The 56,020-nt window shown below is 68.5% G+C and carries 54 protein-coding genes, 1 pseudogene and 1 riboswitch (1 of these 56 cut by a window edge); of the genes and pseudogenes, 29 read left to right on the top strand and 26 right to left on the bottom strand.

Annotated elements, in window-relative coordinates; translation table 11 throughout:
* Positions 1 to 449: the 5' portion of a GNAT family N-acetyltransferase gene (locus ACN675_RS09695; RefSeq protein ID WP_420750655.1), read on the bottom strand. It extends 40 nt beyond the left edge of the window; only the first 449 of its 489 coding nucleotides appear in the window; the start codon lies at positions 447 to 449; its stop codon lies beyond the left edge, outside the window.
* Between the two features lie 133 nt (positions 450 to 582).
* Here ACN675_RS09695 and ACN675_RS09690 point away from each other — a divergent pair, with 133 nt between their 5' ends.
* Positions 583 to 1,368: a thioesterase family protein gene (locus tag ACN675_RS09690; protein ID WP_420750654.1), complete on the top strand. Its 786-nt coding sequence runs from the start codon at positions 583 to 585 to the stop codon at positions 1,366 to 1,368.
* A 29-nt stretch (positions 1,369 to 1,397) separates the two neighbouring features.
* On the opposite strand, the gene ACN675_RS09685 is transcribed toward ACN675_RS09690, so the two are convergent.
* From ACN675_RS09685 to ACN675_RS09670, 4 genes are read right to left on the bottom strand one after another with little or no spacing between them, the layout of a single operon-like run.
* Positions 1,398 to 1,811, bottom strand: coding sequence for a DUF302 domain-containing protein (locus tag ACN675_RS09685; protein ID WP_420750653.1), 414 nt, complete (start codon positions 1,809 to 1,811; stop codon positions 1,398 to 1,400).
* 58 nt (positions 1,812 to 1,869) lie between these two features.
* Positions 1,870 to 2,139 (bottom strand): metal-sensitive transcriptional regulator, encoded by a 270-nt coding sequence (locus ACN675_RS09680; protein ID WP_420750652.1) that lies wholly within the window; start codon positions 2,137 to 2,139, stop codon positions 1,870 to 1,872.
* 58 nt (positions 2,140 to 2,197) lie between these two features.
* Positions 2,198 to 2,971: a sulfite exporter TauE/SafE family protein gene (locus ACN675_RS09675; RefSeq protein WP_420750651.1), complete on the bottom strand. Its 774-nt coding sequence runs from the start codon at positions 2,969 to 2,971 to the stop codon at positions 2,198 to 2,200.
* Position 2,972: 1 nt separating this feature from the next.
* The gene (locus ACN675_RS09670) at positions 2,973 to 3,569 is read right to left on the bottom strand and encodes a rhodanese-like domain-containing protein (RefSeq protein ID WP_420750659.1); all 597 of its coding nucleotides are present in this window, start codon (positions 3,567 to 3,569) and stop codon (positions 2,973 to 2,975) included.
* A 134-nt stretch (positions 3,570 to 3,703) separates the two neighbouring features.
* Here ACN675_RS09670 and ACN675_RS09665 point away from each other — a divergent pair, with 134 nt between their 5' ends.
* From ACN675_RS09665 to ACN675_RS09645, 5 genes are all read left to right on the top strand, one after another.
* A complete protein-coding gene (locus ACN675_RS09665; RefSeq protein ID WP_420750650.1) occupies positions 3,704 to 5,083 on the top strand; it encodes an MBL fold metallo-hydrolase in 1,380 nt (459 codons plus the stop codon).
* 256 nt (positions 5,084 to 5,339) lie between these two features.
* Positions 5,340 to 6,767 carry a proline--tRNA ligase gene (gene proS, locus ACN675_RS09660; protein WP_420750649.1) on the top strand — a complete coding sequence of 476 codons (1,428 nt, stop codon included), beginning with the start codon at positions 5,340 to 5,342 and terminating at the stop codon, positions 6,765 to 6,767.
* 73 nt (positions 6,768 to 6,840) lie between these two features.
* Positions 6,841 to 10,086, top strand: coding sequence for an error-prone DNA polymerase (locus ACN675_RS09655; protein ID WP_420750648.1), 3,246 nt, complete (start codon positions 6,841 to 6,843; stop codon positions 10,084 to 10,086).
* A gap of 10 nt (positions 10,087 to 10,096) precedes the next feature.
* Positions 10,097 to 10,981 (top strand): DUF4349 domain-containing protein, encoded by an 885-nt coding sequence (locus ACN675_RS09650; protein WP_420750647.1) that lies wholly within the window; start codon positions 10,097 to 10,099, stop codon positions 10,979 to 10,981.
* A gap of 4 nt (positions 10,982 to 10,985) precedes the next feature.
* Complete coding sequence (locus ACN675_RS09645; RefSeq protein ID WP_420750646.1) at positions 10,986 to 11,813, top strand: RsiV family protein; 828 nt, start codon at positions 10,986 to 10,988, stop codon at positions 11,811 to 11,813.
* A 69-nt stretch (positions 11,814 to 11,882) separates the two neighbouring features.
* Here ACN675_RS09645 and ACN675_RS09640 read toward each other — a convergent pair whose 3' ends face one another.
* Together ACN675_RS09640 and ACN675_RS09635 are read right to left on the bottom strand one after the other, a co-directional pair.
* On the bottom strand, positions 11,883 to 12,347 hold the full coding sequence (locus ACN675_RS09640; RefSeq protein WP_420750645.1) for a tRNA (cytidine(34)-2'-O)-methyltransferase: 465 nt from the start codon (positions 12,345 to 12,347) through the stop codon (positions 11,883 to 11,885).
* A 72-nt stretch (positions 12,348 to 12,419) separates the two neighbouring features.
* Positions 12,420 to 13,061 carry a pyridoxamine 5'-phosphate oxidase family protein gene (locus ACN675_RS09635; RefSeq protein ID WP_420750644.1) on the bottom strand — a complete coding sequence of 214 codons (642 nt, stop codon included), beginning with the start codon at positions 13,059 to 13,061 and terminating at the stop codon, positions 12,420 to 12,422.
* Positions 13,062 to 13,110: 49 nt separating this feature from the next.
* Here ACN675_RS09635 and ACN675_RS09630 point away from each other — a divergent pair, with 49 nt between their 5' ends.
* From ACN675_RS09630 to ACN675_RS09615, 4 genes are read left to right on the top strand one after another with little or no spacing between them, the layout of a single operon-like run.
* Positions 13,111 to 14,298 carry a winged helix DNA-binding domain-containing protein gene (locus ACN675_RS09630; RefSeq protein WP_420750643.1) on the top strand — a complete coding sequence of 396 codons (1,188 nt, stop codon included), beginning with the start codon at positions 13,111 to 13,113 and terminating at the stop codon, positions 14,296 to 14,298.
* 58 nt (positions 14,299 to 14,356) lie between these two features.
* Complete coding sequence (locus ACN675_RS09625; protein ID WP_420750642.1) at positions 14,357 to 14,935, top strand: pentapeptide repeat-containing protein; 579 nt, start codon at positions 14,357 to 14,359, stop codon at positions 14,933 to 14,935.
* A gap of 34 nt (positions 14,936 to 14,969) precedes the next feature.
* Entirely contained in the window at positions 14,970 to 15,824 is an 855-nt protein-coding gene (locus ACN675_RS09620; protein WP_420750641.1) for a bifunctional methylenetetrahydrofolate dehydrogenase/methenyltetrahydrofolate cyclohydrolase, read from the top strand.
* 20 nt (positions 15,825 to 15,844) lie between these two features.
* Positions 15,845 to 16,129, top strand: coding sequence for a DUF3017 domain-containing protein (locus ACN675_RS09615; RefSeq protein WP_197255271.1), 285 nt, complete (start codon positions 15,845 to 15,847; stop codon positions 16,127 to 16,129).
* Here the strand turns inward: ACN675_RS09615 and metX are convergent.
* Entirely contained in the window at positions 16,126 to 17,256 is a 1,131-nt protein-coding gene (gene metX / locus ACN675_RS09610) for a homoserine O-acetyltransferase MetX (protein ID WP_420750640.1), read from the bottom strand. The two genes, ACN675_RS09615 and metX, sit on opposite strands and share 4 nt — an antisense overlap.
* A gap of 133 nt (positions 17,257 to 17,389) precedes the next feature.
* Positions 17,390 to 17,507, bottom strand: a riboswitch (SAM riboswitch).
* Positions 17,508 to 17,767: 260 nt separating this feature from the next.
* On the opposite strand from metX, the gene ACN675_RS09605 reads away from it, so the two are divergent.
* Positions 17,768 to 18,985 carry an NADP-dependent isocitrate dehydrogenase gene (locus ACN675_RS09605; protein WP_197255275.1) on the top strand — a complete coding sequence of 406 codons (1,218 nt, stop codon included), beginning with the start codon at positions 17,768 to 17,770 and terminating at the stop codon, positions 18,983 to 18,985.
* Between the two features lie 98 nt (positions 18,986 to 19,083).
* Here the strand turns inward: ACN675_RS09605 and ACN675_RS09600 are convergent, their stop codons facing one another.
* Genes ACN675_RS09600 through ACN675_RS09585 form a run of 4 tightly spaced genes read right to left on the bottom strand, consistent with a single transcriptional unit; the run spans position 19,084 to position 24,564 of the window.
* On the bottom strand, positions 19,084 to 21,681 hold the full coding sequence (locus tag ACN675_RS09600) for an aconitate hydratase (RefSeq protein ID WP_420750639.1): 2,598 nt from the start codon (positions 21,679 to 21,681) through the stop codon (positions 19,084 to 19,086).
* Complete coding sequence (locus ACN675_RS09595; protein ID WP_420750638.1) at positions 21,678 to 22,592, bottom strand: citryl-CoA lyase; 915 nt, start codon at positions 22,590 to 22,592, stop codon at positions 21,678 to 21,680. The genes ACN675_RS09600 and ACN675_RS09595 overlap by 4 nt, the downstream gene beginning before the upstream one ends.
* Entirely contained in the window at positions 22,589 to 23,794 is a 1,206-nt protein-coding gene (locus tag ACN675_RS09590) for a CaiB/BaiF CoA transferase family protein (protein ID WP_420750637.1), read from the bottom strand. Before ACN675_RS09590 ends, ACN675_RS09595 begins: the two co-directional genes overlap by 4 nt.
* Complete coding sequence (locus tag ACN675_RS09585) at positions 23,791 to 24,564, bottom strand: IclR family transcriptional regulator (RefSeq protein WP_420750636.1); 774 nt, start codon at positions 24,562 to 24,564, stop codon at positions 23,791 to 23,793. Before ACN675_RS09585 ends, ACN675_RS09590 begins: the two co-directional genes overlap by 4 nt.
* 158 nt (positions 24,565 to 24,722) lie before the next feature.
* Here ACN675_RS09585 and ACN675_RS09580 point away from each other — a divergent pair, with 158 nt between their 5' ends.
* Positions 24,723 to 26,087: an MFS transporter gene (locus tag ACN675_RS09580; RefSeq protein WP_420750635.1), complete on the top strand. Its 1,365-nt coding sequence runs from the start codon at positions 24,723 to 24,725 to the stop codon at positions 26,085 to 26,087.
* Between the two features lie 8 nt (positions 26,088 to 26,095).
* Positions 26,096 to 27,523 carry an MmgE/PrpD family protein gene (locus ACN675_RS09575; protein ID WP_420750634.1) on the top strand — a complete coding sequence of 476 codons (1,428 nt, stop codon included), beginning with the start codon at positions 26,096 to 26,098 and terminating at the stop codon, positions 27,521 to 27,523.
* A 211-nt stretch (positions 27,524 to 27,734) separates the two neighbouring features.
* On the opposite strand, the gene ACN675_RS09570 is transcribed toward ACN675_RS09575, so the two are convergent.
* Genes ACN675_RS09570 through ACN675_RS09535 form a run of 8 tightly spaced genes read right to left on the bottom strand, consistent with a single transcriptional unit; the run spans position 27,735 to position 34,254 of the window.
* The gene (locus tag ACN675_RS09570; protein ID WP_420750633.1) at positions 27,735 to 28,892 is read right to left on the bottom strand and encodes a flavin reductase family protein; all 1,158 of its coding nucleotides are present in this window, start codon (positions 28,890 to 28,892) and stop codon (positions 27,735 to 27,737) included.
* A complete protein-coding gene (locus ACN675_RS09565) occupies positions 28,889 to 29,335 on the bottom strand; it encodes an acyl-CoA thioesterase (protein WP_420750632.1) in 447 nt (148 codons plus the stop codon). The genes ACN675_RS09570 and ACN675_RS09565 overlap by 4 nt, the downstream gene beginning before the upstream one ends.
* 7 nt (positions 29,336 to 29,342) lie before the next feature.
* Positions 29,343 to 30,116, bottom strand: coding sequence for an enoyl-CoA hydratase/isomerase family protein (locus ACN675_RS09560; RefSeq protein ID WP_420750631.1), 774 nt, complete (start codon positions 30,114 to 30,116; stop codon positions 29,343 to 29,345).
* A 15-nt stretch (positions 30,117 to 30,131) separates the two neighbouring features.
* Positions 30,132 to 30,632: a hypothetical protein gene (locus ACN675_RS09555; RefSeq protein WP_420750630.1), complete on the bottom strand. Its 501-nt coding sequence runs from the start codon at positions 30,630 to 30,632 to the stop codon at positions 30,132 to 30,134.
* Between the two features lie 11 nt (positions 30,633 to 30,643).
* Positions 30,644 to 31,429 carry a protocatechuate 3,4-dioxygenase subunit beta gene (locus tag ACN675_RS09550; RefSeq protein ID WP_420750629.1) on the bottom strand — a complete coding sequence of 262 codons (786 nt, stop codon included), beginning with the start codon at positions 31,427 to 31,429 and terminating at the stop codon, positions 30,644 to 30,646.
* Complete coding sequence (locus ACN675_RS09545) at positions 31,426 to 32,667, bottom strand: NAD(P)/FAD-dependent oxidoreductase (RefSeq protein WP_420750628.1); 1,242 nt, start codon at positions 32,665 to 32,667, stop codon at positions 31,426 to 31,428. Before ACN675_RS09545 ends, ACN675_RS09550 begins: the two co-directional genes overlap by 4 nt.
* Positions 32,664 to 32,975 (bottom strand): 2Fe-2S iron-sulfur cluster-binding protein, encoded by a 312-nt coding sequence (locus ACN675_RS09540; protein WP_420750627.1) that lies wholly within the window; start codon positions 32,973 to 32,975, stop codon positions 32,664 to 32,666. Before ACN675_RS09540 ends, ACN675_RS09545 begins: the two co-directional genes overlap by 4 nt.
* A complete protein-coding gene (locus ACN675_RS09535) occupies positions 32,968 to 34,254 on the bottom strand; it encodes a cytochrome P450 (protein WP_420750626.1) in 1,287 nt (428 codons plus the stop codon). Before ACN675_RS09535 ends, ACN675_RS09540 begins: the two co-directional genes overlap by 8 nt.
* Before the next feature lie 320 nt (positions 34,255 to 34,574).
* Between ACN675_RS09535 and ACN675_RS09530 the strand changes: the two genes are divergently transcribed.
* The 5 genes from ACN675_RS09530 (at position 34,575) to ACN675_RS09510 (ending at position 41,078) form a co-directional block, all read left to right on the top strand.
* A complete protein-coding gene (locus ACN675_RS09530; RefSeq protein WP_420750625.1) occupies positions 34,575 to 35,918 on the top strand; it encodes an MFS transporter in 1,344 nt (447 codons plus the stop codon).
* Between the two features lie 251 nt (positions 35,919 to 36,169).
* Positions 36,170 to 37,357 carry a CaiB/BaiF CoA transferase family protein gene (locus ACN675_RS09525; protein WP_420750624.1) on the top strand — a complete coding sequence of 396 codons (1,188 nt, stop codon included), beginning with the start codon at positions 36,170 to 36,172 and terminating at the stop codon, positions 37,355 to 37,357.
* Positions 37,354 to 38,127 (top strand): citryl-CoA lyase, encoded by a 774-nt coding sequence (locus tag ACN675_RS09520; RefSeq protein WP_420750623.1) that lies wholly within the window; start codon positions 37,354 to 37,356, stop codon positions 38,125 to 38,127. The genes ACN675_RS09525 and ACN675_RS09520 overlap by 4 nt, the downstream gene beginning before the upstream one ends.
* Entirely contained in the window at positions 38,124 to 39,716 is a 1,593-nt protein-coding gene (locus tag ACN675_RS09515) for a class I adenylate-forming enzyme family protein (RefSeq protein ID WP_420750622.1), read from the top strand. Before ACN675_RS09520 ends, ACN675_RS09515 begins: the two co-directional genes overlap by 4 nt.
* A gap of 84 nt (positions 39,717 to 39,800) precedes the next feature.
* On the top strand, positions 39,801 to 41,078 hold the full coding sequence (locus tag ACN675_RS09510) for an acyl-CoA dehydrogenase family protein (RefSeq protein WP_420750621.1): 1,278 nt from the start codon (positions 39,801 to 39,803) through the stop codon (positions 41,076 to 41,078).
* Positions 41,079 to 41,167: 89 nt separating this feature from the next.
* Here ACN675_RS09510 and ACN675_RS09505 read toward each other — a convergent pair whose 3' ends face one another.
* Positions 41,168 to 41,824, bottom strand: coding sequence for a MarR family winged helix-turn-helix transcriptional regulator (locus ACN675_RS09505; RefSeq protein WP_420750620.1), 657 nt, complete (start codon positions 41,822 to 41,824; stop codon positions 41,168 to 41,170).
* Between the two features lie 48 nt (positions 41,825 to 41,872).
* Between ACN675_RS09505 and ACN675_RS09500 the strand changes: the two genes are divergently transcribed.
* From ACN675_RS09500 to yhjD, 7 genes and pseudogenes are all read left to right on the top strand, one after another.
* A complete protein-coding gene (locus ACN675_RS09500) occupies positions 41,873 to 43,102 on the top strand; it encodes an MFS transporter (protein ID WP_420750619.1) in 1,230 nt (409 codons plus the stop codon).
* Positions 43,103 to 43,107: 5 nt separating this feature from the next.
* Complete coding sequence (locus tag ACN675_RS09495) at positions 43,108 to 43,911, top strand: exodeoxyribonuclease III (protein WP_420750618.1); 804 nt, start codon at positions 43,108 to 43,110, stop codon at positions 43,909 to 43,911.
* Positions 43,908 to 44,300 carry a ribonuclease gene (locus ACN675_RS09490; protein WP_420750617.1) on the top strand — a complete coding sequence of 131 codons (393 nt, stop codon included), beginning with the start codon at positions 43,908 to 43,910 and terminating at the stop codon, positions 44,298 to 44,300. The genes ACN675_RS09495 and ACN675_RS09490 overlap by 4 nt, the downstream gene beginning before the upstream one ends.
* Positions 44,301 to 44,324: 24 nt before the next feature.
* Positions 44,325 to 44,417 (top strand): annotated as a pseudogene (locus ACN675_RS09485) (ribonuclease domain-containing protein); the annotation flags it as partial.
* On the top strand, positions 44,417 to 44,839 hold the full coding sequence (locus tag ACN675_RS09480) for a barstar family protein (protein ID WP_420750616.1): 423 nt from the start codon (positions 44,417 to 44,419) through the stop codon (positions 44,837 to 44,839). The pseudogene ACN675_RS09485 and the gene ACN675_RS09480, both read left to right, overlap by 1 nt.
* Positions 44,840 to 44,852: 13 nt before the next feature.
* Entirely contained in the window at positions 44,853 to 45,893 is a 1,041-nt protein-coding gene (gene trpS, locus ACN675_RS09475) for a tryptophan--tRNA ligase (protein WP_420750615.1), read from the top strand.
* A gap of 14 nt (positions 45,894 to 45,907) precedes the next feature.
* Positions 45,908 to 46,942, top strand: a complete 1,035-nt coding sequence (gene yhjD, locus ACN675_RS09470; protein WP_420750614.1) for an inner membrane protein YhjD — start codon at positions 45,908 to 45,910, stop codon at positions 46,940 to 46,942.
* A 13-nt stretch (positions 46,943 to 46,955) separates the two neighbouring features.
* On the opposite strand, the gene ACN675_RS09465 is transcribed toward yhjD, so the two are convergent.
* Positions 46,956 to 48,158, bottom strand: coding sequence for a hypothetical protein (locus ACN675_RS09465; RefSeq protein WP_420750658.1), 1,203 nt, complete (start codon positions 48,156 to 48,158; stop codon positions 46,956 to 46,958).
* Between the two features lie 205 nt (positions 48,159 to 48,363).
* Here ACN675_RS09465 and ACN675_RS09460 point away from each other — a divergent pair, with 205 nt between their 5' ends.
* Positions 48,364 to 49,404, top strand: a complete 1,041-nt coding sequence (locus ACN675_RS09460; RefSeq protein WP_420750613.1) for an NAD(P)-dependent alcohol dehydrogenase — start codon at positions 48,364 to 48,366, stop codon at positions 49,402 to 49,404.
* A gap of 122 nt (positions 49,405 to 49,526) precedes the next feature.
* Here the strand turns inward: ACN675_RS09460 and ACN675_RS09455 are convergent, their stop codons facing one another.
* From ACN675_RS09455 to sdhC, 4 genes are read right to left on the bottom strand one after another with little or no spacing between them, the layout of a single operon-like run.
* Positions 49,527 to 50,303: a succinate dehydrogenase iron-sulfur subunit gene (locus tag ACN675_RS09455; protein WP_197254990.1), complete on the bottom strand. Its 777-nt coding sequence runs from the start codon at positions 50,301 to 50,303 to the stop codon at positions 49,527 to 49,529.
* Complete coding sequence (sdhA, locus tag ACN675_RS09450) at positions 50,303 to 52,054, bottom strand: succinate dehydrogenase flavoprotein subunit (RefSeq protein WP_420750612.1); 1,752 nt, start codon at positions 52,052 to 52,054, stop codon at positions 50,303 to 50,305. The genes ACN675_RS09455 and sdhA overlap by 1 nt, the downstream gene beginning before the upstream one ends.
* A 15-nt stretch (positions 52,055 to 52,069) precedes the next feature.
* On the bottom strand, positions 52,070 to 52,510 hold the full coding sequence (locus ACN675_RS09445) for a succinate dehydrogenase hydrophobic membrane anchor subunit (RefSeq protein ID WP_248673205.1): 441 nt from the start codon (positions 52,508 to 52,510) through the stop codon (positions 52,070 to 52,072).
* A gap of 1 nt (position 52,511) precedes the next feature.
* Complete coding sequence (gene sdhC, locus ACN675_RS09440; RefSeq protein WP_420750611.1) at positions 52,512 to 52,919, bottom strand: succinate dehydrogenase, cytochrome b556 subunit; 408 nt, start codon at positions 52,917 to 52,919, stop codon at positions 52,512 to 52,514.
* Positions 52,920 to 53,172: 253 nt separating this feature from the next.
* On the opposite strand from sdhC, the gene ACN675_RS09435 reads away from it, so the two are divergent.
* From ACN675_RS09435 to ACN675_RS09425, 3 genes are read left to right on the top strand one after another with little or no spacing between them, the layout of a single operon-like run.
* On the top strand, positions 53,173 to 53,592 hold the full coding sequence (locus ACN675_RS09435; RefSeq protein WP_420750610.1) for a cytidine deaminase: 420 nt from the start codon (positions 53,173 to 53,175) through the stop codon (positions 53,590 to 53,592).
* Positions 53,585 to 54,889 carry a thymidine phosphorylase gene (locus ACN675_RS09430; RefSeq protein WP_420750609.1) on the top strand — a complete coding sequence of 435 codons (1,305 nt, stop codon included), beginning with the start codon at positions 53,585 to 53,587 and terminating at the stop codon, positions 54,887 to 54,889. The genes ACN675_RS09435 and ACN675_RS09430 overlap by 8 nt, the downstream gene beginning before the upstream one ends.
* 17 nt (positions 54,890 to 54,906) lie before the next feature.
* Complete coding sequence (locus ACN675_RS09425; RefSeq protein ID WP_420750608.1) at positions 54,907 to 55,992, top strand: adenosine deaminase; 1,086 nt, start codon at positions 54,907 to 54,909, stop codon at positions 55,990 to 55,992.
* The last annotated feature ends 28 nt before the right edge of the window (positions 55,993 to 56,020 follow it).

Raw genomic sequence — 56,020 nt, 5'->3', positions numbered from 1 at the left:
CGTCGGATGTGCCCGTCACCGCCGAATCCGGCGTGCACGTAGAACCGTTGCGCGCGGATGTTCGTCTCCAGCACCCACAGATGGGCGGGCTGCTCTCCCAGTGCCGCGTCGAGAAGCCGCCGGCCGTAGCCGAGTCCCCAGTGGGAACCTCGTACGTAGAGCGCATACAACTGCAGGGGAGTCGGCGCGTCGGGTTCGTCGGGTGGGCCGCTCGTGACGAAGCCCGCCAGGCTTCCGTCCGGCAGTTCGACGACGAGAGCGTTCGGGGTCCGGGTCCGCCAGGTTTCGATGCGCCGGGCGCGTTCGTCGGGATCACGGAGACCGACCAGGATCGCGGCGTCGATCAGTCCCGTGTAGGCGTCGTCCCAGCAATCGGCCTGCAGGTCTGCGAGAGCCTCTGCTTCGGCCGGGACCGCGCGGCGGATCACCCCGTCCGCAGCTCCGGGCATTGCGGCCACCTCGATTCCGTGCGTGCGATCCCAGCGCTGTGCGTTCCTGCCGCGCCGCGGTACTCCCGAATGCTAGGAGTAGAGAAACGTCCGGGGAAGGTCTCCGGTGGGAACGGGTGGGGGGTGAACCGGGGTGGACGGCTTCTACGAACGCCGCGACGAATCGAGCTTCGAGAGCACGCCGGCGACGGCGGGACCGTGGGGTCCGCAGACCCAGCACGCCGGTCCGCCCTCGGCGCTGCTGACGGGGGAGATCGAGCGGCACCACGTCGGTGACGGTCAGCGGCTCGGACGCGTGTCGGTGGACATTCTCGCGCCGATCCCGGTTGCGCCCATCACCGTGACCACCTCGGTGGTCCGGCCGGGCAAACGCACCGCCCTGATCGAGGCGACCGGTGTGGTGGGCGACCGGCCGGTGTTGTCCGTCCGGGCGTGGCGGCTCGCCCGCATCGACGACGACTACCCGGCCGTCGACCCCGCGCCGACGGTGCTGGACTCCGACCCGGATCGTGCGCAGGACGGAGGTGTCATTCCCGGGGCCAGCATGGACGGGTATCTCGCTGCGACGCAGTTCCGTTTCACCACAGGAAGTTTCGCCGAGTTCGGTCCTGCCGCGGCCTGGGGACGCTCCCTGTGCGCTCTCGTGGCCGGAGAAGAGCCGAGCCCCTGGCAGCGGGTGCTGATCCTGGTCGACTCGTCGAGTGGCATGAGCCTCGCGGCGAATCCGGGGCAGTTTCCTGCGATCAATGCGGATCTGCATGTCGTCCTGCACCGTGATCCGGTCGGTGACTGGATCGGCATCGATGCGGTCACCCACAGCATGCCCGGGCACGGCGCGGCGGCGTACGCGCGTCTGAGCGATACGACCGGGTTGATCGGTACGTGCGCCCAGACGCTGTATGCGAGCACCGTGCGGTGACCGCCGCCGGCTCCTGATCCGGGCAGGAGTCAGTTCGTCGCGTCCGCAGCCAGAGAGTCGATGGCTGCTTGCAGAGCGACCGTGGCGTCGTCGGCGACCTCACCGAGTCCCGGCTGGTCGGCGACCTGGACCATCAGCCGGGGATTCATCGCGTCGATCAGCACCGTGTCCGGGTCGGCGGGATCGGCGCGTACCACGACGTTGCAGGGCAACAACAGCCCGATCTGCCGGTCGACGTTCACCGCGCGATGCGCCAGTGGTGGGTTGCAGGCACCGAGGATCAGGTAATCCTCCATGTCCTCGCCGAGTTTCGCCTTCAGTGTGGCCTTCATGTCGATCTCGGTGAGAATGCCGAAACCCTGATCGGCCAGTGCTTTCCGGGTTCGCTCGACCGCGTCGGCGAACGAGGTGCGCAGAGTCGTCGACAATGCCAGTGCCGTCATCTGTCTGCCTTTCACTCGGTGTGCTCAGGCCAGTGCAGTGCTCGAGCGAGAGCGATGCTCAGGCCAGGGCGAGGAAGAGCTTTTCGAGCTCGGCCTCGGTCATCGGTTCCTTGCCTTCCCGATCCGTGCCGGTCAGGCATTCCCGCAGGCCGGTCGCGACGATCTTGAATCCGGCGCGGTCCAGTGCCCGGGAAACGGCGGCGAGCTGGGTGACGACGTCCTTGCAGTCGCGACCCTGCTCGATCATCGAGATCACTCCCGCGAGCTGGCCTTGCGCGCGGCGGAGCCTGTTGAGTACGAGAGCGATGCTGTCTTCGTCGCCGACCATGGAAGTGTCCTTTCCTGGAACTGATGTCAGTGTACCCCCGGGGGTATCGATGTTCGGATCAGCGTAACGCGACGACGTCGAGCAGTACATATGCCGCCACGGCGAAGATCAGATAGGCGAACCAGTGTCGCAGCCGGTCGGTGTCCAGCCGTGTTCCCGCCCGCCCGGCGATCAGCGACCCGGCGATCGCGGTACCCGCGAACGCGGCCGTGATCGCCCAGTCGATGCTCGTGCCGCTCAGGTGTGAGACCAGCCCGGCTGCGGAATTGGCGACGATGATCACCAGCGAGGTGCCCACCGCCACGGGCATTTCGACACCGAGCATGAGCACGAGGGCGGGAATGATGAGGAAACCGCCTCCGACGCCGAACAATCCGGTGAGAAAACCCACCGCGATGCCCGCCGGGATCGAGCGCGAAGCGCACCTGCGCCAGTTGATCCCGGATCCCTGGATGGAGCACGCGGTTCCGGTGTTGCCGTTGTCGGCGAGCATGCGCGCCCCCGCGACGACCATCACCAGCGCGAACCCGATCAGCAGCGCCGGCTCGGGCAGCAGTCGCCCGACGGCGCTGCCGGCGAAGGTGGCCGGGATGCCGGTGGCCGCGAAGATGGCGGCAAGGCGCCATTGCACCTGGCGGGCACGCATTTTCGGCAGGGCACCCATTGCAGACGCGGAGCCGACGACGATCAGCGAAATGGGGATCGCCTGCTCGATCCCCATTCCGAGGCCGAAGACCAGTGCGGGGACCGCGAGGATCGATCCGCCACCGCCGAGCAGCCCCAGCAGCACGCCGATCGCGGTACCGAATCCGAGCGCGAGCACCCACGTCATCTCATGCCTCCCGGTCGCCCGTGTCCGTCGATTCGGTCAAGCGAGCGACGATCGTCCGGGCGTCACAGGATGCGCTGCGGTTGTACGGCAGTTTCGACAACGCGGCGCCCATCGCGCAGGTGTTCGTCACTGCGGCGAAGGCGAGCCCACCGCCGATGCCGGCGGCGAGCCATTTGAGCTTGGGAACGGCGACGCTGGCCAGAACGGAGCTCAGCACGAGGGAACCGGCGACGAGCCGGACCTGCCGTTCGAGGTCCCAGCGCTGGACGCCGCGCTGCACGGGCAGGCCGGCGGCTTCCCATCCGAGCAGGCCGCCGTCGAGGATGTGGACGTTGCACAGTCCTGCGACGCGCAGGGTCTCCTCGGCCTGGGTGGCGCGCTGCCCGGAGCGGCACACCAGCACGATGTCCTCGTCGAAGTGGGCGAGAAACTCGTCGCGGTGTTCCCGCAGCAGATCGAGGGGGACGTTGTAGGCGCCGGGAATGTGCACGGTCTCGAATTCGCTCGGTGTCCGGACGTCGACGATGCGCACGTTCTTGCCGGAGTCGGTCAGCTCGCGCAGGGCGATCGGATCGACGGTGGCGGGGAAGTCGGTCATGCCGGCCTTTCGTGGGGTGAGGTGGGGGATACCCCCGGGGGTACTTGACATACCCTAGGGGGTATATGCCAGGCTGTCCACATCGACCCGGTGATCTCCCCGGGAACCCGCAGGCACCAGCCACGGAGGAGTCCATGATTCTCGAGCAGTACTACATCGAGTGCCTCTCGCACGCGTCGTACCTGATCGGCGACGAGAGCACCGGCCGGGCGGTCGTGGTGGATCCGCGCCGCGACATCGCCGAATACCTCGACGACGCAACAAAATACGGATTGACCATCGAAGGGGTCGTCAACACGCACTTCCACGCCGACTTCGTGTCCGGGCATCTCGAACTGGTCGAGGCCACCGGCGCATGGATCGGTTTCGGGGAAGCCGCCGAGACCGACTACCCGATCCGCCGCCTGCGCGACGGTGAGCGGCTGTCCCTCGGAGAGGTCGAACTCGAGATCCTGTCCACGCCGGGACACACCTGGGAATCGATCTCGGTGCTGGCGCGGGAGCATCCCGGCGCCACCCCGACCGCGGTGCTCACCGGTGATTCGCTGTTCATCGGCGACGTCGGCCGCCCGGACCTGGTCAACCTCGGCGACGGCTCCACCACCGATCTGGCCCGGGCCATGTACCGCACCGTGCACGAGAAGCTGCTGACCCTTCCCGACGAGGTCACGGTCATGCCCGCCCACGGCGCCGGCTCGTCGTGCGGCAAGAACCTGTCGACGGAACTGACCTCCACCATCGGTGAACAGCGGGCCACGAACCCGTCGGTGCAACCGATGAGCGAGGACGACTTCGTCGCACTCGTCACCGACGGCCAACCGGCCGCCCCGTCGTACTTCGCGGTCGACGCCGCGATGAACAAGCGGGTCCACCCGCTCCTCGCGCAGGACCGCACCATCCCCGAACTGACGCCCACGCAGGTGAAGGCCGAACTCGCCGCCGGCACCCGCGTGCTCGATGCGCGCAGCGTCGACGACTTCGCCGCAGGGCACCTGCGTGGTTCGGTCAATGTCGGATTCGACGGTCGCTTCGCCGAAACCGGCGGCATGGTCGCCGATGTCGGCGAGAAGATCGTGCTGATCACCTATCCCGGCGAGGAGCAGGATGCCGCCATGCGCCTGGCCCGGATCGGATCGGACGGTGCGGCCGGCTATCTCGGTGTCGACCGCGACGGTGTGTTCCCCGCGGAACTGGCCGAGCTGGTCCGGCCTGCTCCGCGTGTCACCGTCGAGGAACTCGATCGGTTGCTCGCCACCGATGCGGTGACACTGCTCGACATCCGCAACCCCGGTGAGCGCGCAGGCGGAACCATCCCGGGCGCACTCCCGATCCCGTTGGCGCAGTTGCGAACCCGGATGGATCAGGTGCCCGCCGGTAAGCCGATCGTGGTCCACTGTGCGGGTGGATGGCGCTCGAGCGTGGCGGCCTCGCTGCTGCGGGCCGAGGGTCTCGACGACGTCTCGGACCTGCTCGGCGGCTACAACGCTTGGGCCGAATCCCACGTCGCCGCCTGATCACCGGGAGCGGCAGCCGCTCTCGATTCCACGAACTCTCGATCCCAGGAGGATGTCATGTGTTACCCCGTCACCTGTCCCCGCTGCGGCAAGACCGGCTGGGGAGGCTGTGGACAGCACGTCGACGCAGTCATGCGCTCCGTGCCCGCCGCCGATCGCTGCACGTGCGATCGGGACGCCGCACCGGCTCGGGACCGGCGCTCGGGCCTGCGTTCACTGTTCCGCCGCTGACCCCACGGGTCGGTAGTATCACTGGATGGCCGGATCCTCGCGGAAGCCCGGAGTACTGACCTCGCAGGCGGAGGACTTCCCCCGCTGGTACCAGGACGTTCTGAACAAGGCGGAGCTGGCCGACAACGGCCCGGTTCGCGGAACGATGGTGATCCGGCCGTACGCGTATGCGCTGTGGGAACACATGCAGGCGGCGGTGGATGCGCGGATCAAGGCGGCCGGTGTCGAAAATGTCTACCTGCCCTTGCTCATTCCGCAGTCCTACCTCGAGCGGGAAGCCGAACACGTCGAGGGATTCAGCCCGGAGTTGGCGGTGGTCACTCACGCCGGCGGCAGGGATCTCACCGAACCCGCCGTTGTGCGCCCGACGAGCGAGACGGTGTTCGGTGAGCTGATGGCCAAATGGGTGCAGTCGCATCGTGATCTGCCGATGCGGCTGAATCAGTGGGCCAACGTGGTGCGTTGGGAGATGCGCCCGCGAATCTTCCTGCGTACGACGGAGTTCCTGTGGCAGGAGGGGCACACCGCCCACGCCACCGAAGAGGAGGCAGGTGCGTTCGCTCGCCGTATCCACCTCGACGTCTATCGGGACTTCCTCCGGAACATGCTCGCGATCCCGGTCCTGGTCGGGGTGAAGACGGACCGGGAGAGGTTCGCCGGCGCGGTGACCACCATGACGTGCGAAGCGATGATGGGCGACGGCAAGGCGCTGCAGATGGCCACCAGCCACGAGCTCGGCCGGAACTTCGCGAGCGCGTTCGGTATCACCTATACCGACACCTCCGGCAAGTCCCGAACCTGCTGGACCACCTCGTGGGGATCGAGCACGCGGATGATCGGCGGTCTGATCATGACGCACGGCGACGACCAGGGGCTTCGTCTCCCGCCGCGGATCGCTCCGGTGCAGGCCGTGGTGATCGCCGTGAAGGACGACGATCCCACCGTGAGCGCGGCATCGACGCTCGCCGATTCCCTGGTCTCCGCGGGTGTGCGGGCACGGCTGGATGCTCGCACCGACCAGGGATTCGGGCGCCGGGCGACCGAATGGGAACTCAAGGGCGTGCCGCTGCGGATCGAGATCGGTCCCCGGGACCTCGAGCGCGGCGAGTACACCCTGGTCAGACGAGACACGAAGCAGAAGCTCACCGTCGCCGTGGACTCCGCGGTCGCGGCGGTCCGGGAACTTCTCGACGCGGTCCACACCGAGATGTTCACCGCGGCGCGTGACCGGCTCGATCAGCACACGGCCGATGCCGCCACCGTGGCCGAGGCGCTCGAGGCGAGCGCCACCGGTTTCGCGCGGATTCCCTGGAACGCCCTCGGCGAGCACGGCGAACGCGAACTCAACGCGCAGGCCGTGACCGTCCGATGCCTTCAGGCAGCCGACGGCACCATCCCGGATGCCGGGACCCCGGCCGAGGAGCTGACGGCGATCGTCGGCCGCAGCTACTGACCGCGCCCCGCATCGGCAGGTAACATCGAACACATGTTCGATACTGTGGGATGGTCGCGTGGGGTGCGGTCGCGTGGGGTGGAGTAACGGCCCGCCCACGTGGGCAGAGCTGGAACGGGTCCTGTCCGGTCGCCCCCGCCGCGAGCCGGAGTTCCCCGGCGACGGCAGCGACAGCCCGGCCTGGTCGCGTACCCGTCCGGAATACGACGCCCGGGTACGCCGGCCCGACGGCCCGGTCGTGCCCTATGCCGAACTGCATGCGCATTCGGCGTTCAGTTTCCTCGACGGCGCCTCCACGCCCGAGGAGCTCGTCGAGGAGGCCGTGCGGCTCGGCCTCGAGGCGCTGGCGCTCACCGACCACGACGGGCTGTACGGCGTCGTCCGGTTCGCGGAGGCCGCTCGGGAACTGAAGATGCCCACAGTGTTCGGCGCCGAACTCGGATTGGACGACGCGCACCTGCTCGTCCTCGCCCGCGGCCAGGAAGGCTACCGGCGGTTGTCCCGGCAGATCGCCGCCGCGCACCTCGCCGGCGGCACCAAGGGCGCCCCGCGGTACGACCTCGACGCACTCTCCGACGCGGCCGGTGGTCACTGGCAGATCCTCACCGGCTGTCGCCGGGGCCACGTCCGACAGGCTCTGGAGACCGGAGGCCCTGACGCGGCCACGGGCGCCCTGCGCGAGCTGATCGACCGGTTCGGCGCCGACCGCGTCACCGTCGAACTGACCCGGCGCGGATTGCCCGACGACGACGAACGCAATGCGACCCTGGCTGCGCTCGCCGACGAGCACGGACTGACCTGCATCGCGAGCACCGCGGCGCACTTCGCGGACCCGTCCCGCAGACGTCTCGCCATGGCGATGGCCGCCATCCACGATCGGCAGAGCCTCGACGACGCCGCGGGCAGACTCGCCCCCACCGGCGGTGGTCATCTGCGTTCCGGCGCCGAGATGGCGCACCTGTTTGCCGCCCACCCCCACGCGGTGCACCACGCCGCGGAACTCGGCCGCGAATGCGCATTCGATCTGCGGCTCATCGCACCGAATCTGCCGCCGTTCGACGTACCCGCCGGCCACACCGAACTCACCTGGCTTCGCAAGCTCACCTTCGACGGTGCGCACCGCCGCTACGGGCCACCGGAACGCAATCCGGCCGCCTACCGGCAGCTCGAACACGAACTCGACGTCATCGGCCGGCTCGACTTCCCCGGCTACTTCCTCGTCGTGCACGACATCGTCACCTTCTGCAAGAACAACGACATCCTGTGCCAGGGAAGAGGTTCGGCGGCCAACTCCGCCGTCTGCTACGCCATCGGTATCACGAACGTCGACCCGGTGTGCAACGAACTGCTCTTCGAACGGTTCCTGTCCCCGGAACGCGACGGCCCTCCGGACATCGACATCGACATCGAATCCGACCGCCGCGAGGAAGCCATCCAGCACGTCTACACCAAGTACGGGCGCGAGTACGCCGCGCAGGTCGCCAACGTCATCACCTACCGCGGCAAGTCCGCCGTCCGCGACATGGCCCGCGCGCTCGGCCACTCGCAGGGCCAGCAGGACGCGTGGAGCCGTCAGGTGAGCCGCTGGCACGGCGTCACCACCGAGACCGACACCGACATCCCGCGCCCGGTGCTCGAACTCGCCGCGCAGATCGAGGGACTGCCGCGGCACCTGGGCATCCACTCCGGCGGCATGGTCATCTGCGACCGGCCCATCGCCGACGTGTGCCCCGTCGAATGGGCGCGGATGCCCGGGCGCAGCGTGCTGCAGTGGGACAAGGACGACTGCGCCGCAGCCGGGCTCGTCAAGTTCGACCTCCTCGGTCTCGGCATGCTCTCCGCGCTGCACTACATGATCGACCTGGTCGCCGAGAACGAAGGCGTCACCGTCGATCTCGCACAACTCGACCTCACCGAACGCGGCGTCTACGAAATGCTCTGCCGCGCAGACTCCGTGGGGGTCTTCCAGGTGGAGTCGCGTGCCCAGATGGCGACACTGCCCCGGCTGAAGCCACGCAACTTCTACGACCTGGTGGTCGAGGTCGCGCTGATCCGTCCCGGTCCGATCCAGGGCGGATCCGTGCACCCCTACATCCGGCGCCGCAACGGACTCGAACCCGTCACCTACGACCATCCGTGTCTGGAGAAGTCGCTGAAACGGACCCTCGGTGTGCCGTTGTTCCAGGAACAGTTGATGCAGATGGCCGTCGACGCAGCCGGTTTCACCGCCGCCGAGGCCGACCAGTTGCGCCGCGCGATGGGCGCGAAACGCTCGACGGAGAAGATGGAACGGCTGCGCGGCAGGCTCTACGACGGCATGCGCGAGCGACACGGCATCACCGGCGCCGTGGCCGACCGCATCTACGAGAAGCTGTATGCGTTTGCGAATTTCGGTTTTCCGGAAAGCCATTCGCAGAGTTTCGCGTCGCTCGTGTTCTACTCCGCCTGGTTCAAGCTGCATCACCCGGCGGCGTTCTGCGCGGGCCTGCTGCGCGCCCAGCCGATGGGGTTCTACTCACCGCAGTCCCTCGTCGCCGATGCCCGCCGGCACGGCGTGGTCGTGCACGGCCCGGACATCAACGCGAGCCTCGCCCACGCCACCACCGAGAACCGGGGCCGGGAGGTGCGGCTCGGTCTCGGCGCGGTCCGGCACATCGGCGACGCGCTGGCCGCACGCATCGTCGCCGAACGCGACGAGCGCGGGCCGTACACGTCGTTCCCGGACCTGACGACCCGGGTGGAACTGACCACCGCACAGGCCGAATCGCTCGCCACAGGGGGAGCGCTCACCTGTTTCGGCATCACCCGCCGCGAAGCGCTGTGGGCGGCGGGAGCAGCGGCCGGGCAACGCCCGGACCGGCTCCCCGGCATCGGGGCGTCCACGCAGGCACCGGCCCTGCCCGGCATGAGCGACGTCGAACTCGCCGCGGCGGACGTGTGGGCGACGGGTGTGTCGCCGGACAGCTATCCGACGCAGTTCCTGCGCCCCCGACTCGACGCGCTCGGCGTCGTGCCCGCCGGACGGTTGCTGCAGATCCCGGACGGGCAACGGGTACTGGTCGGGGGTGCCGTTACCCACCGGCAGCGACCCGCGACCGCCGCGGGCGTGACCTTCCTCAATCTCGAGGACGAGACCGGCATGGTGAACGTGGTCTGCTCGGTGGGGCTGTGGGCGAAATACCGCACGCTCGCGCACACGGCCCCGGCGCTGCTGGTGCGCGGGCGGGTGCAGAACGCGGAGGGCGCGGTCACCGTGGTCGCGGACCGGCTGCAGCGGATGGATCTGCGAACGGCGGGGAAGTCCCGCGACTTTCGTTAGGATCGCCGCCATGAACCGGCTGCTGGTGGTCCTGCTCACTGCGATAGCCCTGCTCGCCACCGGCTGCGGCGGAACCGGCTCCGATTCCGGGAGCGCCCCGTCCGTTTCGATGCCGCCGTCGCCGTCCCTGGCCGACGGCACCCGCGAATCCGCCCCCGCCGACACGCAGGCGACCGAACGCAAGGAAATCGTCACCGGACACCTGATGATCACCGCCGACGATCCGATCGCGGCCGGGCGGCAGGTGGTGACGATCGTCGAGGACTCGGGCGGTCGCGTCGACTCCGTCACCGAACAGCCCGGGATCAGCAGCGTGCTCACGGTGCGGGTTCCGGCGGACCGGCTCGAAGGCACCATCGACGAACTCCGCGGTCTCGGTGAGGTGACCAGCCTGACCACCACGCGCGCCGACGTCACCCTGCAGTACACGGACCTCGAGGCGCGGATCTCCGCTCTGCAGGCGTCGGTGGACCGGCTGCGGGGGTTGATGGAGTCCGCGGCGAACACCGCCGATCTCATCGAGGCGGAGAACGCGCTGGCGGATCGTCAGGCGGAGTTGGACAGTCTCACCGCGCAGCAGCGGTACCTGTCGGATCAGATCGACCTGTCCACCCTGACTGTCGACATCAGCGCCGAACCGCGCCGTCCCGACGACCGCGACAGCTTCTGGGACGGAGTGGTCGCGGGCTGGGACAGCCTGCGGTCCGCGATCGGTGATTCGATCGTCGCGCTCGGGGTGGCGCTGCCGTGGATCGTGTTCTTCCTCCTGGGCGCCGGCATCGTCTATCTGATCGTCCGGCTGCTCGCCCGCATCGGCCGCCGCCGGCCCGGAACCCCCGGAACTCCGGCGGAAACCCCCGACGAGAACCCCAAGGTGGAGGCGGACGATGAATAGGCGGATGAACGGTCGATGGACCCGAATGCTCGCTGCCGGTGCCTGCACGACCGTTGCCGTGCTGCTGGCGGCGTGTGGTGGAGAAACGGAATCCGGCACGCCCGTGCCCGAATCGGCCACTGCACCAACGCAGATCGATGCCGCCGAAACGGACGCCCCCGGCTCGAAGCAGACGCATTCGCAGCCGTCTGCCGGTGCCTCCGAGAAGCCCGAGGTGTCCGCACCCTATCGGGCCGAGGAGATCCTGGTGTCGGGCTCGACCGACACGGTCGACTACGACGTGGTGATCCCGCAGATCAGCGGCGGGGATCCGGCCGTCGTCACCGAGTTCAACGAGTCGATGCGGGCAGCGCTCGAGGACTGGATCCAACGCTCCGACGACATGAGCTACACGCTCTCGACGCAGGAACACGAGGTCACCCGGATCGGGGAACACGTCGTCGCGGGGTTGCTCGTCGTCTCCTACAACGCGAATCCGCCGGGCGCGCACCCGACGCCGCTGGTCGCCACCGTCGTGGTGAACACCGACACCGCCGCCCCGATCACGCTGCAGGACCTGTTCCCGGACCTGCAGGCCGGGCTGAACCGGCTGTCCGAGCAGGCGGCTCTGCTGTTGCCCGGCACCGCGGCAGGTCCGGAGTACTTCGCCGACGGCATCGCCCCCGAGACGGCGAACTTCGCGAACTGGCTGCCGACCCCCGCGGGCATGGAGATCCACTTCGACGACTACCAGGTCGGGCCGCACGCGGTCGGGCTCGTCACGATCACCGTGCCGTGGGAGGACTTGGCCGACGTCATGGATCCCTACATGGCGACCGTCGTCGCGAGCTGAGCAGCCGCAAATCCAGCGGATATCCGCACGCTGCCGGTCGCGCGCGTTTGTCCCGCGAGCGGGCGAACGTCAGACGGCCCCGGCGAATCCGTGCTGCCGCCACGCCTCGTAGGTGACGACGGCAGCGGCGTTCGACAGGTTCAGCGACCGGCGGCCGGGCAGCATCGGGATACGGACCTGCGCGGTGATGTGCGGGTCGGCGAGGACCTCGTCGGACAGACCCGTCGGTTCCGGCCCGAACAACAGGACGTCTCCCGGGCGGTATTCGATCGACGCGTACGACACCTCGCCGTGCGCGGTGAACGCGTACACCCGCTCCGGCTGCAGCGCGGCCCAGGCCTCCTGCAGACCGGCGTGCACCGTCACCGACGCCAGGTCGTGGTAGTCCAGTCCCGCACGCCGCAGTTTCGGTTCCGACAGGTCGAATCCGAGCGGTTCCACCAGGTGCAGTTCGCAGCCGGTTCCCGCGACCATGCGGATCGCGTTGCCGGTGTTGGGGGGTATGCGGGGTTCGTGGAACATCACTCGGAACACCCGACCACCTTGCCAGAACCGGGGCGGGCCACCGACGGTGGGCCGGTCGGCGCGGGTCTCACACGGCGTGCGTCACTGCGGCTGCTGCGGGCGGTACAGCTGCTGCTCGTAGGACGGGCCGTAGTACCGCTCGAGTTCCTCGAGCGTCTCGGGTGCATCGGGGACGGTCGCCTTCGCCAGCGCCGCGACCGACGGCAGGACGGTGGGATTCCACGTGTCCGGATCCCACAGCTTCGACCGCATGAATGCCTTGGCGCAGTGGTGGAAGACCTCCTCGATCTCGACGACCAGGCACAGGATCGGGCGATGGTCGGCGACGCGGAGGTCGTCGAAGAACGGCGCGTCCGTCACCAGCCGGGCGCGGCCATTTATCCGGAGCGTGTCCCCGCGGCCGGGGACGAAGAAGTTCAAGCCCACGAACGGATTCCGGAGAATGTTGCGGTAGCCGTCCATGCGCTTGTTCCCGGGCCGTTCGGCCAGCGCGACGGTGGTGTCGTCGAGAACGTGCACGAGCCGGCCGGGTGGATCGCCCTTGGGGGAGACGTCGCAGCGGCCCGTCTCGTCGGACGTGCCCACCAGGCAGAACGGCGACGCCGCGAGCCACTCGATGTCGAGAGGGTGTAGCCGTGCCCGAACCTTGTTCGCCGCCCGGAACGTCGGGGTGCCGAACAACGCGGTCAATTCGTCGGGATCGCGGATCTCGGTCCAGGTCACCGCTCGACGCTACCAACGGGTGTCGGTGGCCGCACCTACAGTTGCCGGCATGACGGTGCGGACGGTCGGGGTGGACGAGCGCAGGGCACGACTGGCACGCAGGCACCGCTTGTCTCCGGGGCATCGCGCCGCGGACGCGGTGGACGCGGCGACGAGCATGGTGTGTCTGCACGGGACCGACGCACCGACCGTGTATCTCTCGGTGTGGGCACGCGTCGCCGATTTCACCGTCGCCGACCTCGACGACGTGCTCTACACCGACCGTTCGCTGGTCAAGCACCTGTCCATGCGGCGGACCATCTTCGTCTTCCCCCGGCACGTGCTGCCGTTCGCGCAGGCCGGCGCGAGCAATCGGGTGGCACTGGCGGAACGGCGGAGGCTGATCAAGGATGCCGAGGCGTCGGGTTTGCACCGGGACGGCGAACGCTGGCTCGACGAGGTCGGCGGCCGGGTGCTCGACGCGCTGGCGGACGGTCGGGAAGCGACGTCCACCGAACTGCGGGCCGAGATACCGCTGCTCGAGGGCTCGATGGAGTACGGCGTCGGAAAGTCCTGGGGCGGAAAGACTTCGCTCGCGCCGCGGGTTCTCACGGTGCTGTCGGCATCGGGAAAGGTGGTGCGGGCGTCGAACAACGGCTCGTGGCGGGTGTCGCGGCCCAACTGGGCGACCACGGAGTCGTGGCTGGGCTCCGGGATCGAGTCGTGCGACGAGGCGTACGGGTTGCGCACACTCGTCGAAATGTGGTTGCGCGCATTCGGTCCCGGAACGGAAACCGACATCAAGTGGTGGCTCGGTTCGACCCTGAAAGCCGTGCGCGCGGCACTCGCCGAACTGAACGCGGTGGAGGTCGATCTCGACGGTCGCACCGGATATCTGCTCCCCGGCGACCTCGAGGCGGCGCCGCCCGTCGAGCCGTGGGGTGCGCTGCTGCCGGCACTGGATCCCACCACGATGGGGTGGTTCGAACGAGACTGGTACCTCGGGCCGTACCGGCAGCAGCTGTTCGACACCGCAGGCAACGCGGGCCCTACCGCGTGGTGGGACGGCCGGATCGTCGGCACCTGGTGGCAGAACGACTCCGGGGCGGTGTGTCTGCATCTGCTCGAGGACATCGGATCGGAGGGGAGAGCCGTACTCGAGCAGGAGGCCGCCCGGCTCGACGAGTGGGTGGGCGGCGAACGCGTGACCGTGAAGTTTCCCAGCCCGTTGGCGCGTGAACTGGCCGGTCGCGGCTGAGCCGCAGGTCCCGTAGTCGGCGCCTTGCCAGAATCGGTAGGGCGTGGACGATGAAGGTATGGGCAGCGACAACACCGAGGTCCTGTGGAGAGGAGCGCGCGTCACGGGACGAAGCTTCCGGGACGCGGATCTGCGCGGCTCGATCATCGAGGACGCGTTCTTCATCGACTGCGACTTCACCGATGCCGACCTGAAGGGAAGCAGCCACCTGCGCAGCACCTACCGATCGTGCACGTTCACCCGGACCGATCTGTCGGACAGCGTCTTCCGGCGCTGTTCGCTGGTGGGATCGGTGTTCAAGCAATGCCCGATGCGCCATCTCGTCCTCGACGACGTCGACTTCACCCGCGCGAGTCTGCGCGGCGCCGACCTGCGTGGCCTGGACCTGAGCACCTGCATCTTCCGCGACGCCGACCTGACCCGCGCCGACATGCGGTACGCGGTGCTGCGGACGGTGGATCTGCTGGGCGCGCGGCCGGTGGGGGTCCGGCTGGACGGCGCGGACCTGCGCGGCGCCCACATCGGTCCCGCCTTGTGGCGCAGCGCGGAACTCGACCACACCCGGATCGAGCAGTCGCAGGCGATCGGCTACGCCCGCGCTCACGGCCTCGACATCGACGAGCCCGACCGCCGTTGAAGTACCGGGACACGGACCTGCGACAATGGCAGTCGTGACTGCGACGATCCTGGACGGCAAGGCAACCCGCGACGAGATTTTCGAGGACCTGAAGGCCCGAGTGGCCGCGCTGAAGGCGAAGGGCATCACGCCCGGCCTCGGCACCGTCCTCGTCGGTGACGATCCCGGATCGGCTGCGTACGTGCGCGGTAAGCACAACGACTGCGCGAAGGTCGGCATCACCTCGATCCGCAAGGATCTGCCCGCCGACATCACCCAGGAGCAGCTCAACGCCGCGATCGACGAGCTCAACGCCGATCCCGCGTGCACCGGCTACATCGTGCAGCTTCCCCTCCCCAAGCATCTCGACGAGAACGCCGCGCTCGAACGCATCGACCCGGACAAGGACGCCGACGGCCTGCACCCGGTGAACCTCGGCCGGCTCGTGCTCGGCAAGGAGGCTCCGCTGCCCTGCACCCCGCGCGGCATCGTGCACCTGCTGCGCCGTTACGAGGTTCCGATCGCCGGCGCCCATGTGGTCGTCGTCGGCCGTGGCGTCACCGTCGGCCGTCCCATCGGCCTGCTGCTCACCCGTCGCAGTGAGAACGCGACCGTGACGCTCTGCCACACCGGGACCAAGGATCTGAAGGCCGAGGTCGAGCGCGCCGACATCGTCGTCGCGGCGGCCGGTGTGCCCGGTCTGATCACCGCGGACATGGTCAAGCCGGGTGCGGCGGTGCTCGACGTGGGTGTCTCCCGCACCGCGGACGGTCTGCGCGGAGACGTCGCCGACGAGGTGCGCGAGGTCGCCGGGTTCATTTCGCCGAATCCCGGTGGTGTCGGCCCGCTGACCCGTGCCTTCCTGCTCACGAACGTGGTGGAGCGGGCCGAGCAGCTCGCCGGCCTCTGATCCGGAACAAGGCGACTCGGATGGACCGTTGGATGCGGTTCGCCCGCCGGAACCTGCCGTTGGTGGCGGTGACCGTGGTCATCGCCGCCGCGGTGGTGCTGGTGCTCGCGGACCGGTGGCGGCGCGGCGCGTTCGTGTTCGGTGGCGCTGTGATCCTCGCGGGTGTGCTGCGGTGGGCGCTGGCGCCCGAGCAGGTCGGGGTGCTGGCCGTGCGCGGCAAACGATTCGATGTCGCGGCGATGCTCCTGGTGGGAGGGGCGATCGTGGCGCTTGCCGTCTCGATCGACCCTCTCGGAACCGGTTAGCCGCGTTCGACCAGGTCCATCAGTTCGACCAGGAGCTTGGCAACGGCGTCGGCCTCGGTGAGGAATCCGTCGTGCCCGTCCCGCGATTCGAGGACCCGCAGACCGTCGCAGTTGGGCAGCCCGTCGGCGATCTCCTGCTGCAGCCGCAGCGGGTACAGCCGATCGGAGCTGACGCCCGCGACGATCGTCGGAACCGGGGAACCGGCGAGCGCAGCCTGGACTCCACCCCGTCCGCGCCCGACGTCGTGGCGGTTCATGGCCTCGGTGAGGACGACGTAGGTGCCGGGGTCGAACCGCGACACCAGCTTGTCGGCCTGGTGTTGGAGGTAGCTCTGCACCGCGTACCGTCCGCCCTGCCACGGATCCTCGTCGGCCTGAGGCGAATTCGCGTAGCGGGAGTCGAGTTCTTCCTCGGTGCGGTAGGTCAGGTGTGCGATGCGGCGCGCGATGCCCAGTCCGGCGTCCGGACGGCGTCCGGTGCCGTGATAGTCGCCGCCCTGCCAGTCGGGGTCGCCGGTGATGACGGCCATCTGCGTGGTCTGGGTGCCGATCTGGTCGGCGGTGGCGCGGGCGCCCACGGCGAGGATCAGCGAGGCCCGGACCCGGTCCGGATGGGTGACAATCCACTCGAGCGTGCGCATGCCACCCATGGATCCGCCGGTGACGGCGGCGAGGGTCTCGATGCCGAGCACGTCGAGCAGCGCGGCCTCGGCGGCGACCTGATCGCGGATGGTGATCTGCGGGAAACGCGACCCCCACGGTTTGCCGTCCGGGGCGATGCTGCCCGGCCCGGTGCTGCCGCGGCAGCCTCCGAGCACGTTGGACGCCACGACGCACCAGCGGTTGGTGTCGATCGGGGCGCCCGGCCCGACCATTCCGGTCCACCACCCGGGTGAGGGGTGATCCGGTCCGGCGGGTCCGGTGATGTGCGAATCCCCGGTGAGCGCGTGCTCGACCAGGACGACGTTGTCGCGGGCGGGGGAGAGGGCTCCCCAGCGCTGCACCGCGAGCGTGACGTTCGGGAGCGTCTCACCGTTCTCCAGCGACAGCGCGCCGATGTCGACCAGGCCGAGACGGCCGTCCTCGGGAGGAAGGTCGACGTATCGCCGTTCGGTGCCCGCCGTCAAGACGCGACCGCCTCGACGACGACGGTGGAGGTGAGGGTGTGGGTCATCATGTCCTTCTGGGCGGGCGGCGGATGGTCGGGTCGGATCTACGCGCGACAGCTCATGATCACAACTCTCATGGTCACTACCTCCCTGTACAGGCTTGCCGCCCGGCCTGTGCGCCGAACGGCCCGGTCTTCACCCGGAGCACCCCACCCTGACCGGAGGGTTGCCGACCAGCAAGCCGGGGCTCGATGCTGGTACTCATGACCTGAACGGCAAGTTTAGCGGCTCGTTCCGGCGCGCCGGAAGCCGGGCCGAGCGCCCCGCTGACCAGCGCAAAGTTACCGGTCGGTAGTGAAACCCGCGCTTTGCGCTCCCAGGGAATAGCAGTACGCTTGTCTTGTTTGGCACGTGTTCCCGCGCGTGTGAACACGTCCATGCTCAGATCCCTCTGAGCAGTGTGAAGCCGTACTCACAAAGTGCGGTCGAATCGGGCCGAGGAAACGTCCTAGGAGGACACGAAGCGCACATGTCCAAGATCAAGGTTGAAGGCAAGGTCGTCGAACTCGACGGCGACGAGATGACCCGCATCATCTGGCAGTTCATCAAAGACAAGCTGATCCACCCTTACCTGGATGTCGATCTCGAGTACTACGACCTCGGAATCGAGCACCGCGACGCGACCGACGATCAGGTCACGATCGACGCGGCGAACGCCATCAAGAAGCACGGCGTCGGCGTCAAGTGCGCCACGATCACTCCGGACGAGGCGCGCGTCGAAGAGTTCGGCCTCAAGAAGATGTGGCGCTCGCCCAACGGCACGATCCGAAACATCCTCGGCGGCACCATCTTCCGCGCCCCGATCATCATCTCCAACGTGCCCCGCCTGGTTCCGGGCTGGACCAAGCCGGTGATCGTCGGCCGTCACGCCTTCGGCGACCAGTACCGCGCCACCGACTTCAAGGTCCCCGGCGCCGGCACCGTCACGATCACCTTCACGCCCGAGGACGGCAGCGAGCCGATCCAGCACGAAGTGTGCAAGATCCCCGAGGACGGCGGCGTCGTCATGGGGATGTACAACTACAAGAAGTCCATCCAGGATTTCGCGCGTGCGTCGCTGGCCTACGGCCTTCAGCAGAACTACCCGGTCTACCTGTCGACCAAGAACACGATCCTCAAGGCCTACGACGGCATGTTCAAGGACGAGTTCCAGCGGATCTACGAGGAAGAGTTCAAGGCGGAATTCGACGCCGCGGGCCTGACCTACGAGCACCGCCTCATCGACGACATGGTCGCCTCCTCCCTCAAGTGGGAGGGCGGCTACGTGTGGGCCTGCAAGAACTACGACGGCGACGTCCAGTCCGACACCGTCGCGCAGGGCTACGGTTCGCTCGGCCTGATGACCTCCGTGCTCATGACCCCGGACGGCAAGACCGTCGAGGCCGAGGCGGCGCACGGCACCGTCACCCGCCACTACCGTCAGCACCAGCAGGGCAAGCCGACGTCGACCAACCCGATCGCGTCGATCTTCGCCTGGACCCGCGGTCTCGAGCACCGCGGCAAGCTCGACAACACCCCCGAGGTGATCGAGTTCGCGCAGCAGCTCGAGGACGTCGTCATCAAGACCGTCGAAGCCGGCCAGATGACCAAGGACCTCGCTCTGCTCGTCGGCCCCGAGCAGGGCTGGCAGACCACCGAGGAGTTCCTCGGCACCCTCGACGAGAACCTGCAGAAGGCTCGCGCCTGACGTAGCTCGCGACACAGCAGAACGGGGCGCCTCCGGAAGGAGGCGCCCCGTTCTCTTGCTTTTCGTCGGGTCGACAGCGTTGTCGGGCCGACAGCGTGTCAGACCGACAGCGGCGACCGCGTAGCCAGGAGATGTCCGAACAGGCCACCGGCACGCAGCCATTCGTACTCCAGCGGAGTGTCGAGCCGTGCCAGTGCAGTGCCCTCCCACGACACCCTGCCCGCGCGCGTGACCCGGACCGTGACGTCCCGGGATGTTCCGAGATCGTCCAGACCGAGCACGGAGATCTCCTCGCTGCCGTCGAACTCCTCGGGGGCGGGTCCGTCCCACTGGATCGGCAGGACACCCAGCGCGACCAGGTTCGTCCGGTGGATGCGTTCGAAGCTGCGGGCGAGAACGGCCCGGACACCGAGCAGCCGTGTCACCTTGGCGGCCCAGTCGCGGGCGGACCCGGCGCCGTAGAGTTCTCCCGCAACCACGACGACGGGTGTGCCGTGCTCCCGGTGGTGTTCGGCGGCGACATGGACCGGCACCGGAGGCTGCTCCGGCGAGATCCGCGTCCAGCCGCCCTCGCGCTCGGGCGCGAGGAAGTTGTGCAGGCGGGTGTTCGCGAAGCCACCCCGGACCATCACGTCGTGGTTCAGCCGGCGAGAACTGAAGGTGCCCAGCGCCCGTTCGTCGACACCGCGTTCGACGAGCCAACGTCCGGCCGCGGAATCGGGCAGGACCCGCGCGACGGGGGAGATGTGGTCGGTGGTCACGGCATCCCCGAGCACGAGCAGGGGACGCGCGTGCAGGTCTCCCGTGATCGCGGGCACGGTCAGCTCGGTGTCGGTGAACGGGGGCCGGCGGATGCTGCCGGTTTCCCCGTCCCACCGGTAGTGCTCGCCGTGCGGGTACTCGAGCTGTTCCCAGCGGTCGGTCGTCAACGCCCGATCCGCGCCACGGCCCAGCGCTGCCGCTTCGTGCTCGGCGAGCAGCGCGTCGATCTCCTGCTCGTCCGGCCAGAGGTCGGCGAGGGTGACCGGCGAGCTGTCACCGGCGTGACCGAGAGGCTCGGCCGACAGGTCGACCCGGACGTTGCCGGCCAGGGCGTAGGCCACGACCAGCGCCGGGGAGGCGAGGTAGGCGTGGGTGACGTCCGGGTGGATCCGGCCGGTGAAGTTCCGGTTGCCGGACAGCACGGCGGTGTCCGCGGTCCTGTCCGAGCCGGCCGGGGCCGGAGACAGCGGACCGGAGTTGCCCATGCAGGTGCCGCAACCGAATCCGGTGACGTGGAAACCGAGCCGGTCGAGGTGTGCCTGCAGGCCGCTGGACTCGAGGAGGTCGGCCGCGGCGCGGGATCCGGGGGTGAGCGAGGTCTTGGTCCACGGTGCCGCGGCGAGACCGGCCGCGACGGCGTTGCGCGCGAGCAGACCCGCGGTCACCAGGGCGCGGGGGTTGGACGTGTTGGTGCAGCTGGTGATCGCGGCGATGGCGATGTCGCCGCTGTGCGAGCCGGACTCGCCGCGGGATGCGGGAACGTCGGACAGCGACAGAGCTTCGTGCGGCCGCGACGGACCGGCCAGCGTCGTCGTGATGCTGCCGAGGTCGATCCGCAGCGTCGTCCCGAACCGGGGGACCGGGCTGGTTGCGGTGTGCAGCAGGCCCTGGGCGGCCAGGTACTGCCCGGCCAGGCGGACCTGCTCGGGCGAGCGCCCGGTGGTGGACAGGTACTCGAGGGTACGGTGATCCGCGGGGAACCACGCCATCGTGGCGCCGTATTCGGGGGCCATGTTGGCGACCGTGGCGCGGTCGGGCACCGACAGCGAACCGAGGCCGTCGCCGTGGAATTCGACGATCGCCCCGACCACGTTCACCGCGCGCAGACGTTCCGCCAGGGTCAGTGCCAGGTCGGACGCGAGCACTCCCGGCGCGAGGCGGCCGGTGAGTTCGACACCGACGACGCGCGGCACCCGGATCATGAGGGCCTGCCCGAGCGCTGCGGCGGTGGCCTCGATTCCGCCGACGCCCCACCCGGTGACACCGAGCGCGTTGATCATCGTGGTGTGCGAGTCGGTGCCGACCAGCGCATCCAGGGCCGCCACACGCAGGCCGTCGGATTCGGTGGTGGTGACCACCGGTGCCAGGACCTCGAGGTTCAGCTGGTGACAGATGCCGACCCCGGGCGGGACGACGCGGAGCCCGGGGATGCGGTCCTGGGCCCAGCGCAGGAATCGGTAGCGGTCGTGGTGGCGCATGTACTCGAGGTCGATGTTCCGGCCCGCTGCGGCGACGTGTCCGTGTTCGTCGACCTCCAGCGCGTGGTCCACGACGAGGTCGAGGGGCAACGACGGCCGGAAGGCGGACGCGTCGATGCCGTCGCTCTCGGCCCGCTCGAGCAGGGTCACGATGTCCGCCAGCACCGGAATGCCGGAGGCGTCCTGGAACAGGACACGTCCGGGGAAGAACGGAACGGCGGCGGTCTCGTCCCGGCGGGTCAGGGCGAGGACGTGCTCGGGCAGCGCCTCGGGATGGCCCTGATTGCGCAGGGCCCCTTCGACGAGCGTCTTCAGTGACCAGGGGAGCTCGCCGATCGGTCCGGCGCCGTTGGCCTCGGCGGCGGCGAGGCTGTAGTAGTGCAGCGGGGAACCGACCGGGTCGTCGAGCGGCAACGCCGTCAGCGACCGGAAGGGATCCGTGTCGGAGATGCTCATCGGCCGTTCGTGTCCTCCGCTTCGGGATCCTCCACCGATTCGGGATCCCACGCGCGCTCGGGATGCCCGACGTAGGTCGGGAGCAGCGGAGGCGGCATCGGGCCCTTGATGCGGCGACCGCTCTGCGACTCCTCCCAGCTGTGGGCGAGAACGCCGACCGAGCGGGACAGGATGAACAGGCCGCGGGCGAGTTCGGCGGTGAAGCCGAGTTCGGCGTAGATGACGGCCGTCGCACCGTCGATGTTCATGGGAACCGGTCGGGTGCGGCCCGCGGAGAGCTGTTCCTCCAGTTCCAGCGCGGCCGCGAGGTAGCGGCCGGACACGACTCCGGCGTCCACGGCGGCCTGGACCGCCTCCAGAAGAGGATCCCGGCGCGGGTCGCGGGTGTGGAACCGGTGGCCGAAGCCGGGAACGTAGGCCCGGCGCGCGCGATAGGCCGCCACCTCGGCCGCCACGGCCTCGCCGAGATCGCCGCCCTCGGCGGACGTGACCAGCCGCTGCAGGAACTCGACGCACTGCTGGCCGGCACCGCCGTGGACGTCGCCGAGCAGGCCGACACCGGTCGACATCGCGCCGTGCAGGCCGACACCGCACGTGGCGGCCATCCGGGCGGCCGCGATCGACGGTGCCTGCGGCCCGTGGTCGACGGCCGCGACGAGCGCCTTCTCCAGCAGGGCCGCCTCGGCGCGGGACGGCATCGAGCCCCGCACCATGGTCCAGATGGTCTCGACGAACGTGGCCCGGCGGATGAGGTCCTGGATGGGGTATCCGCGGAACCGGATCACGTCGGGTTCGATGTCCGAGACGGCGGTGCTCCACCAATCGGCGGTCTTCTGCGAGTCCACCGCCTCGAGGGCAGCCGTGCGGGCCGGGGAGGTGGCGATGTGTCGAGTCGTTTCTGCGGTGGTCATACGGCACCTTCTTCACGGAAGCTGGTGATCTGGTCGGCGGTGAAACCGATCTCGGCCAGGATCTCGTCGGTGTGCTCACCGAGGGTCGGCGGGCGGGTGGCGGGGCCGACGGCCTGACCGTCGACATGGGTGGGCAGGCCGAGGACCTGGACGGTGCCGGCGTCTCCGACCGGCATCTCCACCTCGGAGATCAGCTGACGATGCCGGATCTGTTCGGAGCGAAGCGATTCCGACACCGGGACCACCGGTGCGGCCGGGACTCCGGTGTCGAGGAGGATCTCGTCCCACTCGGCCGCGGACTTCTCCTTCAGCGAGATCTCGAGTTCGTCGCGCAGGATCTCGCGGTTGCGCTTGCGGTCCTCGCGGGTGACGAAGCGGGGGTCGGTGATCAGTTCCTCGCGGCCGAGCACCTTGCAGAGGATCTCGTACTGCTCCTGCTTGTTCGCCGCGATGTTGAGGACGCCGTCGGCGGTCTTGAAGGCACCGGAGGGGGCCGAGGTCATGTTCTCGTTGCCCATGGGGATCGGCTCCTTGCCCGTGACAAGGTGATTGGAGACGACCCAGCCCATGGAGGTGATCGCGGCGTCCAGCATGGACGTGTCGAGGTAGGCGCCCTGTCCGGTCGCGCGCTGGCGGACGATCGCGGCGCATACGGCCATCGCCGCGGCGAGGCCGCCGAAGCTGTCGCAGACCGGGTAGCCCACCCGCAGGGGCGCCGACCGGGTGTCGCCGGTGACGCTCATGATTCCGGACATGCCCTGGACCACCTGGTCGTAGGCGGGGCGGCCGCGCAGCGGGCCGGTGGCGCCGAACCCGGACACCGCGCAGTAGACCAGGCGGGGGTTGATCTCCTTCAGGCGGTCCCAGCCGAAGCCGAGGCGCTCGAGCACGCCCGGACGGAAGTTCTCCAGCAGCACGTCCGCGTCGGCGAGCAGGCGTTCGAAAACCTCCTTGCCGCCAACGGTCTTGAGGTTCACGGTGACCGATCGCTTACCCGAGTTCTGGGCGAGGAAGGAGACGCCCATGTATTCGGCGCTCAGGCCTGGGTCCGCACCCAGCTGACGGGCCAGGTCACCGCTGCCGGCGGTCTCGACCTTGACGACGTCGGCACCGAGGAGGGCGAGCTGGTAGCCGGCGAAGGGGCCGGCGAGGACATTGGTCATGTCGAGGACGCGCACGCCCCCGAGCAGATCGGTGGTCAAAGGAAAGCCTCCACGGTTCCGAGCCCGACAGCACTGATCTGCCGGGCGGTGTCAATTACGGCGTCGACGTACCGGGCGACCCGGTCGGCGGTGAAGCGCGACGTGGGGCCGCTGATCGAGAGTGCGGCGAGGACTCGGCCGTCGGCGGAGAGAATCGGGGCGGCGACCGCCGAGGCGCCCAGTTCCCGCTCTCCGTGGGTGATCGCGCAGCCGGCCTCGAGGTCCCCGGCTGCTCTGCTGCGCAGGTCCGCTGTGCTCACGCCGTTCTGCTCGGCCAGCGCGTCGAGGACCTTGTCCGGGCAGGCGCCGAGCAGGATCCGGCCCGCGGCACCGGTCGTCAGGGGGTACTGCGCCCCGACCTGGACCACGCTGCGGACCGTGGTGGTTCCCTCGATCTGCGCGACCGACAGGCGGTGCAGGTCCTGGCGGATGTAGATGTTCACGGTTTCGCCGCACCGGTCGCGCAGGGCGGTCATCAGCCTCCGGGCCTCGGGGCCGATCTCCCACATCGCCTCGGCCAGCTTGACCCAGCGCAGGAACGAGGGCCCGACGCTGTAGGTCGTCGATTCGCCGGGGCTGGCGATGATGCCCTGCGACGTGAGCGTGCCCAGCAGCCGCACCACCGTGGACTTGGGCAGTCCACTGATGTCGACGAGTTCGCGCAGGGTCCGGACCGGATGTTCGGCGTCGAACCCGTTGAGCAGATCGAAGGCGCGGGCCACGCTGCGGACCCCGCCGTCGGCTCCTGCGGCCGCTGTTACCTGTGTCATGACGCCACTGTAGGTCCGCTAGGTGGTTTCTGCAAACCATCTGATGGATAAACGTCGTATTGACTTGTCAACAACACCATGGTTTTATGCGTGACGCAGACCACAGGACTGCTCTGTGGTTCCGATCGACCACGTAGTGGTCGAACACGAGGAGGAAAATGACCACCAGCGGCGAGCTCATCGAAGAAGGTGTGAACAACAACGGGGTGAACACGGAGGGGGGTGCGAAGACCACGGGGAACCCCGCCATGGCGCGCCGAGCCGCGCTCGCCGGAGGCGTCGGTACCGTTATCGAGTACTACGACTTCAGCGTCTACGGATTTCTGGCGCTGACCCTGGCGCCACTGTTCTTCCCAGAGCAGGACCCGGCCACGGCGACCCTCTCGGCGCTGGCTGTGTTCGCGTCCTCGTACCTGGTCCGTCCCGTCGGCGGCTGGTTCTTCGGGATCCTCGGTGACCGCCGCGGCCGGCGCTTCGCGCTCGTCTCGACGGTGCTGCTCATGTCCGCCGCGTGCCTCGTGATGGGTCTGCTGCCCACCCACGCCAACATCGGCATCGCGGCGACCGTCGCGATCGTGATCGTCCGCCTGGTCCAGGGCTTCGCGGCGGGTGGTGAGGTCGGCGGTGCGGCGACCTACATCGCCGAACTCGCGCCTCCGGGGCGCCGCGGCTTCTTCGGAAGTTCCACCGCCATGGGTGCGACCTTCGGTTTCGCGGTGGCCGCGGCCGTCGTCGGTGCCGTCCGGCTGGGCCTGAGCGCCGAGCAGATGCAGTCCTGGGGATGGCGAATTCCGTTCCTGGTCTCCGTGATCTTCGCCGCCGTCGCCCTGTGGGGACGTCTCCGGCTCGAGGACAGCCCGCAGTTCAAGGAACTCGAGGAGCGTCTCGACGGACCGGCCGTGGAGAAGCGACCGCTGGCGACCGTGATCCGCAACCACCCGCTGTCGGTGCTCCGCGTGTTCGGCATGTCGGTCGCGCTCAACGGCACGGTGTACATCGGCCTGACCTATTTCGGAATCTTCCTGCAGCGCAAGGGACATCTCTCGCCGACGGCGATCGCGTGGATCGCCGCCGCGGGTATCGCGATCGCGACCATCACCTTCCCGCTGCCCGGTCTGCTCTCCGACCGGTTCGACCGTAAGCCGGTTCTGATCGTCGGCTACGTCGCACTCGCGCTCCTGGCCTGGCCGGCGTTCTCGATCCTGTCCACCACGAGCAGCGTGCTCCTGGCCATCGCGGTCTACGTCGTCTACATGTTCTTCAACGGATTCGTCCAGGTACCCACCTACGCCCTCGCGGCGGAGTTGTTCCCGACCAACGTGCGGTACACCGGGATCGCGCTGGGTTACAACCTGGGTACCATCACCGCCGGTGGCACCGCGCCCCTGATCGCGGAGCTCCTGGTGCAGCGCACCGGACAGGACACCAGTCCGGCAGGATGGGTCATCCTGGTCGCCGTGGTCGGTCTGATCAGCGTCGCCACCGTGGGGCGGACCGCGTCCAAGTCCCTGCCCCAGCACTGAGGAGTTTCATGAGTATCGACACCGCAACGCTGGAAACCGAGGTGCAGGCCGCGCCGGCCTCCCCGGAACGGCAGATGGCCCGTTTCGTCGCCGACACCGTGGTCGCCGACATCCCCTCCGATGTGCTCGCGATCGCCCATCAGGTCCTGCGCACGGTGTGCGGCACTGCGATCGCCGGGGCCGCCCAGGACGGAATCGCGGAACTGCGGAAGATGGTCGTCGTCCAGGGCGGTCGAGGTGAGGCGCGGTCGTTCGTTCACGGCGACCCCCTCCCGGCGCAGAGCGCCGCGCTGCTCAACGGCACCATGGCGCGCGCCCTCGACTACTGCGACACGATGGTCCCGGGGCTGCACCTCGGTTCCTCGGTCGTGCCGGCGGTGCTGGCCGCCGCCGAGCTCCGCGGCGGGTGCACCGGCTCGGAGCTCCTGGCGGCCCTGGCCGTCGGGCTCGAGGCGGGCATCCGGTTCAACCTCACCGAGGAGCAGTACGCCGGCCTCGACCCGACGGGCGTCGCCGGCCTCCTCGGAGCCACCGCCGCCGCGGCCCGGGCCGCCGGACTCGACGCCGAACAGACCCTGAACGCGCTGGCTCTCTCGTTCAACCGGTGCGCGGCGAGCTTCCAGAGCAACGTCGATGCGTCCCTCGCGGTGCGGTTGATCCAGGGCTGGACCGCGGCGTCGGCCGTGCAGAGCGTCCAGTTCGCCCAGGCCGGGCTGACCGGGCCCGCGAACTACCTCTCGGGACCGTTCGGGTACGCGCGGCTGTATGCGCGCGGCGAACGCACTCCGGAGTCGTTCGTCGAGGAGATCGGCGGCCGCTACGGGCTGGGAGACATCTTCTTCAAGAAGTACCCGAGCTGCGGCCTGACCCAGGGTGTCACCGAATCCGCCCTCCTCGCACTGGAATCCGTTGGCAAGGAGAACATCGAGCGGGTCGACATCCACCTGCCGGAGTTCGCCCACAATCTCATCGGCAAGCCGTTCGAGCCGGGCACCAACCCGCGGGTCAACGCGCAGTTCAGTGCCCAGTACACCTGCGCGAATGCCCTCGAACGCGGTGCCTCGCTGCTCGAGCACTTCGAACCGGAGCGGGTCGCCGAGCTCGACGGATCGGACATGCTCGCGCGGATCCGGGTGCATTTCGACCCGGAGCTGACCGGGCACTCGTCGTCGCGGGTCGAGGTGCACACCACCACCGGCAGCACGTGGGTGCGGACCCTCGAGATCGGCCCGGGCTACCCCGGCAACCCCCTGACGCCGGAGGAGCAGGCACAGGGGTTCGGTGACTGCGTCGGCTATGCGCCCTGGCGCCTGCCGGCCGATCAGGTGCGCGACCTCGAGCGGATGACGTCCGATCTCACGACGGTGGAGGACGTCCGGAGCGTCGTTTCGGCGTTGATCAGTCCGGACGCGACGTCCCTGCCCGAGTCGCCGTAACGCCGAGCACGACACGAAAGAGGTCCGCGCCGGGGATGCCCGGCGCGGACCTCTTTTCTTTGTCGACGTACTGCCCTCAGGCGCAACCGATTTCGGATTCGACCGGTTGTGGGTGCAACCGGCTTCGGGGATGGGGTTCCGCCGACGAGGAGGGACCACCACGCGCGGTGGCGCATGGCGGTCCCTCCCGTTTCGTGCTCCGTTCGCCGGGCTACCGGTTTTCGGCAGCCTCCTCGGCGAGTCGACGGAGTTCGAGTCCCCACGCTGCGATGTCCGCGCCCGGCGTGGGTGGTATCCGGCACAGCCGCAGCATGAGTTCGCAGCGGCCGTGAGCATTTCTGATGGGCGCCACCAGGCTTGCGCCCTGGTAGAGCGTCTGCGCCTCGAGCGGCACCGGTCGAAGTTCCGGCACTGCGGCGTGCAGCATCTGCCGGACCTCGCGCTGCCGGGCGGGCGTGACGGAGTCGAGGCCGTACTCGTCCAGGGCGGGGAACAGCAACCGGTCCCGCGTTTCACCGGCGTAGGAACCGGTCCAGCCGTGTCGGCACGCGTGGGCCAACCGCTCCCGCGCGACGCTCAGCACCTCGTCGTCGGCAGAACCCCCCGCGGTCGCGAGCCACTGCTCGACCTCGGCCTCCGGGGCGCCCACCAGGAACACCTCACCGAAGGGAGGAGTCAGCGGCAGCTTCGAACCCAGGACGGTCGACGGCGGGACGTCGGCTGCGGCCACCGTCGCCACGGCAACCGCATGGTCGGCGACCTTGGCGTAGGCCGTGACCTCGCCTCCTGCCGCGTGGGCCAACGCCTGCATGCCGCTGCGGATGCGCTGCACGATCGGGACGCTCCCGGCGACGATCCCGTCGCTCGGTGCGACGAACGAACCGGGGACGAAGCCGCCGAAACCGCCCTGGAAGAACAGCAACGGCGCAACGGGTCTGTGGATCGCGAGACTCTTCACCCGGCCGGTGACGAAGTAGTGGTCGCCCGCCGGGGTGGTGGATTCGAGGGTGCAGTCGATACTGCCCACGATGTCGGGCAACAGGGGGGAGCCGTTGCCCGACGGCGACCACTCGACCCCGTCGAATTTCGTTGCGGCGGGCCGGGACAGCGCTCGGCAGAGCGGTTCCTGGTCGTGGGCGAGGATGTTCACGGTGAACTTCCCCACCTTCTCGATCTCGGCGAAACTCGCCGAGTCGCGGGTGGGCAGGAAACCGACCAACGGGGGATCGAGGGACACCGACGTGAACGTCCCGACGATCATTCCGACCGGTGTCCCCTCGGCGGTCACGCTGGAGATCAGCGCGACCCCGGTGGGATGGTGACCGAGCACCTGCCGGAAATCGGCGGGATCGAGGACCCCGGTGCTCATGACGGTACGGCCACCGGAGTGGGGGCAGTCGAGTCGACCAGGGCGCGAACCTCGTCGGGCCACGCCATCGGACGCCCGCTGTCGCGATCGGTGAGGACGAAGACCGAGCGGGACGACGCGACGTCCTTCTCGCCGACGGACATCGTCTGGAGCAGCGTCATCGACGTGCGTCCGATCTTCTCGATCCGGGTGGCGGTCCGGATGGTCGCGGGGTAGTGGACCTGTCCGGTGAACTCGACCTCGAGCTTGACCAGGGCGAGGATGACGTCGAAACCGACTGTCGGCCTGACGCAGTCGCTCAGGAAGGCGAAGCGCGCGTTCGCAAACACCTGGGTGAAGGCGGTGTTGCCCATGTGGCGCTGGAAGTCGAGGTCGCTGACCCGCAAGATGTCCTCGACGACGTGCCCGGAGGCGGCGAGCGCCGTGCTCGGCTGGTCCGTCATGGCGTCCTCACCCGGCCTTGGCGGCCTTGACCGCGGCGCCGAAGTCCTTGAGCGCGTCGGCGCGGTATTCGCGCATCTCCTCGTTCGCCTCGCGACCACGCACCAGGCCCTCGGCCAGCGGGAGATCGGCGACCTTGTGGAACAGCCGCTTGGTGGCCTGCAGGGAGGTGGGGATCTGGGCAGCCAGGGCCTGGGCGACCTTCAGTGCTTCGGTGTACTCCTCGCCCTCGGGGACCACGCGGGTGACCATGCCGAGCTCGGCGGCCTCCTCGGCGCCGACGAGGCGACCGGTGGCCACCAGCTCGAAGCCGGCCTTGCGGCCGAGCTGCTTGGTGAGGTTCGCCATCACCACGGCGGCGACCAGGCCGTGCTTGATCTCGGGATAGCCCATCCGGACGTCGGCCGATGCGATCGTGATGTCGCAGGCCAGCGCGAGACCGCAACCGCCGCCGACGGTGTAGCCGTGGACCGCGCCGATCACCGGCTTCGAGATCTCGGGGATGGTCTTGTGCAGTTCGTAGGTGAGCCCGGCCCGCGCCTCGACGCGTTCGGTGTTGTCCGGCGTCAGCTCGGCGAATTCGCCGGTGTCCGCGCCGGAGCAGAAGGAGGTGCCCGCGCCGCGGATGACCACGGCCCGGATGTCGTCGTCCTTGTCGGCGCCGCGCAGCTCGTCGGTGAGGCGGATGTAGAGCGCGCTGTCCATCGCGTTGAGCTTCTTGGGACGGTTGAGGGTGAGCACCAGCACGTGGCCGAGGCGCTCGACGATCAGGTTCTCTTCCATGGTGGGGGCCTTTGCCTAGTCGAGGGAGAAGAAGACGGATTCCTGCTCACCCTGCAGGTGAATGTCGTACTGCAGGTGGCCTTCCTGGCCGGTGGGCTGGGCGACGAGCAGGTGACGGCGCTCCTCGGGCACCTGCTGCAGGATCGCGTCGGACCGGTTGGCGTCCGTCTCGTCGGGGAAGAACATCTTGGTGACCAGCGGTCCCGCGAGGCCGCGAGTGAAGATGAAGATGCCCAATTGCGGTGCGAGAGTGTGGCCGTCGGCCAGGGTGACCGGCTGCGGCTTGCGCACGACGGCGCGGAAGCGCCCTTCCAGGGTGCGCACGCGGCAGGCCTGTTCGTCGCTCCAGAACTCGAGGAACGCGCCGTAGTCCACGTGCTCGCCCCGACCGTCGAGGAGCATGCCCTCGATGACGATCGCGTCGGGGTGGTCCTCGGAGACGGCCTGGGTGACCGCGGGCGGGGTCAGCGCGAAACCGAACAGGGGGCCGCAGGTCTGTGCGGGGGTGAGAATCATCGAGTCGTCCCTCATTCGAACGGGGTGGCGGCGGATCCGCGGAGCACGATGTCGAAGCGGTAGGCCAGTGCCGAGGGGTTCTTGGTCAGCAGGGCGCCCGGATCGGTCCGCTTGGGCGGGTACACGACGGCACCGCTGCCGTCGACGGTGGGCAGTGTCCTCGATGGGCCGAACGATTCGGAGATCGAGTTGTCCGCGTCCAGTTTGGCGACCAGCCGGTCCTGTCCACGCCGGTCCGGGATGGCATTGATCATGCGGTCCATCCGGATCAGCGGGTCGCCCTCGAAGTACATCTGGGTGACGAGGCGGCTCGCGCATCCGGCGCCGAGCACGGAGAAGTGGATGTGGGAGGCGCGCCAGACACGTGCACCGTCCTTGAACATCGCCGGGTACGGGCCGGGGCGGATCGTGACGAACCGGTAGTAGCCGCGGCTGTCGGTCAGGCAGCGTCCGGCACCGTAGAAGTTCGGGTCGAGCGGAAAGCCCGAGACGTCCAGGGAGTCGCGGTATCCGCCGGCGCTGTTCGCCTGCCAGATCTCGACGAGGGCGTTCTTGACCGGGACACCGCCGCTGTCGGTGATGTGGCCGTGCACGATGACCCGAGTGCCGATCGGCTCGGAGACGCCCTGCACGGTGAGGTCGCTGTCGAACGCGCCGAGCTTGAGCTGCCCGAAGGCGGGGCCCGGCCGGTTGTGGAAGAACTCCTTGTCCAGGTGCACCGGTGCCTGCAGGGGCACGCGCAGGGTGCTGACGAGGGAGTTCGAGTCCGCCAGCGGCGGATCGAACGATTCGATCATGATGTTGCCTCCAGTGCTTGTGCGGCGATGTCCCGGATTCCGAGGCTCTCGTCGGCCACGGTGTGCTGTGCGGGGCTGACCCCGCGGTCCATCAGCCTGCGGGCCGTCAGGAACGCGCCCGGGTCGTTGAGGGCCTCCACCGCGACGAGGTCGTCACCGCGGTAGTGCCACAGGGAGAATCCGTTGCCGTCCTCGGCCTTTCGGGTGACGACGGTGTCGCTCTCGTCGAGCAGGCCGACGATCTGCAGTTTCACGTCGTACTGGTCCGACCAGAACCACGGTGCGGGCCGCGGGGGAGTTTCCCTGCCCGCGATGTGCGCGGCCGCGGCCTTCGCCATGAACTCGGCGTTCTGCACCGACTCGAGTCGCCGTCGCCCGCCGCGCCACGCGAAGTTGGCGCAGTCGCCGATCGCGTAGACGCCGGGGGCGCTGGTGCGGCCGAGTTCGTCGACGGTGATGCCGTTGTCGACGTCGAGGCCGGCGTCGGCGGCGAGCTCGGCGACCGGTTCGGCGCCGATTCCGACGAGCACCAGGTCGGCCTCGATGCGGGTTCCGTCCGTCATCACGCCGGCGGTCACGCGTCCGTCCACGCCGTCGAACGAGGCGAGTTCACGACCTTCGACGAATTCGACGCCGTTGCCCAGGTGCACGGACCGGATGTGCTCGGCCGCCTGTTCGCTGACGACCCGCCCCAGCACTCGGTTGCGTTCGACCACCGTGACGCGACGGCCGAGACGTGCTGCCACGGCGGCGAATTCGAGTCCGATGAAGCCGCCACCGAGGACGAGCACCGACTTCGCGTCGTCGAGGGCGCCGGCCAGGGTGTCGGCGTCGGCGAGGGTCCGGAGCACGTGCACACCGGCGAGTCCGCCCACCAGCGCCTCGGGGAGCCTCCGGGCCCGGGTGCCGGTGGCCAGCACGAGATGGTCGTAGCGGAAGCTGGTGCCGGCGTCGGAGACGACGAGGCGCCGGTCGACGTCGATGCGGGCCACGCGTTCGCCGGTGCGCAGGTCGATCTGCGGTCCCCGGGCACGGCCGCCGAGTGCCAGGTGCTCGGGCTGGACCTCGCGCAGCAGGTAGCGCTTGGACAACGGAGGACGCTGGTAGGGGGCGGCCGGCTCGTCGCCGATGACGGTGACCGGGGCCTCGTATCCGGCGGCCCGCAACTGCATGGCGGTGGTGTGGCCGGCCTGTCCGGCGCCGACGATCACGGTTCCGTGGCTCATGGCGGTGCTCACCAGGCGGAGGGCACTTCGACGGTGATGCCGTCGAGCTCGGGCCGGGCAACGATCTGGCAGCTCAGCCGGCTGGTGTCGCGGCGGGGGACCTCGGCGAAGTCCAGCAGGTCGGCCTCGACCGGGGTGGGTTCACCGGTCCGGTGGTCCGACTCGACGTAGACGTGGCAGGTGGCGCACATCATTCCGCCGCCGCATTCGCCGACGATGCCGGGGACGCCGTTGGCGACGGCTGCTTCCATCAGGTTGATGCCGTCGGCGACATCCGCGGTGATGCGCTCGCCGTCGGCGATCCAGGTGACCTCAGCCATTTTCGGAACCTCCAAGGCGGACCTTCAGACTCTGGGGGCCGCGGTGGGCCATCGTCCTGGTCCATTCGAGTTGTTGTCCCTTCACCAGGCTCATGCCGGGGAAGGCGTTGACGAGTTCTTCGAGCACGATCTTCAGTTCGGCGCGTGCGAGGGGTGCTCCCATGCACACGTGGATGCCGTATCCGAAGGACAGATGTTCACGGGAGTTGCGGCGGTGGATGTCGAAGACCTCGGGACGTTCGAACCGGGCCTCGTCGTGATTCGCCGAGGCCAGGCTGAGCAGGATCTTGCCGCCGGCCGGGATGGTCACGCCGCTCAGTTCGACGTCCTCGAGCGCGGTACGCCGCCAGGTCATGACGGGCGTGCTGTGCCGCAGGACCTCTTCGATCGCGCGGGGAATCAGCGAGGGGTCCGCGACCAGTTCCTCCCAGGCCTCACGATGCTCGAGCAGAGTGAGGACGCTGATGGTCAGGCCGTTGGTGACGGCCTCGTGACCGGCCAGCAGCAGCGCGAAGACGAGGCAGATGATCTCGTTCTCGGTCAGCACGCTGTCGTCGCCGTCACGCAGTTCCAGCAGCTTGCTGGGGTAGTCGTCGCGCGGGTCGACCTTGCGGTCCTCGACGATCTCCCGGCAGAACTGGAAGAAGTTGTTCAGCTCGTGGCCGGCGTCGATCATTTCCTGGTCGGTGAGCTTGCCCCAGATCATGGTGGCGCGGTTGAGCGCCCAGCGCTTGATCTGCAGCGGGTCCACGTCGTCGACGCCGAGCAGCATGAACACCACGCGCGCGGGCATCTCGTGGGTCAGTTCGGCGACGATGTCGACCTCGTCCTCACCGCGTGCGACCTTCTCGCGCAGGCCTTCGACGTACTCCTGGACCAGAGCGCGGACGCGGGGTTCGAAGTCGCGGTAGCGCCTGGGGTTCAGGAACTGGCCCGCACTCTGCCGGATCCGGGAGTGCCGGGGGCGGTCGGTGTTGGACTGCACCGGCTCCACCGTGAAGTTGTTGTCCGCGAGGAACCGGGTGAGCTCCTCGGGGTACGGCTTGACCGAGGACAGCACGTTCGCGGCCGAGAACCGGTCGGCGTCCTTGAACACCGCGAGGACGTCCTCGCGCCTGGTCACCACCCAGTAGTCGGTCTCGGCGTTGTAGAAGACCGGTGCCTCGCGGCGGGCGCCGAGGAAGAACTCGTAGGTGCCGTCGTGATCGAACGGCTTGAATCCGCTGGTCACGGGGCACTGTGCGGCGGCGGCGGTGGGCTTCTCGTCGGTGACAGTCATCCGTCTGCACTTTCTCCCGTCGGTCGTGTGTGACCGTGCTCGAGGTCACATTCGACCGTAGTTGTTGTTTTGTCAACAGACGGTCGAAGTGTGTCCAGAGTTTGATGATTTGTCAACAACTCCCCGGAAATCCGAGGACGGACGCGACTTCGCGGGAGAGCGTGTTGACAAGTCAAGAGTCTTCCGTCACCGTTGTGGTCCAGGTCACCGGACTCCGCCGAACCGATTCCGTGAGCGCAGTCCCGTCCTGGGGCCGGCGCTCCGTTGAAACCGGATTGCGGGCAGTGGCTTTCATAAACGACTCTGTCGAGAGGACTCCTATGGGAGCGAATCGGACTCCTGAACTCGCCGAAGCTTTCGCGTCGGCGGGTAGCACTGCGCCGGCAGGCATGGACCGGGAACGGCGACGCGTCGCGTATGCGACGCTCGTCGGCACCACGGTCGAGTGGTACGACTTTCTTGTCTACGCGCAGGTCGCTGCCCTGCTCTTCGGCAATCTGTTCTTCAGCGGTCTCGGCGAGTGGAGCCAGCTCACCGCGCTGGCGACCACCGGCGTGAGTTTCGTGTTCCGGCCACTCGGGGCGATCATCAGCGGATACCTCGGTGACCGTTACGGCCGCCGCCTCGTGCTGGTGCTCACGCTGGCCCTGATGGGTGTATCGACCGTCCTGGTCGGTCTGCTGCCGACGGCCGCGTCGATCGGTATCGCGGCTCCGATCCTGCTCATTCTGCTGCGGTGCCTCCAGGGGCTCTCCGCGGGCGGCGAGTGGGGTGGCGCGGCGATGCTCGCCGTCGAGCACGCCGAACCCGGTCGCCGCGGGCGCATGGGCTCCTTCCCCCAGATGGGCATGCCGCTCGGCATGATGCTGGCGATCATCGTGATGGCCGTCCTCAACGGCGTGCTGGGCAAGGAAGCGTTCGACTCCTGGGGCTGGCGTCTGCCGTTCCTGTTCTCGGTGGTGCTGGTCCTCGTGGGTCACTTCGTGCGGTCCAGGGTTTCCGAGTCGCCGATCTTCGCGCAGCTCGAGGAATCGAACGCCACGGCGAAGACCCCGCTGCGGGAGCTTCTCGGCAACCACTCCGGCAAGGTCTTCCTCGCGGCCGGCACGCTCGTGGGCAACATCGCCGCCGGGTACATGATCGTCGGTGGTTTCGTTCTCGCGTACTCCACCAAGACACACGACCTGCCCCGCAACCACGTGCTGATGTGGCTCGTCGCGGCCAGCGCGGTGTGGATCGCGTGCACCTACCTCGGGGCGTGGTGGAGTGATCGCGCCGGTCGCCGGGTCGTCTACCGCACGGGCTACTTCCTGCTGTTCGTGATGCTCGTGCCGCAGTTCTGGCTCCTCAGTGGGGGTTCCGAGCTCGGTACCGGCGTGGCGCTGCTGACGCTGGCCGCGCCGCTGGGTCTGACCTACGGACCGCAGTCGGCTCTGTTCGCCGAGATGTTCCCGGCGAAGATCCGGCTCTCCGGGGTGTCGCTGTCCTATGCGGTCGGTGCCGTGCTCGGTGGAGCCTTCGCGCCCACGATCGCCGAGGCGCTGACCAAGAGCTTCGGCTCGGTCATGGCAGTCGCTCCGTACCTGATGGGCATGGCCCTGCTCAGCCTGATCGCCGCATTCCTCATCCCCGAGCGCTCCAAGGAGCCGCTGCCCACCCACTGAGTGCAGCGGCAGTTCACGAAGCACGGCCGGCGTCGGCGGCGTGGACCTCGGGTCCCGTCGTCGGCGCCGGCGTGCCGTTTTCCGGCAGGCCTGCGGAAGGGCCGACCCTGTGGCGTCGAGCCACATCCATCGCAAACGTGGTGTTGACAACTCAACAACTCTCTCGACAAGATGCGTGTTGACAAAACAACAACTTGTGACGGGGTCGTGCAATGCGTCGGCGCCCGGGCCGCAAGTCGTAGGAGGAAGCTGTGGAGATTCAGCAGAGCAAGGAAGCGGGAAGTCCGCTCGGAATGCTTCCGGGACTGAAAGTCGTGGAGATGGGCCAGAACCTGGCCGCTCCGTACGCTTCGTTGATCCTCGGTGACCTGGGCGCCGACGTCGTCAAGGTCGAGAAGCCCGGCGGTGACGACGCCCGCGGATGGGGCCCGCCGTTCGTGGGGGACAGCTCGGTGAGCTTCCACATGATGAACCGCAACAAGAAGTCCGTGGTTCTCTCCCTCGATGACGAGAACGACTACAAGGCGTTCCTCGATCTCATCCGCGATGCCGACGTCTTCGTCCACAACCTGCGCCCCGGCGTCGACAAGAAGCTCAAGGCCGACGCCGACACGCTCATGGCCGTGAACCCGCGGCTGATCTATTGCGGGATGTCGGCCTTCGGTCACGCCGGCCCGATGGCCGATCGTCCCGGCTACGAGCCTCTCCTGCAGGCTTTTTCGGGCATGGTCGCCATCAACGGTGACCCGAGCGGACCGCCCTCGCGGGTCGGCCCCTCGGTGGTCGACCTCGGCACCGGCATGTGGTCGGTCATCGGTGTGCTCTCGGCACTCCTGCAGCGTCAGGTCACCGGAGTGGGCAGCGAGGTCAAGACCTCCCTGCTGGAGACCGCCGTCAACTGGGCAGGTCGCCACATCGCCGATTACGGTGCCACGGGCAAAATTCCGCCGCGCGTGGGCACCGGCCACAACTCGCTCACGCCCTACGGGGCGTTCGAGGCGTCGGACGGCCCGTTCATCATCGCGGCCGGCAACGACCGACTGTTCGCCAAACTGGCCGGGGCACTGGGCCATCCGGAGTGGCCCGAAGATCCGCGCTTCACGACCAACGCGGCCCGCACGGAGAACCGTCCCACGCTCCTGCCGCTGATCTCCGAGATCGTCGCCGGTGCCACCGTCGCGGAGTGGATCGAGCGCCTCGAGGCGGCGGGAGTGCCCTGCGCACCGATCAATTCGATCCCGCAGGTCCTCGAGCACCCGCAGACCGCGGCGATGCAGATGATCCTCGACACCGACGACGAGCGGCTCAAGCTCACCGGACTGCCGCTGAGCATCAACGGTGCCCGGGCAGGTTTCGGCACCGAGGCTCCGGCGCTCGACGCGCACCATGACGAACTGGTCGACGGCGCAGCCGCGACGAACACGGGAGAAGTCAAGTGACCCAGGCAGTGACACACATCGCGACCTCCGACGAGAAGTCGGTCACCGTCCGCGGCAAGGACCTGTGCGAGGAGCTCATCGGCGAGCGCACCTTCACCGAGATGATCTACTTCCTGTCCGTCGGGCGGATGCCGTCCACCGCCGAGGCGCGTGTCCTCGACGCCTGCCTGGTCACCCTGATGGAACACGGCTGGGTCCCGACCTCGATCGTCACCCGCCTGGTCGCGGACAGCGTCCCCGACGACGTGCAGGTCGCGATGGCCGCCGGTCTGCTCTCCGTCGGCCCGGTCTTCGCCGGCACCATGGAAGGCTGCGCGGAAATCCTCGCCGAAGGCATCCGCAGCGGTGAGGACCCGGACGTGTACTGCAAGCGGGTCGCCGAGGAGTATGTCGGCACCAAGCGGCCGGTCCCGGGATTCGGGCACCGCCTGCACAAGCCGGACGATCCGCGCTCGATCAAGCTGCTGCGTGTCGCCGAGGAGAACGGGCTCAGGGGCCGCTACGTCGATCTGCTCCTGACTCTGAGCCGCGAGGTCGACGCCGCCCGCGGTGGCCGGCACCTGACCATCAACGCCACCGGCATGATCGCCGCGCTGTTCCTGGAGATCGGAATCCCGCTGAAGGCGGGCCGCGGCATGGCCGTGGTCTCGCGCGCCGGCGGTCTGCTCGGTCACGTGGTCGAGGAGTTCAACGAGCCCTCCGCGCGGAAGATCTGGCAGCTCACCCGGGAAGGCATCCCGTACTCGGCACCGGAGGAGACGCAGGCATGACCGCCGCGTCGACCGATCGGTACTCCTCGGCCGGGGTGCTCGCGCTCTATCGCGAGCACGACGGAACCCTGGCCGATCTCGTCCGCAGCCGCGCCGAGACCGATTCCGGGCGCGAGATGCTCGTGTGCGGCGAGCGGTCCCGGTCCTGGGCGCAGGCCCTGGACGCGGCCGGCCGTCTGGCCGCCTACCTGCACGGCCGCGGTGTCGTCGCCGGCGACCGCGTGCTCGTCATGGGCCGCAACAGCGACTGGCACGTGCTCGCGTTGCTCGCCGCCGCGGGGCTCGGTGCCGTGTTCGTCCCCGTCAACCCGGATTTCAAGGTGGAGGAGGCGGCCTACGTCCTGCGCCAGTCGGGTGCCCGGGCCGTCCTCTGCGACGAGGTCGCCGCAGCGACCGCCGAGGCGGCGCGCGCCGAGGTCGACGAGGACGTCTGGATCGAACGGCTCGGCGAGCACCTGCTCACCGCAGAGCCGACGACGCTCGGTGGCGACCCGGAGGCGCCGTGCGTGATGATCTACACCTCCGGAACCACCGGTTTCCCCAAGGGCGTCCTGCACTCTCAGCAGAGCGTGATCGCCGCGGGGGAGAGCTTCGTGGAGCGGGTGCGGCTGCAGCCGCACGACCGGGTCCTGGCGATCCTTCCGCTCTTCCACGTCAACGGACTGCTCTACTCGGTGGCGGGCGCGCTCGCCGCGGGCGCGACGCTGCTGGTGGAGCCGAAGTTCTCGGCGTCGAACTTCTGGACGACCGTGACGACGCTGCGCGCGACGCAGGTCAACATGATCGAGGCGATCAGCGCGATCCTGCTCAACCGACCCGAGAGCGAGTACGTTCCCGAGCACGGGCTGCGCAAGATCTACGGGATCCGGCAGGCGAGCATGCAGGCCTTCCGCGACCGGTTCGGTGTGCCGCACCTGGTGGGCGGCTACGGCATGACGGAGATCCCCGGCATCCTGAGCACCCCCTACGACGGCGAGACTCCGAAGGGCAGCATGGGCCGGTTGTGCCGGCATCCCGATCCCGCGAGGCCGTGGGCCAAGTGCCGGATCGTCGACGACAACGGCGCCGACGTCCCCGACGGAACGGTCGGCGAACTGTGGGTGAACACGCCCATCGTGATGCTCGGCTACTTCCGTGAACCCGAGCAGACCGCCGATTCCTTCGACGGCGACTGGTTCAAGACCGGCGACCTCGTCCGCCGCGACGAGGACGGATGGTTCTACTTCGTCGCCCGCAAGAAGGACATCATCCGCCGGCGCGGGGAGAACATCTCCGGCGCCGAACTCGACCGGGTCGTTGCCGAGCATCCGGAGATCGTGCTCGCCGCGGCTGTCGGCGTGCCCTCCGAAATGGGTGACGACGACATCCTGCTCGTGGTGACCAGGCGAACGGATTCGCAACTGACAGAACAGGAAGTCGCCGACTTCTGCAGCACACGACTGGCCCGGATCAAGCGACCGCGCTACGTCGTGTTCACCGACGACATGCCTCTCACCCCCACCGGAAAGGTCGCGAAACACCGGTTGCGCGCGGACGCCACGCTCCGCGACTGCGCCTGCGAAGTCGACCTCGTAACCGCCGAACAGTAAGCCCGCACCGTCGTCGGTGACGACGCGCAGCCACCCGTCGAACCGGTCAGCGTGACCGACGGTGGCCACAGAAAGGACCGAGCAATGACCGAGACCCTCGCACCACGCACCGCATCCTCCGTCTGGGACGACCCGATCGGCCGGATCCACGAATTCCTGGTCGGCGACTTCACGTCCTCGCCGCTGGTGCAATGTGCCCGCGACCTCGTTCCGGCGCTGAAGGAGCGCGCGGCACGCCAGGCGCAGCAGGACCGCATCCTGCCGGAGACGATCGAGGACATGCAGCGGGCAGGGTTCTTCCAGATGCTGCAGCCGCGTTCCCACGGCGGTTTCGAACTGTCGCCGATCGAATCGTTCGAGGTGACTTCGATTCTCGCGGAGGGAGATCCGTCCGTCGGCTGGGTCCTGGGCGTGGTCGCCATCCACCACTTCCACCTCGGCTTCTTCGACGAGCGTGCCCAGTCGGACGTCTGGTCGACGGACCACACCACGCTGGTCAGTTCGCCGTACGCGCCGCAGACCGCGAAGCGGGTGGACGGCGGCTACCTCCTGTCCGGCCGCTGGTCGTTCTCGTCGGGCAGCGACTACTGCGAATGGGCGCTGCTCGGCGCGAACGTCGAAGGCGAGCCGACCCCCGGACCCGGACCGCTGGGCAGCCACGTGCTGCTGCTCCCGCGCAAGGACTACGAGATCGTCCACAACTGGGACGTCTCGGGTCTGCGCGCCACGGGCAGCAACGACATCGTGGTCGAGAATGCCTTCGTCCCCGACCACCGCAGCCTGACCTGGAACGAGGTGCACGACGGAACGGCACCGGGCCTCGCGCTCAACGACGGGCTGCTGTTCAAGCTCCCGTTCTTCCAGGTCTTCTCCCGCGCCACCCAGGCGCCCACCGCGCTCGGCGCACTGAAGGGCATGGCCGACGCCCTGGCCGACTTCATCCGGAGCAAGGGACGCAAGGGCGTCGACCCCGCCGCTGCCCTCGCACTGGCCGAGGCCTACTCGTTCATTTCGGAGGCGAAGGGACGGCTGTACGCGAACTACGGCGCGGTGATCGCCGAAGCGACCGGCGGTGCCGCGGTCTCGCCCGAGCGGCTCGAGGAGTTCCGGTTCCAGTCGGCGTACATCCCCGCGCGCGCCGCTCGGTACGGTACCGAGCTGTACCGCGTCGCGGGTGGCACCGGCATCTACAACACCCGGCCGTTCGGCCGGTACCTCACGGACCTGATGGCCACGCAGACCCACGCCATCAACAACTTCCAGGCCCGGGCGATGGACTGGATGGGTCCGCTGCTCGACACCACGGGTTCGTTCGTCCCGAAGCCCGACGGTGTGGTGCCGAACGCGATTCGACGCAGCTGAGTCTTCCGGTGTAACCGAGTCGTCCGGCGACACTGCTCGGCCCGGGCACCGATACGGTGCCCGGGCCGATCCGCGTTTCGGTGGTCCGTCTATTCGCTCAGTCCGTCCAGGTTCTCCCGGAAGCGCCGCAGCATTTCGTTGAACTTCTTGATCTCCCGCGGTGTGAAGCCCGAGAGCACCTGCTTCTGGCGAGCGAGCACATCCTCGAGCATGCGGTCGTGCAGCTCGTACCCCTCCGGCGTGAGATGCCACAGGCGGCTCCGCGGATTCGTGCCGTTCGCCTTCGCCTCGGCCAGGCCGAGCTTCTCGAGCTTGCTCAACGCGCGGCTCACGGCGCCCTTGTCGTAGCCGACCGCGGGGCTGGCCGCGGTCACCGGGACATCGGGTTCCTTGCACAGCATCACCAGCATTCGCCACTCCATCGCGCTGATGCCGAAGGTGTTCTGGTAGTGCCGGGAGGCGCTGCGGTTGAAACTGTTGGCGGCCCACACCAGCAGGACCGTCGGATTGTTGTCGAGATTGAGCGACTTCGAGCCGGAGCCGTCGCTGCGCTCGACGTCCTCGACAAAGAATTCATCGAGCGCGTCGGCCATGCGTTGCCCTTTCGGTTTCGGCTCGAACCGACAGATCTCGGTGAACCGGACAGGAATAAGTTCTTGTTTCGTCAACAGTCTAAGGGCATTTCGGCGGTTGCCAAGACCTTCGCAGCTGCTTTCCCGCCCGAAGTGCCGGGTGAGTGAAGTCACCGGTCCTCGCCGGCGACCTCACCGCCGCGGCCGGGACAATGGACTCCCGTGACTCTCACCGACATCGCGCACCCACCCACCGGGTCCGGAACCGTCCGCAGCCGCGCCCTCGCGATATTCGCGCTGGCGTTGGGTGGCTTCGGAATCGGCACCACCGAATACGTCGCGATGGGCCTGCTCCCCGAGATCGCCGCCGACCTCGGTATCACCGAGCCCACCGCCGGCCACACCATTTCCGCGTACGCGCTCGGCGTCGTCGTCGGCGCACCCCTGCTCGCGGTGCTCGCCGCCCGCGTGCCCCGCAAGACGCTGCTCGCCGCCCTGATGGCGATCTTCACGCTCGGCAACGCCGCCTCGGTCGCCGCCTCGGGCTACGGGCTCCTCGTCGCGGCTCGTTTCCTCGCCGGCCTGCCGCACGGGGCCTACTTCGGGGTGGCCGCGCTGGTCGCCGCGCACCTCGCCGGTCCCCAGCGCCGCGCCCGGGCCGTCGCCCAGGTGATGCTGGGCCTGTCCGTCGCCAACGTCGTCGGTGTGCCCGCTGCGTCGTGGCTCGGGCAGGCCCTCGGCTGGCGGACGGCGTTCGGCCTCGTGGTCGTCATCGGTGCCGCGACCGTCGCGGCCATCACCGCCTGGGTTCCGAAGGTCTCGATGCCCGTCACCAACCCGATCACCGAACTCGGTGCGCTGCGGCGACGGCAGGTGTGGCTGACGCTGATCGTCGCGACCGTCGGTTTCGCCGGGTGCTTCGCCGTCTACACCTACCTGGCGACCACCCTCACCGACGTCACCGGCGTCGCCCGCTCGACGGTCCCGATCGGGCTGGCCGTGTACGGCGCGGGCATGGTCGCGGGCAGTCTCGCCGGCGGTCGCATCGCCGACCGTGCGCTGATTCCCGGCCTGATCGGCGGCATGCTCGTCTACGCCGCGCTGCTCGGGCTGTTCGTCGCCGGCGCTCACCGGCCGGTCGCCGCGTTCGTGCTGCTGTTCCTCATCGGCGCGACCAACGCCTCACTGATCCCGGGGCTGCAGACCCGCCTCATGGACGTCGCCGCCGACGCCCAGTCCCTCGCGGCGTCCCTGAACCACGCCGCGCTCAATGCCGCGAATGCGCTGGGCGCGTGGCTGGGGGGCCTCGTCATCGCTGCCGGGTTCGGTTACACGGCCCCCGCCGCGGTCGGATCCGTGCTTCCGCTTGCAGGGGTCGCGGTCCTCACATTCTCCGTCCGCCTCGACACCGTCCCATCGGACCGGATCCGACGACTGCGTCGGTTACGGTGACCGGCGTGCCTCGCATCATCACCACCGTCAACGTCAACGGCGTGCGCGCCGCGGCCACCAAGGGCCTGCTCGAATGGCTCGAGGGGTCGGCCGCGGACATCGTGTGCCTGCAGGAGGTCCGCGCGACCGAGAAGCAGTTCCACGCGGCGATCGCGCCCGCCCTCGCCGCCGGATGGCAGGTCGTCGGCGCCGAGTCCTCCGCGAAGGGCCGGGCCGGTGTCGCGATCATGTCCCGGGTTCCCGCGGACGCGGTCCGCGTCGGCTTCGGCGACGAGAGCTTCGCCGACACCGGCCGGTACCTCGAGGCCGACTTCGGCGACCTGACGGTCGGGAGCCTCTACCTGCCCACGGGCGAGGCGGAAACCCCGAAGCAGGACGAGAAGGAACGTTTCATGAAGTCGCTCGCGGCGTATCTGGGGGACCGCGCCGCCGAGGTCGTCGCGGCGGACCGGCACATGCTGGTGTGCGGCGACTGGAACATCGCGCACACCGAACGGGACATCAAGAACTGGAAGGGCAACATCCGCAAGTCCGGATTCCTGCCCCACGAGCGCGAATGGGTCGGCGATCTCCTCGCGACCGGTCAGTGGCGCGATGTCGTGCGCGAGCACCACGGCGATGTCCCCGGCCCGTACTCGTGGTGGTCGTACCGGGGCAAGGCCTTCGACACCGACGCGGGCTGGCGGATCGACTACCACCTGGTGACCCCGGCACTCGCCGACCGGGTGACCGCGGCCCGCGTCGAACGGGCCGCGACGTACGCCGAACGCTGGTCGGACCACGCGCCGGTGACGGTCGAATTCCGGTGAGCCGGCACTGCAGGTCCGCCCTGCTCGCGCTGCTGTCCGCGATCGTCGCGCTGGTCGTCACTGCCTGCGGAGGCGCGGCCACCGACACCGGCACGACCGTCGCGCCGCTGCTGTCCGTTCCGTCCGGGACAGCCCAGCCGTCCGGGTTGGCCCAGCCGTCCGGGTTGGCCCAGCCGTCCGGGATGGCACAGCCGAACGGCGACACCGTCACGTGCGAGCCGGAAGGTCCGATCCCCGACTACGTCTGGGACACCCTCGAGCTCATCGACGCGGGGGACTGGCCACCGGACGACGCCCCGGGCACCCAGGGCGGTCGCCGGTTCGGCAACTACGAGGGCGAGCTGCCCACCGTCGGCGACGACGGGCGACCGGCGGCCTATCAGGAATGAGACGTCAACCGGAAGAAGCCCGGACGCAGCCGCGACGCCGAACGCATCGTCACCGGTGCGGACGGATCGGCGTGGTACACCGCCGACCACTACGAGTCGTTCACGAGGATGTGCTGATGCGAGCCGACCTGACCCTGCTCGAGACCACCCGCGCCGGCGCGGCGGACCTCGAGGAACAACTGCGGCAGGACGGGCGCGTCGTGCACGTGCGCGGCCGGAAGATGACGACCCTCCGGCAGCTGTTCGACGAGTTCGCCGCGGCGCTGCAGTTCCCGTACTACTTCGGTGCGAACAAGGACGCCTTCGACGAGTGCCTGGCCGAGGTCTGCGGCGGCGCCGCTCCCTCGGTGCTGGTGTTCGACGCGCACGAACTGCTCAGTGGTGAACCGGACCAGCTCGCGTGGTTCGTCGCGGTGCTCGGGCAGATCCCGCTGCGGGTGATCCTGCAGGTCCCGCCGCAGTACGCTGCGGCCGTGGCCGAGCGATTCGCCGCGGCCGGACACGGCGACCTCGGTCGCAGCACCGAACCCGGTGCGTGACAGTATCGAGAGCATGTCGAGCACTGCAGATCAGAACGCTACCGCGCCGACCGCCCGGCCTCGGGTGCTGTCCGGCATTCAGCCCACTTCGGATTCCTTCCATCTCGGGAACTTCCTCGGTGCGCTGCAGCAGTGGGTTCCGATGCAGGACGAGTTCGACGCCTACTACTTCATTCCCGACCTGCACGCGATCACCGTGCCGCAGAACCCGAAGGAACTGCGCAAGCGGGTGCTGGTCTCGGCGGCGCAGCTCCTGGCCGTGGGCATCGACCCCGAGAAGTCGGTGCTGTTCGTGCAGAGCCACGTTCCCGAGCACGTCGAACTGTCCTGGGTGCTGACCTGCATGACCGGGTTCGGTGAGGCCAGCAGGATGACGCAGTTCAAGGACAAGTCCGCGAAGCAGGGCACGGAGCACGCCGGGGTCGGCCTGTTCACCTACCCGATGCTGATGGCCGCGGACATCCTGCTCTACCGCGCGCAGAGGGTGCCGGTCGGCGAGGATCAGCGCCAGCACCTCGAACTGACCCGGGACCTCGCGCAGCGTTTCAACAAGCGCTACGGCAAGACCTTCGTCGTCCCCGAGCCGCACATCGTCAAGGGCACCGCGAAGATCTACGACCTGCAGGACCCCACGTCGAAGATGAGCAAGTCGGCCGAGACCGCGGCCGGCCTGATCAACCTGCTCGACGACCCGAAGGTGTCCGCGAAGAAGATCAAGTCGGCCGTCACCGACAACGAACGGGAGATTCGCTTCGATCGCGAGGCCAAGCCCGGCGTGAGCAACCTGCTCACCATCCAGTCGGCGCTCTCCGGCCGCGACATCGACGACCTCGTCGCCGGATACGAGGGCAAGGGCTACGGCGATCTGAAGAACGACACCGCCGCGGTGCTCACCGAGTTCGTGACGCCCCTGCGGGCGAAGGTCGACGAGTACCTGTCCGACGAAACCGAACTGCTCCGGATCCTGTCGAACGGCGCGGACCGTGCGCGCGACGTCGCTTCCCGGACACTTGCCCAGGTCTATGACAAGGTGGGATTCCTGCCCCGCAAGTAGAAGGAGCGTCACGGATGGCCGGCGCGAGCGACGAGAAGAAACCCGGTTTCCTCGATCGGCAGCGTGCAGCCCATCCCTGGCTCGACCACACGATCCGGACCGGGCTGCGCTACCAGGACCACAAAGGCGACTACTACGCCGCCGGCATCACGTACTTCACGGTGCTGGCTCTCGTGCCGATCCTCATGGTGGCGTTCTCGATCGCCGGTTTCGTGCTCGCCGGCCGGCCCGAGATGATCGAGCAGATCCAGGACGCGATCGCCGAGAACATCCCCGGCCAACTCGGCGACACCGTGCAGGACCTGATCGCGTCGGCGATCAACTCGCGCGGCGCCGTCGGCCTGATCGGTCTGCTCACCGCGTCGTACGCAGGGCTCGGCTGGATGGCCAACCTGCGCGACGGTCTCACCGCGATGTGGGACCACCCCCGCGACAAGGGCAACTTCGTGGTCTCCAAACTGCGGGACGGCGCGTCGCTGCTGGGTCTCGGACTCGCCATGATCGTCTCGCTCGGGTTGTCGGCGCTGAGCAGCGGCCCGATCATGTCCAGACTCGTCACGTTGCTGAACATGGAGAACCTCATCGGGATCGGCGTCGCATTGCGGATCGCCGCGCTGGTCTTCGCGCTGGGCGCGACCTGGGCGGTGTTCACGTGGGTGATCGCGCGGCTGCCCCGCGAACCCGTCACCTTCCGCAGCGCCGCGCAGGCCGGTCTGATCGCCGCGATCGGCTTCGAGGTGCTCAAGCAGGCCGGGTCGATCTATCTCGAGATCGTGCTGAACGGGCCTGCCGGCGTCGCCTTCGGCCCGATCCTCGGTCTGCTCATCTTCTCCAACCTGACGGCGAAGCTGCTGCTGTTGTGCACGGCGTGGGCGGCGTCGAAGGAGGAGAATCTGGCCCTGGCGCACGTGCCCGCGCCCGAACCGGCGACGATCACCCCGCGGCTCGAGGTTCACCAGGGTCCCGGGGTGCGGGAGAGTATCGCGCTCGTCGGTGCGGGCATTCTCGGTGGCGCGCTGCTCGGGTCGCGCCGACGCTCCCGGAAATGACCCGACCGGCGGGTCAGCCCGCCGCCTCGTCCCGGCACGCCTCGTAGCCCCCGGCGACGAAGGTCGTCGCGGAGCAGTACACGGCGGTCGGATAGTACGGGCCCATCACCGTCGCGGGGTCGGCACCGGTCGCCTGGGACGCCTGGATGGACTGCGGGTAGAACGCCGGCGTCGGCAGCATGTAGCGCAGGAACAGCACCTTCTTCGGCACCGTCGTATCGCCCCACGGCAGCACGGTCACGGTCGGATCGGCGACCGAGGTGAGATCGGCGGGCGCGGCGACCGCGTAGGTGTAGTAGCCGGACTCGTCGAGCGCGGTCTCGAAATCGGCCGCGCACGCCACCACCGGATAGGGCGAGACCCGATCGTTCTGGCACAGCGACCAATACCGCACCTGCTGATCCGGATCGGTCGCCGGGACACCCGCGCGGGTGTCCGGGAACGTCGGTGCCTTCCCGCGCACGACGACGATCCGGCCCGGCTGGTAGGTCAGTGCCGTTCCGAGATACTTGTTGTCCCCGTTGGGAAACAGACCGGACGAGCTCGCCGGGTTCACGAATACCGTCTCCGGTGTGTCGCCGGGGAACGCGCCGCTCGCGGCACCGGCGATGACCTGATCGAATCCCGCCTGCGCGAGCTGTGAGACGGGGCCGGTGTAGGAGTTCGGGTCGAACGGCTGCTCGCACGGCTGCCGCGGAACGGTCGCCCCACCGACCCGCATCGTCGCCTCGGGCAACGGCACACCGCCGCTGGGGGAAGCGGCGTCGTCGGGCACGTAGACGCGGATGATCAGGAAACCCACGGGGGTGCTCTGGCCGGCCGGCAGAGCCTGAATCTCGTTGCGCGCGTGGTCGGCCGGGCCGGTGACGATGGTGGCGTGCCATTGTCGTTGCGCAGGGGGGAGGGTGCGCGCCGACGCGTCCGTGAACGGATTGCTGCTCCCCGGGTCGGGGCCGATCTGGTTGTCGCGCAACGTGTCCACGGTGTCGAAGTTCGTGCCGTAGGTGTTGAGCGAGAAGTACCGCGCGTACGGGTAGGTGCCGGACAGTTCGATCGAGTCGCCCGGGCCCAGTGCATAGGGCAGCACCCAGTAGGTGGCGTTCACGTCCGGGAACGCGACGTTCAGCACCGTCTCGTTCGACATGAACCGCCACGCGCACAGGGGAGTATCGGCGGTCGCGGCCGGAGGCAGGGCGACCGTGACGGCGGCGCACAGGAACGCGACGAGGGCAACGATCCGGGCGCAGGCCGATCGAGAGCGATTGTCGGACACGGGGACTCCGTTCGTCGCGTCCACGATAGCCGCGGCTCGCCGAAAACGGACCGGGTTTCGGTGAACAAGATCATTCGATTCGGTTACATCGGCCGACAATCGGTTGCATCGGCTGACGCGGTGGCGGATCGGCCGTACTGTCGGGTCCATGAAAGCCGTCCAGTACACCGAGATCGGTGCGGAGCCGGTCGTCGTCGAGATCCCCACACCGTCCCCCGGCCCGGGGGAGGTGCTGCTGAAGGTCACCGCAGCGGGCTTGTGCCACTCCGACATCTTCGTGATGGACCTGCCCGCCGACGGATACGTCTACGGGCTTCCACTGACGCTGGGCCACGAGGGGGTCGGCACCGTCGCCGAACTCGGCGCGGGCGTCGACGGCGTCGCGGTCGGAGATGCGGTCGCCGTGTACGGGCCGTGGGGCTGCGGTTCCTGTCACGCGTGCGCCCGCGGCCACGAGAACTACTGCAGCCGCGCCGCCGACCTCGGGATCACCCCGCCGGGGCTCGGTTCTCCCGGTTCCATGGCCGAGTACATGATCGTCGACTCGGCCCGGCACCTCGTGCCCATCGGTGATCTCGACCCGGTCGCGGCGGCTCCGCTGACCGACGCCGGTCTGACCCCGTACCACGCGATCAACCGGGTACTGCCGCTGCTGGGCCCCGGATCCACCGCGGTGGTGGTCGGTGTGGGCGGGCTCGGTCACGTCGGGATCCAGATCCTGCGGGCGATCAGCGCGGCCCGGGTCGTCGCGCTGGACGTCGACGACGACCGCCTCGAACTGGCCCGCACGGTCGGTGCCGATGTTGCGATCCGGTCCGATGCGAGCGCGGCCGCCGCGATCCGCGAACTGACCGGCGGTCAGGGCGCCACCGTGGTGTTCGACTTCGTCGGCGCGCAGTCGACGATCGACATGGCCCAGCAGGTCGTCGCGATCGACGGGCACATCTCGATCGTCGGAATCCACGCCGGCGCGCACGCGAAGGTCGGGTTCTTCCTCGTTCCGTTCGGTGCCTCCGTCGTCACCCCGTACTGGGGGTCCCGTACCGAGCTGATGGAGGTGATCGCCCTGGCTCGGGCCGGCAGGCTCGAGATCCACACCGAGACGTTCACCCTCGACGAGGGGCCCGAGGCGTACCGGAGGCTGCGGGAGGGCACCATCCTCGGCCGCGGTGTGGTCGTGCCCGGCTGAGCCGCCGGCGGCCGCCGAGCGGACCATCGAACCCGAAACCGAGCCCGAAACACAGAACGCGGGCCCGGACCCCGAAGGGCCGGACCCGCGTTCCGTGGTGCAGTTCCCTGTGACAGGGAGGGTCAGCGAGCGAACAGCAGCGCGCGCTTGACCTCCTGGATCGCCTTCGTCACCTGGATGCCACGGGGGCACGCGTCGGTGCAGTTGAAGGTGGTGCGGCAGCGCCACACGCCGTCCTTGTCGTTGAGGATGTCGAGACGCTCGGCGGCACCCTCGTCACGCGAGTCGAAGATGAACCGATGCGCGTTGACGATCGCGGCGGGGCCGAAGTACGACCCGTCGCTCCAGTACACCGGGCACGACGTGGTGCAGCACGCGCACAGGATGCACTTGGTGGTGTCGTCGAAGCGGGCGCGGTCGGCCTGCGACTGGATCCGCTCGCGGGTCGGCTCGTTGCCCGTCGTGATGAGGAACGGCTTGACGGCACGGAACGCGTCGAAGAACGGCTCCATGTCGACGACCAGGTCCTTCTCGACCGGCAGGCCGCGGATCGGCTCGACGGTGATGGTCACCGGCTTGCCGTCCTTGGGCAGCATGTCCTTCATGAGGATCTTGCAGGCCAGGCGGTTGACACCGTTGATCCGCATCGCGTCGGAGCCACACACGCCGTGCGCGCAGCTGCGGCGGAAGGTGAGGGTTCCGTCGAGGTAGCCCTTCACGTACAGCAGCAGGTTGAGCATGCGGTCGCTGGGCAGCGCCGGCACCTGGAACGAATCCCAGTGCTGACCCTTGCCGTCCTCGGGGTTGAACCGGGCGATCTTGAGGGTGACCATGACGGCGCCCTCGGGAACCGGAGGCAGTTCCGCGGCGACGGCGTCGTTCTTCTCGAGAGTAGTCATCAGTACTTCCGCTCCATCGGCTCGTACCGGGTCTGGACCACCGGCTTGTAATCCAGGCGGATTTCGGAGATCAGATCCTGGCCCACCTTGTACGCCATGGTGTGCTTCATGTAGTTCGCGTCGTCACGATTCGGGTAGTCCTCGCGAGCGTGACCGCCGCGCGATTCCTTCCGGTTGAGGGCGCCGATCACGGTGACCTCGGCCATCTCGAGCAGGAAGCCGAGCTCGACGGCCTCGAGCAGGTCGCTGTTGTAGCGCTTGCCCTTGTCGTGAACCGTGATGTTCTTGTAACGCTTCTTCAGATCGTGGATGTCCTCGAGGGCCTTCGTGAGGGTCTCCTCGGTGCGGAACACCGACGCGTTGTTGTCCATCGACTGCTGCAGGTCGCGACGGATGTCGGCGACGCGCTCCTTGCCGCCCGCGTGGAGGATGCGGTCGAGCCACTCCTCGACGTAGGTCGCGGGGTTCTCGGGCAGCTCGACGAACTCGGTGCTGTTCGCGTACTCGGCGGCAGCGATGCCGGCGCGGCGGCCGAACACGTTGATATCGAGCAGCGAGTTGGTGCCGAGGCGGTTGGCGCCGTGCACGGACACGCAGGCGCACTCGCCGGCGGCGTACAGGCCCTTGACGGTCTCGTCGTTGTTGCGCAGGACCTCGCCCTGAACGTTGGTGGGGATACCACCCATCACGTAGTGGCAGGTCGGGTACACCGGGACGAGCTCGGTGACCGGGTCGACGCCGAGATAGGTGCGCGCGAACTCGGTGATGTCCGGGAGCTTCTCCTCGAGGACGTCCTCGCCGAGGTGCGTGACGTCGATGTAGACGTAGTCCTTGTTCGGACCGGCGCCGCGGCCTTCGAGCACCTCGAGCACCATCGACCGGGCGACGATGTCGCGGGGCGCGAGGTCCTTGATGGTGGGGGCGTAGCGCTCCATGAACCGCTCGCCGTCGGCGTTGCGGAGGATGCCGCCCTCACCGCGGACGGCCTCGGAGATGAGGATGCCGAGGCCCGCGAGTCCGGTCGGATGGAACTGGTGGAACTCCATGTCCTCGAGCGGCAGGCCCTTGCGGAAGATGATGCCCAGCCCGTCACCGGTGAGGGTGTGCGCGTTGGACGTCGTCTTGTACATGCGGCCCGAACCGCCGGTGGCGAACACGATCGACTTCGCGTGGAAGACGTGGATCTCGCCGGTCGCGAGCTCGTAGGCGATGACACCGGTGGCGACGGGACCGTCCTCGGTCTCGGTCAGCGCGATGTCCAGTGCGTAGAACTCGTTGAAGAACTCCACGTCGTGCTTGACGCAGTTCTGGTACAGCGTCTGCAGGATCATGTGGCCGGTGCGGTCGGCGGCGTAGCACGCGCGACGGACCGGGGCCTTGCCGTGGTCACGGGTGTGACCACCGAAGCGGCGCTGGTCGATCTTGCCTTCGGGGGTGCGGTTGAAGGGAAGACCCATCTTCTCCAGGTCCAGCACCGCGTCGATGGCTTCCTTGGCCATGATCTCGACGGCGTCCTGGTCGGCGAGGTAGTCGCCGCCCTTGACGGTGTCGAAGGTGTGCCATTCCCAGTTGTCTTCTTCGACGTTGGCCAGCGCGGCGCACATGCCACCCTGCGCGGCACCGGTGTGGCTGCGTGTCGGGTAGAGCTTGGTCAGAACCGCGGTGCGGGCGCGGGGGCCGGCCTCGATGGCCGCGCGCATACCGGCGCCGCCGGCACCGACGATGACCACGTCATAACGATGTTCCTGCATGAAGTCTTGGCTCCCCTAGCTCGCAACGATGTTGGGGTCGAATGTGAAGATCACGTAGGTGCCCAGGCCCATGATCAGGATCATCGACACTGCGAGGATCGTGTTGAGCCAGAAACGGGTCGAGTCCTTGCGCGAGTAGTCGGCGATGACGGTGCGCAGACCGTTGCCGCCGTGCAGCTGCGCGAGCCACAGCATCGACAGGTCCCAGAACTGCCAGAACGGGCTGGACCAGCGACCGGCGACGAACGCGAAGTTGATGCGGTGCACGCCCTCGTCGAGCATCAGCATGATGAACAGGTGGCCGAGCACGAGGATGATCAGTGCAAGGCCGGACAGGCGCATGAACAGCCAGGCGTAGAGCTCGAAGTTGTTCTTGGCCTGACGACGCGGCGAGCGCGGGTTGTCGAGGCCGGCCGGGCGGTCGTACGCCGTTCCGAGAGTCTTCGCTTCACTCATGTCAGTGCCCCGCAAACATGTTGTAGAAGATGCGTCCGGCCGCGGGGATCATCACCACGAACCAGATCACCAGGATCGTCCAGAGCATGACGCGCTGGTACTGCGGTCCCTTCGACCAGAAGTCGACGAGCATGACGCGCAGGCCGTTGAGCGCGTGGTAGAGAACCATCGCCACGAGCGCCAGCTCCATCAGGCCGACGATCGGGTTCTTGTAGGTTTCGATGACACTGTCGTAGGTCTCGGGGTTGACCCGGACGAGTGCCGTGTCCAGAACGTGGACGAAAAGGAAGAAGAACGTGGCCACGCCTGTGATCCGGTGCAGAACCCAGGACCACATTCCGGGATCTCCCCGGTAAAGCGACCGTGTGCGCCCCGCCGGTGCGGGGGCGGCTTCAGTCGTGCTGCTCATCGAGTGCTGTGCCTCCAACGTCAATGGTGGACGCGTCGAGCCGCTGTAGCCTGTGGGGGATTCCGCAGCACGGGCCCGACGAGAACCTGAACCGACTTGTTCAGACTCTAAACCCATCGGAATCCCGGGAACTAATCTCCTTCGCGATTCGTACCGGCCCGAAATGCTAAGTTAGGTTTGCCTTTCCAACTGTGATCTGGCGCGGTGGGGGCCGCCGAACGTCGTCTTCGCCACCGTGACAGGATGGTCAACCATGGTGGACGTGGAGTGGGAAACGTTGCGCGCCAAGGCACATGAGGCGATGGGGCGTGCATACGCGCCGTACTCGCGGTTCCCGGTGGGGGCCGCCGCTCTCACTGCCGACGGCGCAGTTGTGAGTGGGTGCAATGTGGAAAATGTCTCACATGGGGTAGGACTTTGTGCCGAATGTGTACTCGTCGGTAACTTCGTTTCCGGTGGTGGCGGACGGTTGCGAGCGATCTCCGTCTGCGACGCCCGCGGCGCCGTTCTGATGCCCTGCGGGCGCTGCCGCCAGCTCCTCATCGAGCACGGCGGACCCGACCTGCTCGTCGACACGTCCCGGGGGCCGCGGCCCATGTCCGAGCTGCTCCCCGACGCGTTCGGGCCCGATGATCTTGCGGCCGTGCATCCGACGGGAGGCAATCGTGCCTGACATCGTCTCCGTGATCCGGCACAAGCGCGACGGTCTGGAACTGACCGGCGCCGAGATCGATTGGGTGATCAGGGCGTTCACCCACGACATCGTCGCCGACGAACAGATGGCGGCCCTCGCGATGGCGATCTGGTTCCGCGGCATGACCCGCGCCGAGACCGCCCGCTGGACCACCGCGATGATCGACTCCGGACGGCGTCTCGACTTCACCGGCCTGGGCCTGCCCACCGTCGACAAGCACTCCACCGGCGGCGTCGGCGACAAGATCACGCTGCCGCTCGCACCGCTCGTCGCGGCGTGCGGGGCTGCGGTGCCGCAATTGTCCGGACGGGGACTCGGATACGCCGGCGGCACCCTCGACAAACTCGAATCGATCCCGGGCTGGCGCGCCGACCTCGACACCGTCGAGATGGCCGAGATCCTCACCGATCCGGCGATCGGTGCGGTCGTGTGCGCACCCACCGAGGATCTGGCCCCTGCCGACCGCAAGCTGTATGCGCTGCGCGACGTCACCGGCACCGTCGAATCGATCCCGCTCATCGCCAGTTCGATCATGAGCAAGAAGATCGCCGAAGGGACGGGCGCGCTCGTCCTCGACGTCAAGGTCGGCTCCGGCGCCTACATGACCGAGCTGGGCGAGGCCCGCGAACTCGCGCGCACGATGGTCGAGCTCGGCAGTGACGAAGGCCTGCCCACCGTCGCGTTGATCACCCGCATGGACACCCCGCTCGGGCGCACGGCGGGCAATGCGCTCGAGGTGCGCGAGGCCGTCGAGGTTCTCGCCGGTGGCGGACCGTCCGACGTCGTGGAGCTGACCCTGGCGCTGGCGCGGGAGATGCTCGCCCTCGCCGGGATCGACGGCGTCGACCCCGCCGACCGGCTGAAGGACGGCTCGGCAATGGACCGATGGCGCGCGATGATCGCCGCGCAGGGAGGCGACCCGGACGCCGCGTTGCCCACCGCCGCCTACACCGAGACCCTGCGCGCCGACTCCGACGGCATCCTCACCGGACTCGACGCCATGGCGGTCGGGGTCGCGGCGTGGCGCCTCGGTGCCGGTCGTGAACGACAGGGGCAGGCCGTGCAGGCCGGCGCCGGTGTCGAGTTGCACGCCAAACCGGGGGAGGCGGTGCGCGCCGGGCAGGTCCTCGCGACCCTGCACACCGATACCCCGGAGAAGATCCCCGCCGCGCTCACCACGCTGCAGGGCGGGGTCCGGATATCCGCCGAGGCGTCCGACGGAGGGGCACCCGCCGTGCCCGCCCGGCCGCTCGTCGTGGAGCGGATCTCCGGGTAGCCGACTACCGTCGGGGCATGAACGAGCTGACTGCCCCGCAGGTGCGTACGGCACCGAAGGTTCTGCTCCACGACCACCTCGACGGTGGCCTGCGACCGGGGACGATTCTGGACCTCGCCGACGCATGTGGCCACACCCTGCCTGCCGACACCGAGACCGGGCTGGCCGGATGGTTCCGGCAGTCGGCGGACAGCGGATCGCTCGTGCGGTACCTCGAGACGTTCGAGCACACGGTCGCCGTCATGCAGACCGCCGACGGACTCGAGCGGGTCGCCCGCGAGTGTGTCGAGGACCTGGCCGCCGACGGCGTCGTCTACGCGGAGGTCCGGTTCGCCCCGGAACAGCACCTCGAGTCCGGCCTGACCCTCGACGAGGTCGTCGAGCACGTCCTCGAGGGGTTCCGGTCGGGGGAGTCCGCGGTCGCGGCGGCGGGCGGCCGGATCCACGTGGGGTGTCTGCTCACCGCGATGCGGCACGCGGCGCGGTCGCGTGAAATCGCCGAACTGGCAGTGCGTTTCCGCGACCGGGGGGTCGCCGGGTTCGACATCGCCGGCGCCGAGGCCGGATATCCCCCCAGCCGTCACCTCGACGCCTTCGAGTATATGCGGGCGGCCAACGCGCACTTCACGATTCATGCGGGAGAAGCGTTCGGGCTCCCGTCGATCCACGAGGCCGTCGCGTTCTGCGGCACCGACCGGCTCGGTCACGGGGTGCGGATCGTCGACGACATCACCGTCGCCGAGGACGGCACCGCGACGCTCGGGCTACTGGCGAATTACGTGCGGGACAAGAGGATTCCGCTCGAGCTCTGTCCCAGCTCCAATGTCCAGACCGGGGCGGTCGCCGCGCTCGAGGACCATCCGTTCGATCTGCTCGCGCGGCTGCGGTTCCGCGTCACCGTCAACACCGACAACCGGCTGATGAGCGACACCACGATGACGAAGGAGATGATGCGCCTGGTCGAGACGTTCGGCTACGGCTGGGTCGACCTCGAACGATTCACCATCAATGCCATGAAATCGGCGTTCCTGCCGTTCGATCAGCGGCTCGAGCTGATCGACGACGTCATCAAACCCGGCTACGCGGTGTTGATAGGCGCGTAGCGCCCGGTGTGCCTTTGTGGCGGTGGGA

The sequence above is a fragment of the Rhodococcus sp. O3 genome, assembly GCF_048897285.1.
GTDB lineage: Bacteria > Actinomycetota > Actinomycetes > Mycobacteriales > Mycobacteriaceae > Rhodococcus.
The sequence above is the reverse complement of the archived record's forward strand: the minus strand, read 5'-3'. Positions and strand labels throughout refer to the sequence as shown.

Excerpts from the sequence above, each read along its gene's own strand:
- ACN675_RS09685 (WP_420750653.1), bottom strand. The coding sequence starts at position 1,811 with ATGACGGCACTGGCATTGTCGACGACTCTGCGCACCTCGTTCGCCGAC.
- ACN675_RS09680 (WP_420750652.1), bottom strand. The coding sequence starts at position 2,139 with ATGGTCGGCGACGAAGACAGCATCGCTCTCGTACTCAACAGGCTCCGC.
- ACN675_RS09675 (WP_420750651.1), bottom strand. The coding sequence starts at position 2,971 with ATGACGTGGGTGCTCGCGCTCGGATTCGGTACCGCGATCGGCGTGCTG.
- ACN675_RS09670 (WP_420750659.1), bottom strand. The coding sequence starts at position 3,569 with ATGACCGACTTCCCCGCCACCGTCGATCCGATCGCCCTGCGCGAGCTG.
- ACN675_RS09665 (WP_420750650.1), top strand. The coding sequence starts at position 3,704 with ATGATTCTCGAGCAGTACTACATCGAGTGCCTCTCGCACGCGTCGTAC.
- proS (WP_420750649.1), top strand. The coding sequence starts at position 5,340 with ATGGCCGGATCCTCGCGGAAGCCCGGAGTACTGACCTCGCAGGCGGAG.
- ACN675_RS09650 (WP_420750647.1), top strand. The coding sequence starts at position 10,097 with ATGAACCGGCTGCTGGTGGTCCTGCTCACTGCGATAGCCCTGCTCGCC.
- ACN675_RS09645 (WP_420750646.1), top strand. The coding sequence starts at position 10,986 with ATGAACGGTCGATGGACCCGAATGCTCGCTGCCGGTGCCTGCACGACC.
- ACN675_RS09630 (WP_420750643.1), top strand. The coding sequence starts at position 13,111 with ATGACGGTGCGGACGGTCGGGGTGGACGAGCGCAGGGCACGACTGGCA.
- ACN675_RS09625 (WP_420750642.1), top strand. The coding sequence starts at position 14,357 with ATGGGCAGCGACAACACCGAGGTCCTGTGGAGAGGAGCGCGCGTCACG.
- ACN675_RS09615 (WP_197255271.1), top strand. The coding sequence starts at position 15,845 with ATGGACCGTTGGATGCGGTTCGCCCGCCGGAACCTGCCGTTGGTGGCG.
- ACN675_RS09605 (WP_197255275.1), top strand. The coding sequence starts at position 17,768 with ATGTCCAAGATCAAGGTTGAAGGCAAGGTCGTCGAACTCGACGGCGAC.
- ACN675_RS09600 (WP_420750639.1), bottom strand. The coding sequence starts at position 21,681 with ATGAGCATCTCCGACACGGATCCCTTCCGGTCGCTGACGGCGTTGCCG.
- ACN675_RS09595 (WP_420750638.1), bottom strand. The coding sequence starts at position 22,592 with ATGACCACCGCAGAAACGACTCGACACATCGCCACCTCCCCGGCCCGC.
- ACN675_RS09585 (WP_420750636.1), bottom strand. The coding sequence starts at position 24,564 with ATGACACAGGTAACAGCGGCCGCAGGAGCCGACGGCGGGGTCCGCAGC.
- ACN675_RS09580 (WP_420750635.1), top strand. The coding sequence starts at position 24,723 with ATGACCACCAGCGGCGAGCTCATCGAAGAAGGTGTGAACAACAACGGG.
- ACN675_RS09575 (WP_420750634.1), top strand. The coding sequence starts at position 26,096 with ATGAGTATCGACACCGCAACGCTGGAAACCGAGGTGCAGGCCGCGCCG.
- ACN675_RS09570 (WP_420750633.1), bottom strand. The coding sequence starts at position 28,892 with ATGAGCACCGGGGTCCTCGATCCCGCCGATTTCCGGCAGGTGCTCGGT.
- ACN675_RS09565 (WP_420750632.1), bottom strand. The coding sequence starts at position 29,335 with ATGACGGACCAGCCGAGCACGGCGCTCGCCGCCTCCGGGCACGTCGTC.
- ACN675_RS09560 (WP_420750631.1), bottom strand. The coding sequence starts at position 30,116 with ATGGAAGAGAACCTGATCGTCGAGCGCCTCGGCCACGTGCTGGTGCTC.
- ACN675_RS09555 (WP_420750630.1), bottom strand. The coding sequence starts at position 30,632 with ATGATTCTCACCCCCGCACAGACCTGCGGCCCCCTGTTCGGTTTCGCG.
- ACN675_RS09550 (WP_420750629.1), bottom strand. The coding sequence starts at position 31,429 with ATGATCGAATCGTTCGATCCGCCGCTGGCGGACTCGAACTCCCTCGTC.
- ACN675_RS09540 (WP_420750627.1), bottom strand. The coding sequence starts at position 32,975 with ATGGCTGAGGTCACCTGGATCGCCGACGGCGAGCGCATCACCGCGGAT.
- ACN675_RS09535 (WP_420750626.1), bottom strand. The coding sequence starts at position 34,254 with ATGACTGTCACCGACGAGAAGCCCACCGCCGCCGCCGCACAGTGCCCC.
- ACN675_RS09530 (WP_420750625.1), top strand. The coding sequence starts at position 34,575 with ATGGGAGCGAATCGGACTCCTGAACTCGCCGAAGCTTTCGCGTCGGCG.
- ACN675_RS09515 (WP_420750622.1), top strand. The coding sequence starts at position 38,124 with ATGACCGCCGCGTCGACCGATCGGTACTCCTCGGCCGGGGTGCTCGCG.
- ACN675_RS09510 (WP_420750621.1), top strand. The coding sequence starts at position 39,801 with ATGACCGAGACCCTCGCACCACGCACCGCATCCTCCGTCTGGGACGAC.
- ACN675_RS09480 (WP_420750616.1), top strand. The coding sequence starts at position 44,417 with ATGCGAGCCGACCTGACCCTGCTCGAGACCACCCGCGCCGGCGCGGCG.
- trpS (WP_420750615.1), top strand. The coding sequence starts at position 44,853 with ATGTCGAGCACTGCAGATCAGAACGCTACCGCGCCGACCGCCCGGCCT.
- yhjD (WP_420750614.1), top strand. The coding sequence starts at position 45,908 with ATGGCCGGCGCGAGCGACGAGAAGAAACCCGGTTTCCTCGATCGGCAG.
- ACN675_RS09460 (WP_420750613.1), top strand. The coding sequence starts at position 48,364 with ATGAAAGCCGTCCAGTACACCGAGATCGGTGCGGAGCCGGTCGTCGTC.
- ACN675_RS09455 (WP_197254990.1), bottom strand. The coding sequence starts at position 50,303 with ATGACTACTCTCGAGAAGAACGACGCCGTCGCCGCGGAACTGCCTCCG.
- sdhA (WP_420750612.1), bottom strand. The coding sequence starts at position 52,054 with ATGCAGGAACATCGTTATGACGTGGTCATCGTCGGTGCCGGCGGCGCC.
- ACN675_RS09445 (WP_248673205.1), bottom strand. The coding sequence starts at position 52,510 with ATGAGTGAAGCGAAGACTCTCGGAACGGCGTACGACCGCCCGGCCGGC.
- sdhC (WP_420750611.1), bottom strand. The coding sequence starts at position 52,919 with ATGAGCAGCACGACTGAAGCCGCCCCCGCACCGGCGGGGCGCACACGG.
- ACN675_RS09435 (WP_420750610.1), top strand. The coding sequence starts at position 53,173 with ATGGTGGACGTGGAGTGGGAAACGTTGCGCGCCAAGGCACATGAGGCG.
- ACN675_RS09425 (WP_420750608.1), top strand. The coding sequence starts at position 54,907 with ATGAACGAGCTGACTGCCCCGCAGGTGCGTACGGCACCGAAGGTTCTG.